Genomic DNA, 54,443 nt, shown 5'->3' with positions numbered 1-54,443 from the left:
CCGAGAATGTGCCCGCCGAGGCCTCCGTTCCGACCCTCGCCACGCCCGTCACTGAGGTGATGAAGGACAAGGTCGCGACCGTTCGCCTCTATCGCAACTGGGTCGTGCCCGGCCTGCTCGATCCGGAAATGGTGCCGCTCGACGTCGGCGCCTCCATCCTGGGCGGCCTTGCCAGCTCGCGGCTCGACAACGAGCTGGTGCGCCAGGACCAGACGGCGGTGCGGGTCTCCGCCAATCTCCAGCCCTTCCACCGCCTCAGCATCTTCGAAGTGCAGGTGGACGTGAAGCCGGGCCAGGATCCCGAACCGGTCGCCCAGCGCCTCGATGCGATCATCGCCGATCTCATCGCCAAGGGCCCAAGCGAGGATGAAGTGAGCCGCGCCGTCACCAGCGTGGTCGCGAACCGCATCAAAGGCCTGGAGGAGGTCGGCGGCTTCGGCGGCAAGGCCGTCGCGCTGGCCGAGGGCGCGCTCTACGCGAACGATCCCAGCTTCTACAAAAAGCAGCTCGCCGCCTATGCCGAAGTGACGCCGGCCACCGTGCAGGCGGCGCTCCAGAAATGGCTGACCCGGCCGGCCTATGTGCTTCGCGTCGTGCCCGGCGAGCGCGATCCCTATCAAGAGGCCGAGGTCTCCAAGGCGGGCGGAGTGACGCAGCGCCCGCGCTACTATCGCGCGCCCGGCCCGGGCGAGCAGCCGCTCGCGCCCGAGCCGCAGGGCTTCGTTCAGGTTGACCGCTCCAAGCTTCCCGAAGTGGGGCCGATCGCCGACCTCGATTTCCCCGACGTCGAGCGGTCCAGGCTCTCCAACGGCATCGAGGTCGTGTTCGCCCGCCGCGCCGCCGTTCCGGTGGTGCTCGTCGCCGTGGAGTTCGACGCCGGCTATGCGGCCGACCCGGACGGAAAGGCGGGGCTCCAGAACCTGATGGCGTCGCTGCTCGACGAAGGCACGACGAGCATGAACTCCCGCGAACTTGCCGAGGCGCGGGAGCGGCTGGGCGCCGGCATCGATATCGACCCGTCGCTCGACCGCACCACCGTCACCCTGTCGGCGCTGGAGCCGAACCTGGCGGCGTCGCTCGCTCTCATGGCCGACATCGTCAAGAACCCGGCCTTCGATCCCGGCGAGATCGAGCGGCTGCGGGCGCAGCAGCTGGCGGGCATCGCCAGCGAGCTGACCCAGCCGGTCGGCATCGCGCTCCGCACCCTGCCGCCGCTCCTTTACGGCGAGCAGCACCCTTACGGCACGCCGTTCACCGGCTCCGGCCACGCCGACGATGTGAAGGCGCTGACGCGCGAGGACATCGTCGCCGCTCACCAGCGCTGGATCCGGCCGGACAATGCGCAGATCTTCGTGGTCGGCAATTCGACGCTGGCCGAGATCGCGCCGCTGCTGGAGGCGAATTTCGGTGACTGGGCGCTGCCGGCGACGCCCAAAGGAACGAAGACGTTGGACGGAGCGATCCCGGCGCCCAAGCCGCGCATCGTGCTGATCGATCGGCCGCAGTCGCCGCAGTCGCTGATCCTTGCCGGCTCTATCCTTCCCGTCCAGGGGACCGACGACCTGACGACGCTCCTGGCCGCCAACGAGGTGCTGGGCGGGAGCTTCCTCTCGCGCCTCAACACCGAGCTTCGGGAGACCAAGGGCTGGGCCTATGGCGTGCAGGGCTTCGTCAACCGCGTCGAGCACCGTGTGCCCTACATCGTCTACGCACCGGTGCAGACCGACAAGACCGGCCCGTCGATCGCCGCGCTGCAGGAGCAGATGAACATGTTCCTGTCGAACAAGGGCGTGACGCCGGACGAACTGTCGCGGACGATCAACGGCAGCATCCGCGAGCTGCCGGGCAGCTACGAGACGTCCTCCGAGGTGCTGGGCGCGATCGAGGGCAATGCCCTCTACGACCGCCCCGACAATTATCAGGAGACGCTGGCCAGCCGCTACAAGGCGATGACCGCGGCCGAGCTCGACCAGGCGGCGCGCACGGTGATCGATCCGAAGCAACTTGTCTGGGTGGTGGTGGGCGACGCCGCCAAGGTGAGGCCGCAGCTCGACGCGCTGGGCCTGCCCGTCGAGACGATGACTCTGGAGTAAGCAACCCACCGCTCACCGTCATTGCGAGCGCAGCGAAGCAATCCAGCACCTGCCCGGCTGGATTGCTTCGTCGCTGCTCTCCTCGCAATGACGGTTTCTGCTAGAGCCGCTCGCCGCGACCGATCAGGCGCGTGACATGACCCATCTTGCGGCCGGGGCGCGCTTCGCCTTTGCCATAGAGGTGGAGATGGGCGGCCGGATCGGAGAGGATGTCGCGCCATCTCTCGACATCGTCGCCGATCAGGTTCTGCATCGTTACTTCCGGCACGATCAGATCGGTGGCGCCGAGCGGCAGGCCGCAAATGGCGCGGATGTGGTTTTCGAACTGTGACGTGAGCGCGCCCTCGATCGACCAGTGGCCGCTATTGTGGACGCGCGGCGCCATCTCGTTGAACACCGCGCCGTCCGCCGTCGCGAAGAACTCCAGGGTCAGCATGCCGACATAGTCGAGCGCGTCGGCGACCTTGCGGGCGAGCGCCTGGGCTTCGGCGATGGCGGGCCGGAGCGCCGGGTCGGCGGGAACGCTCGAATGGTCGAGAATGCCGTGGCTGTGCACATTCTCCGGCGCGTCCCAGAGCAGCACCTCGCCGGAGGGCGCGCGGCAGAGCAGGATCGAGAATTCCGCGTCGAACCGGATAAAGCCTTCGAGAACAGAAGGGGCGCCCCTGACGTCCGCCCAGGCCTCGTCCGTTTCGGCCGCATTCATGATCCTGGCCTGGCCCTTGCCGTCATAGCCGAAGCGCCGCGTCTTCAGGATCGCGGGAGCGCCGATCCGGCCGAGGGCCGCCTCCAGCTCGTCTCGAGAGGAAACGGCGGCATAGGGTGCCGGACGTCCGCCGAGGCGGGTGACGAAATCCTTCTCGCTGAGGCGATCCTGCGCGATCTCCAGCGCGGCGCGGGGCGGATAGAGCGGTGCGTGGTCGGCGAGCGCGGAGAGCGGCCCGGCGGCGATATTCTCGAACTCGTAGGTGGCGACGTCGACCTCGGCGCCGAAGCGGGCGAGGGCCTGTTCGTCATTATAGACGCCGCGTGTGAACAGCGCTGCCACCTCGGCGGCGGGCGGATCCTTGTCGGGTGCGTAGATGTGGCATTTATAGCCGAGCTGCGCCGCGGCCATGGCGAGCATGCGCCCCAACTGGCCGCCGCCGACGATGCCGATGGTGGAACCGGGCGGCAGAGTCATTCAGGCTTGTCGGCGATGCCGTCCGTCTGGCGCTGGCGCCATGCGTCGAGCCGCTCGGCCAGCGCCTCGTCATGGGTGGCGAGGATGGCGGCCGCCATCAGGCCCGCGTTCGTCGCCCCGGCCTTGCCGATGGCGAGGGTGCCGACGGGCACGCCGGCCGGCATCTGGACGATCGAAAGCAGGCTGTCCATGCCGGACAGCGCCTTCGATTCCACCGGCACGCCCAGCACCGGCAGCCGCGTCATTGAAGCCGTCATGCCGGGCAGATGCGCCGCGCCGCCGGCGCCGGCGATGATGACCTTGACGCCGCGCCCGGCCGCTCTCTTCGCATAGGCATAGAGCCGGTCGGGCGTGCGATGGGCCGAAACGATCCGCGTCTCATAGCCGATGCCGAGCCCGTCGAGGCATTCGGCGGCATGGCGCATCGTCTCCCAGTCGGACTGGCTGCCCATGATGATACCCACTGCAGGCGCTTCGTCCGCCATGCCAACCCCTTCAATCCGACGAAGCGCCACCTCTTAACCGCCGTCCCCCGCCTAGGCAATCGGCCAGGCGGCCCGGAAATAGAATCGAGGCCGTCATGATAATGACGCAGTTGCTCGGTAGAGATGGCCTTGCCCATCATGAGTCAGAAGCTTCAGCGGCAGTGGTCTGCCACTCGTCTCAAGAAGAGGTCGATTAGAAACACAGGTAAATGCGCGTTCTGCCGAAATATAGGCAGGGTAAGAAGCTACACCCCTCGATTCGGAAGTGGATGATGACGAAATCGGACCAGATTCAATTTCATTCCAACCGCGCCATGCAGGAGTTCGACTCGGCGCTTAGAGCCAACAGCGAAAAGGCGGCTCGGGCCCATTTCGGCCTGTCCGCCCTGCACCTCCAGAGCCTGCGCCGGTTGCACGCTCCCGAAGACTCCACCCCCCCCCAGCCAGTGCTCGAAATCGCGTCTTAACTCCCCACACGTCATGGATAGGGGGCGTGACGACCCCCTCTACATGACCCTTGATCCCGGCGCCGCGGCGAAGGAGAGTGTCGCCAAAAGGAACAGGGGAGTTTCAAGATCATGCGTTTCGTTCCGCTTGTGACGGCGCTGGCCGCCGCCGGTCTCGTCATGTCGTGCGGTCAGGCCGACACGGCCCCTCGAGATGGAGCCGACGCGGCCGGGATGTGGCGGCCCGCGCCGGTGACGGATGCGACCGAGCCGTCCGAAGTCGTGGCCGACGCGCCCGATGCCGCCTGGCGAGACGTGGCGGCGGACAATCTGCTGATCATGGAGCTCGCCGACGGCGGCCGCGTCGCGATCGAGCTGGCGCCCGATTTCGCGCCGGTCCATGTCGCCAACATCCGCGCTCTGGCCCGATCCGGCTGGTGGAACGGCGCCGCTATCTATCGCGTGCAGGACAATTATGTCGTGCAATGGGGCGCCAATGAAAGCGACCAGCCACTGCCCGAGGGCGTGGTCAAGGCGCCCCCGGCCGAATATCACCGCCCGCTTCAGGGCCTCGCCGCGCGTCCCTTGGGTTATCCGGACAGCTATGCCCCTCTGGCGGGATATGCCGGCGGCTGGCCCATCGGCTACGATCCAGAGGCGGGACAGGCCTGGCTCGCCCATTGCTACGGCATGGTCGGCGTGGGGCGCGGGCTTTCACCCGATACCGGGACGGGCGGCGAGCTTTACGCCGTGATCGGCCATGCGCCCCGTCACCTCGACCGCAACATCGCTACGGTCGGGCGCGTGCTCACCGGCATGGAGCATCTGGCCGCCCGCGCCCGCGGCACCGAGGCGCTCGGTTTCTACAAGGATGAGGCGCAGCATATCCCGATCGCCCGCGTCACTCTCGCCGCCGATCTGCCGGAGGGGCGCCGCCCGGCCTATCAAGTGATGCGCACCGACAGCGAGGCCTTCGCCGCCTACGTCACCGGACGGGCCAATCGCGGCGGCGACTTTTTCGACGTGCCGGCGGGCGGCGTCGACTTGTGCAACGCGCTGGTCCCGACGCGGGAAACCAAAGACTGAGTCCAAGCGCGTCATTGCGAGGAGCGCAGCGACGCGGCAATCTAGGGCGTGGCATGCCGCACTGGATTGCTTCACTCCGCTCGCAATGACGCCGGTTAACGTATCTCGTCCTCGTCGAGCAGCCGCTCAGTGTCGAGTTCGCGCTCCAGCCGCTCGTAATGGGCGCCGAGCTGGGAAGCGTTCTGGACGCGAGCGATGTGGAAGAGGGCGTCGCCCTGGTTCACCGCCGGAATGTTGGCGCGGCCGATGACGATGCCGGCCAGGCTGGCGACCACCCCCGTCTCGCTCTCGCCATAGGGGTCGGCGACGACGCCGAGCCGCTCGCCGGCGTCGACATGGTCGCCGATGCCCTTGAACGGGCGGAAGATGCCGCTTTGTTCGGCCCGCACCCAGCGGCTGCTGGTCGACAGCGCCGGCGTCCGGCGCTTGCCCCGGCGTTTGCGGATCATGCCGAGATGCGCCATCACGCTCAGGACGCCGCGGAGGCCGACGCTGACCGACAACTCGTCGACCCGGAGCCCTTCGCCGCCCTCATAGACGATGACCGGCACGCCGCGCTCTCGCGCGGTCCGCCGCAGCGAATTTTCATGCGGGGCGCTGTGGACGATGATCGGCGCGCCGAACGCCTGGGCGAGGCGCAGCGATTCCTCGTCATGGCTGTCGACCCGGATCTGCGGCAGGTTGCAGCGGTGGATGGCGGCGCTGTGGAGGTCGATGCCGAAATCGCTGCGCGCCACGACCTCGTTGAGAAAGATGTGGGCGAGCTGGGCGGCGAGCGAGCCGCTGGCGCTGCCGGGGAAGCTGCGATTGAGGTCGCGCCGATCGGGCAGGTAGCGGCTGTGGCCGATGAAGCCGAAGGCGTTGACGATCGGCACCATCAGCAGAGTGCCGCGCGTGATCGCCAGCGCTTTGGAGGCGAGCAGGCGGCGGCAGATGGCGACCCCGGTCAGCTCGTCGCCATGGAGGGCGGCGCTGACGAACAGGGTGGGCCCGTCGCGCTTGCCGTGGCTGACGGAAACGGGGAGCGCCATCGGCGTGCGGTTGGCCAGCGCGCTCATCGGCAGGCTGACGAGGCGCCGCTCGCCCGGCGCGACTTCGTCCTCTCCGATGCGGAACGCCCCCCTTGGCATTTCAGCCCTTCCCCTTGGTCCTCGTCTTGCCCGGCTCCCAATTCTTCTCGACAAACTGGATGATCTTGCCGGCGACGTCGACCCCCGTCGCCTGCTCGACGCCTTCGAGGCCCGGCGATGAGTTCACCTCCATCACCACCGGCCCATGATTGGACCGCAGCATGTCGACGCCGCACACGTTGAGGCCCATCGCCTTGGCAGCGCTGATCGCCGTCGCCCGCTCCTGCGGCGTGATCTTGATCGCCGTCGCCGATCCGCCGCGATGGAGGTTGGAGCGGAAATCGCCCTCGCGCCCGCGCCGCATCATCGACGCCACGACCTTGTCGCCGACGACGAGGCAGCGAATGTCCTCGCCATTGGCTTCCTCGATATACTCCTGGACAAGGATGTTGGTGTTCACGCCGCCGAACGCCTGGATGATGCTCTCTGCGGCTTTGGGAGTCTCGCCGAGGACGACGCCGATGCCCTGGGTGCCTTCCAATAGCTTGATCACCACCGGCGCGCCGCCCGCGAGCTTGACGATGTCCTCGGCGTTGGAGGTCTTGTGCGCGAACACCGTGATCGGCAGGCCGATGCCCTTGCGCGAGAGAAGCTGGAGGCTCCTCAGCTTGTCGCGCGAGCGGGCGATCGCCACGGATTCGTTGACGCAATAGACCCGCATCATCTCGAACTGGCGGACCACCGCCGTTCCGAAAAAGGTGACGGACGCGCCGATGCGGGGAATGACGGCGTCATAGCCGGAGAGGACGCGGCCCTGATAATGGATTTTCGGCCGGTGCGAGGCGATGTCGATCGTGCATCTGAGATGGTCGATGGCGTCGATCTCATGCCCGCGCGCCTTCGCCGCCTCCATGATGCGCTGGTGGGAATAGAGGTGGGGGCTGCGGCAGAGCAGGGCGATCTTCATGAGGACGCTTGTTCCAGGCTTTCGATGACGGCCGGGTGACGATCCGACTGGCGGAAGGAGCGGCCCGGGTCGATGAGGAAACGCCGCCGAATCGCCTCGCGGCCCAGCAGCATGCGAAAGCCCATCACGTCGCGCGAGGCGAGCGTCAATTCGATCGTCCACTCAATTTCGCCGAGCCGTGCGGCGGTCTCGATCACGATCCTCTTTTCGGCCTCGCCATTGGAGCTCTTGACCCAGCGCTCGTCCTTGATCGGCGCGACCGCGGCGATCTCGGGCGTGGCATGGCGCTGGATCGGATGGAGCAGGAACTCCACCCAGGGCGCCCCGCCATCGTAGAAGCGGCGGGTTCCGAAGCTGTGGATCGAGGAGGTGCGGGCGCCGCTATCGATCTTGGCCTTGATCGGCAGGTCGATGAGCTCGGGGAGCTCCACCCATTCGCGCCATCCGATCACCGGCCGTTCGCGCTTCACGGTCGCTTCCTCATGAGGTTCCTCCAGCCTTATCAGGCGTCGCGAGCCGTTGGAATGCGGCAGGCGTATGCGGCGGCTATAGTGGAGATATTATTCGGCCCGCTTGGAGGTCTCGCCCAGCGACGCGATGTCGATATTGCCTTCGGTGCGGTCGCGATAGAGCGCCGCTCGCGCCAGGAGCATGAGCGTGATGGGTGTAGTGACCGTCACGAAGGCGATGATGAGCAGCTCGTGCACGAGCGGCCGGGACTGGATCACCGAAAAGCAAATCATCGAACCCAGCACGATGAACCCGGTGCCCAGCGTCGTCCCCAAGGTGGGGGCATGGACCCGCTCGTAGAAGGTCTTGAGCTTGAGGAGGCCGAGCGAGCCGACCAGCGTGATTCCGGCTCCAAGCAGGACCATGAAAGCCACCATCAGGGCGGCCCAGGTCGGCAGGTCGGGCGCCTGGATCATTCGATCACCTCGCCGCGCATGAGGAACTTGGAGAGGGCGACGGTGCCGGCGAAACCCAGCAGGGCGATGGCCAGCGAGGCTTCGAAGTAGAGGGTGCGGCCGGTCTGGATGCCGAAGGTCAGCAGCATCAGCATGGCGTTCACGTAGAAGGTGTCGAGGCCGAGGACGCGGTCCTGGGCCCGCGGCCCGAAGAGCAGGCGGTACGCCGCGCAGGCCATGGCCATCCCCAGCATGACCTGGGCGCCGGTGATCGACCAGGCGAGGAACAGCGTCGTCATTCGAATATCTCCATCAGCAGGCGCTCGTAGCGCTGCTTGATGAGCCGGATCCACGTCTCCTCGTCGACCAGGTCGAGGACGTGGATCAGGAGCCGCCCGGCGTTGCGGTCAAACTGGACCCAGCAGGTGCCTGGGGTCGCCGTGATGATGCAGGCCAATATGGTGAGGCCGTAGCGGTTCTTCATGTCGAGCGGGATGCGCACGAAGCCGGCGACCCGCCTCCTCGGGCCCGGCAGGAGCACGATCTTCGCGACCGCGATGTTCGATCGGATGATGTCGGCGAAGACCAGCGCCGCGAGGCGCGGGATCGGCCGGACGGACCGGATTCGCGCCTTTTCCGGCTGGAGCGCGGCCATCGCCCGCGACGCGAACAGGGCCACCGCGCCGCCGAGCACCAGCTGCCCCGGCGCCAGCGACTGGTTGAGCAGCAGCCACATGGCGAGGAGGGCCAGCGCCAGGAGCGGATAGGGGAGCCACGGCTTCATGGCGCGGCCCGCGGTTGCGGCGCCGGGAGGGCCGGGCCGACAGGCAGGTCGCGGTTGTCGATCGAGCGGGCCGCATCCTCCATGTAGCGCATGGTCGGGCCGGCAAAGACCATCAGGCCGAGGCACAGCGCCAGGAGAATCCCGACCGGCGTCGCTTCGGAGAGGCGAAGGTCGCGAGGGGTCCGGTCTGGCGTCCAGATGAGGTCTATGCCGGCGCGGCTCGTCGCGATGATGGTCGCCATTCCCGAGACGATGATGAGGGCGATAAGCACCCAGGTCACCGGCTCGATCTCGCCCCCGGTGCCGAGCAGTCCGTCGATGATCGCGAACTTGGCGATGAAGCCCGACAGCGGCGGCAGTCCGGAGAGCAGCAGCGCGCAGAACATGAAGCCGCCGCCGAGGATCGCGAGCGTGGCCGGGATGACGACGCCGATCTCCTCTTCCTCGCCCTTCTCCAGTGCGCCGACATATTCATCGTCGAAAACGGGGTCGGCGCCGGCCGGCGCATCCGCTTCGGCCTCTCCGCGGCCGACCAGCTCGGTCAGCAGATAGAAGGCGCTGACGGCCAAGGTGGAGCTGACCAGATAGTAGAGCGCGCCGGACAGCACGGCACCGCCGGCGCCGATGGTGGCGAGCAGCGTGCCGGACGAGATGATGAGGCAGAAGCCGGCCAGGCGCGACATCGTCCGCGAGGAGAGCACTCCGATCGTCCCGAAGGCGATCGTCGCCATGCCGCCGAACTGGAGCCACTGGTTGCCGAGATGGGGGGGCGCTCCGGAGCCGTCGATCGGCATCAGCAGCAACACCCTCAGCACGGCATAGACGCCGACCTTGCTGAGGATCGCGAAAAGGGCGGCGACGGGGGGCGTGGCCGCCGAATAGGTCGTCGGCAGCCAGAATCCGAGCGGCCACATCCCGGCCTTGATGAAGAAGGCGACGCCGAGGATGCCGATGCCGCTTTGCAGGAGCATGAGGTCGGCGGTCGGGACGGCGGGAATCCGTGTCGCGAGATCGGCGATGTTGAGCGTTCCGGTGACGCTGTAGGTGAGGCTGGCGCCGATCAGGAAGAGCAGGGACGCGGCGATGTTGATCGATATGTAGTGAAGCCCGGCCGAGACCCGGTTGCGGCCGGCGCCGTGCAGCAGCAGGCCGTAGGACGCCGCCAGCAACACCTCGAAGAAGACGAACAGGTTGAACAGATCGCCGGTGAGGAAGGCGCCGTTGAGGCCCATCAGCTGAAGCAGGAACAGCGCGTGGAAACGCGGCCCCGCCCGGTCCCAGCGGGCGGACGCATAGAGCAGGGTGGTGAACCCGAGGATGCTGGCCAGCACCAGCATCGCCGCCGAAAGCCGATCGACCACCAGCGTAATGCCGAACGGCGCCGGCCAATCGCCCAGCAGGTAGACGCGCGCCGTGGACGCGTCGATCGCGCCGTGGAGCAGCATCAGTGAGATCGCCACCAGGGCCAGCGCGGTCGCCAGGCCGATCGCACGCTTGGTGGCGCGTCGGCTTTCGTCGAACAGGAGCATCAGCGCGCTTGCCACCAGGGGCAGCAGCACCGGCATGACGATGAGATGGTCCGTCCATTCCGTCATGCCGGCGGCTCGTTTCCGTCGACATGGTCGGTACCGGTGAGGCCGCGCGACGCCAGCAGGACCACGAGCAGGAGCGCGGTCATGGCGAAGGAAATCACGATGGCGGTGAGGACCAGCGCCTGGGGTAGCGGATCGGCATAGTGGGACGGATCCGCGGTCGCGCCGCGCTCGACGATCGCGGCGGCGTCCACCCGCAGCCGGCCCATCGCATAGATGAAGAGGTTGACCGCGTACGACAGCAGCGAAAGGCCGACGATCACCTGGAAGGTGCGCGGCCGCAGGATCAGCCAGACGCCCGATCCCGTGAGGATGCCGATGCCGAGGGCGAGGACCAGCTCCATCAGCCTTCACCCTCCAGCGGAGCCGGCCGGACGGGAGGAACGAACGGTCTTCGGATCGACTGGTGGGCCAGTGCGATCAGCACCAGCGCGGTGGCGCCGACCACGAGAAGGAAGACGGCAAGATCGAAAAGCAGCGCGCTCGCGACCGGCATCCGCCCGAGCAGGGGAATGTCGAGATAGCTGAAGTGCGAGGTGAGGAAGGGGCGGTCGAACAGCCATGCCCCCGCGCCCGTCAGCGCGGCGAGAAGCATGCCGTAGCCGATCCAGCGGGCCGGTTGCACCCGCAGCCGCGCTTCGACCCGCCGCGTTCCCGCCGCCATATATTGGACGATCAGCGCGATCGACAAAGCGATGCCTGCGGCGAAGCCGCCGCCCGGCATGTCGTGCCCGCGGATCCAGAGGTAGATGGCGAAGACGAGGATCACGGGGAAGAGCCACTCCATGATCACGGAGGGGACGAGAAGGTAGTTGGCGAGCGTATCGCCGACGTTCCGGCCTTCGCGGGCTTCGTCGAGGGCGTCCTGGTGCAGCTGCTGCTCGGGGACCCCGAGGCTTTCCGGCGCGGGCCGGAAGCGTCGCAGGAGCGAGAAGACGGTGAGGCCGACGATGGCCAGCACGGTGATCTCGCCCAGCGTGTCGAACGCCCTGAAATCGACCAGGATCACGTTGACGACGTTGGTCCCGCCCGCGTCCGGATAGGCTCGCTCAACGAAGAAGCGCGAGATGCTGTTGGGCAAGGTGCGTGTCATCACGGCATAGGCGATGAGGGTCATGCCAATGCCCGCGGCTATGGCGATCGCCAGATCGAACGCGCGGCGCCGCCGGACGGCGAAGGGCGTGCGTCCCTCTGGCCAGCTCTCCGGGAGCTGCTTGGGCAACCATCTAAGGCCGAGCAGCAGCAGCACGGTGGTGACGGTCTCGACCAGGAGCTGGGTCAGGGCGAGATCGGGGGCCGACAGCCAAAGAAAGCTGATGCAGCTGACGAGGCCCGCGCCCCCCGTCAGGATCAGCGCGGCGAGGCGGTGATATTTGGCCTGCCAGGCCGCCCCGATCGCGCAGGCGCCGCCGATCATCCAGATGACCGCGAAGCCGGGATCGACGATGGTCCCCTCCATGCCGCCCAGCGAATAGCCGAGCCGGAGGAATGGCAGCAGCCCGGCGATGAAAGCCACCAGCACCAGCAGGCGCAGCTGCGGCTGGAGCCTCCGTGTCCCCAGCAGCCGTTCGAGACCGCGCGCAGCCGAAACGACGACGGCCAGGCCGGCTTCGAAAATCTTCCGGCCCTTGAGGTGGCGGATCAGCGGTGCTCCCTCGCGCCGGTTAAGCGCGTCGCGGAAGGCAAGATAACCGATCGAGCCCAGCACCAATGCCGTGACGCTCATCAGCAGGGGCCGATTGAACCCGTGCCACACGGCGAGGCTGTAGGTCGGCATGTCCTCGCCCATCACCGACCGCACCGCCGTCGCGAGGAATGGACCGATCGTGGCCGAGGGAAGCATGCCGACGAGAAGACAGGCGAGAACGAGAATCTCGATGGGAACGCGCATCCAGGGCGGCGCTTCACCGGGCTCGCGCGGCAGGTCGGTCGGGGCCGGCCCGAAGAAGGTCTGATGGATGAAGCGGAAGGAATAGAGGACGGAGAAGGCACTCGCCAGCGTCGCGATCAGGGGCAGCAGCTGGTCGAGGACCGTGCCGCTATGCTCCTCGAGCGAGGCGGACAGGAACATCTCTTTCGAGAGGAAGCCGTTGAGCAGCGGGACGCCCGCCATGGCGGCGGCGGCGACCATCGCCAGCGTCGCCGTGATCGGCATGTAACGGTACAGGCCGCTCAGCCGCCTGAGGTCGCGCGTGCCGGCTTCATGGTCGATGATCCCCCCCGCCATGAACAGCGAAGCCTTGAAGGTGGCGTGGTTCACGGCGTGGAAAATCGCCGCCACGGCCCCCAGCGGGCTGCCGAGGCCCAGAAGCAGGGTGATGAGGCCAAGATGGCTGATCGTCGAGTAGGCGAGCAGCCCTTTCAGATCCTGCTGGAAGATCGCCGACCAGGCGCCGACCAGAAGGGTGGCGAGCCCCGCCGATGAGACGATGAAATACCAGGCATCCGTTCCCGCCAACGCCGGCCACAGGCGCATGAGCAGGAAGACGCCGGCCTTCACCAGCGTCGCGGAATGGAGATAGGCCGAGACGGGGGTCGGCGCCGCCATGGCGTGGGGCAGCCAGAAGTGGAACGGAAACTGGGCGCTCTTGGTGAAGGCGCCGATCAGGATCAGGATGAGCGCCGGAACATAGAGGTCGCTCGAGCGGATGAGATCGCCGGATGCCAGCACCTGGTCGAGATCGTAGCTTCCAACGATCATCCCGATCACAAGGATGCCGATCAGCAGGCAGAGGCCGCCGGCGGCGGTGGCGATCAATGCCATCCGGGCCGCGTCGCGCGCGGTTCGGTTGTGATGCCAATAGCCGATCAGCAGGAAGGAGAAGAGGCTGGTCAGTTCCCAGAAGAAGGCGAGCTGGACGAGATTGCCGGACAGCACCAGGCCGAGCATCGACCCCATGAAGGCGAGCAGGAAGGAGAAGAAGCGCGGAACCGGGTCCGCCGGCGACATGTAGTAGCGGGCGTAGAGCACGACCAAGGCGCCGATGCCGAGCACGAGCGTCGAGAAGATCCACGACAGTCCGTCGATCCGGATCAGGAGATTGAGGCCAAGCGAAGGCAGCCATTCTATTTCGCTTCGAACGACGGCACCGTCCGCCACCGACGAATAGAGCAGCGCCGTCAATAGGGTGCCGACGAGAGCGATCGTTCCGGCAAGCGCCGCCGCGGCGTTGCGTGCGGTACTCGGAAGGAAGGCGGCCAGCAGGCTTCCCAGGAATGGGAAGGTAATGATGACCAGAAGGAGCGCCTCGTTCGACATCATCAACTCGCCGCGTCTCCTGTATCCATCCAGCTTCCCTGATCTGCTCGGCCTGAGGCCAAGCCTCATTGGGTCTTGGCGGCATTGGCGCAACCGAAAAAAGGCTTGTTGCCTGCGAAGCTAGGCTGCCGGGATAACCAGTACGTCCCGGTCCGCATTGGCCAGAACGTCTTCGGCGGCGCTGCCGAGCATGAATCGCTCGACCCCCGTCCGCTGGCTCGTGCCGACGACGATCAGGGCGGCCTCTTCGTCGCGCGGTTGTTGCTAGAGGCGAAAGACGCTGATCGGGTCGCTTGCCGGGAATGTCTCGACCAAGGCTTCGTCGAGAAGATCGCTTTGCCGCTTCTTGCGCTCGGCGCCCGGGGACGCGTGGACCGTCTTCGGTGCGGGCTCCTGCCGGGCAGGCTTCGGTTTCGCCGTCATGATCGCAACCTCCGCTGAGTGCGATAAACGAGTGACATCGCCCGAATGTCCCCGGGCAGCAATTACGGGTCCGATATCGGATAGCCCTTGAATATCTTGGGCTTACGCATCAGCGCATGGGTGGTGATGCGGTCGACGCCCAGGTCCCCGCCGATGAATTTCTCCCTGAGGCGCGTCCATTCCATCATGTTGGCGACGACGATCTTGAGGAGATAATCGACGTCGCCGCTGACGTGAGAGGCCTCCACAACCTCGGGCATGGCCTCGATCGCGGCTTCGAAGCGTGCCTGCTCTTCCGGGCTATGCCCTTCGAGGATCACCTCCACGAACAGGACCAGCCCGATGTCGAGCCGGAAGGGATCGAGCCGCGCATGATAGCCCTGGATCACTCCGATCCGCTCCAGATGGCGGACGCGCGCGAGGCAGGCGCTGGGGGATAGCGCCACCCGCGAGGCCAGCGCCTGGTTGGTGAGTCGTCCTTCGGCCTGCAGAATCTTCAGTATCCGACGATCGATCCGGTCGAGACGATAATCTGCTGCCATGGGATGATCAGACCGCAGAATCTGCGGCCGACGTCAAGGCCTTCGGTGCCACCTGCGGCGCCGCTCCGACTATAAGGACGGGGAACGCCTCTCCCCAGATGGAAGAGCAGAACAACCCCAAAAGGAGGCATGTCATGGCTTTGAGTGAGAATCTCGGAACCTACCTGTTTGCGGCGGTCTTCGTCGTCGGATTGCCGACCGTGCTGCTGGTCAGCAGGCTGATCGCCGGCTGAGCCGCACCGGCGCTCGTCCGCCCCCGGCATCGAAGGAACGCGAGTGAGGAACTGGAACGCCCGCAAATCGCTCGCGCCCGACGAGAGCCGCGGAGAAGGACAAGCGCTGGCCCGCACGATGAGCTGGCCGCATCTGGTCGCGCTCGGTGTCGGCGCGATCGTCGGCACGGGCATCCTCACCCTGATCGGGGTGGGCGCGGACAAGGCCGGCCCGGCCGTGCTCATCTCCTTCCTCATCGCCGGCTTCGTCTGCGCCTGCGCTGCGCTCGCCTATGCCGAAATGGCGACGATGATCCCCGCCTCCGGCAGCGCCTATACCTATAGTTATGTCGTCATTGGCCAGGCGGTGGCCTGGGTGATCGGCTGGAGCCTGATCCTCGAATACAGCCTGGTCGTCAGCGCCGTCGCCGTCGGCTGGTCCGGTTATGCGGCACCCCTGCTCCATGCCTCAGCGGGCATTCCGATGGCCCTGATGCAGGGGCCCTACGCCGGTGGCGTGGTCAATCTCCCCGCCGTCTTCATCATCGCCGTGATCGCCGGGATGCTGATCGTCGGCATGCGCAAGAGCGCGGCCGCCAACGCCATCCTGGTGTTGCTGAAGCTGGCGGCGCTGGCGGTGTTCGTCTTCGTGGCACTGCCCCACTTCGACACCGCCAATCTCGAGCCCTTCAGCCCGTTCGGCTTTGCCAAGACGATGGGCCCCGACGGCGTCGAGCGCGGCATCATGGCGGCGGCGGCGATCATCTTCTCGGCCTTCTATGGCTTCGACGCCATTGCCACCGCCGCCGAGGAGACCAAGAATCCGAAGCGCGATCTCGCCATCGGCATCATGGGATCGATGCTGGCCTGCGCGGCGATCTATACGGTGATCGCGGCAGTGGCGCTCGGCGCGACGCCCTTCACCCGCTTCGCCAACAGCCCCGAGCCGCTGGCGCTGATCCTGCGCGAGCTGGAGCAGCCCGGCGCCGCCCATTTCCTGGCGCTGTCCGCGGTGATCGCCCTGCCGACGGTGATCCTCGCCTTCTTCTACGGCCAGAGCCGGATCTTCTTCGTGATGGCGCGCGACCGGCTGCTGCCCAAGGGGCTGGCCCATGTATCGCGAAACGGCGCTCCCGTGCGGACCACGATGTTCACCGTCCTGATCGTCGGCACCATCGCCGCCTTTTTCCCGCTCGACGAGATCGTGGCGCTCGCCAACGCCGGCACCCTCGTCGCCTTCAGCGCGGTGGCGCTGTGCATGCTGATCATGCGCCGTCGCGCGCCGGAGGCCCCGCGCGGCTTCCGTACCCCCGCCGCCTGGCTGGTGGGGCCGGTGGCGATCGCGGGGTGCGTGTACCTGTTCGCCAGCCTGCCGCAGCAGACGCAGATCTGGTTCCTCATCTGGAATGTGGTCGGCATCGCCCTTTATGCCCTGTTCGGGTCGCGTCACGGCCTCGCCGGTGCCGGCCCGCAGGTCCAGGAAGCCGCCGCCTAAGCGAGATCGGTGTCCCTCTCCCGCTCGGCATCCGCGATCGTGTCGCGGCTGTCGATCTCATGCTGGGTTGGGCTGTCCACCGCGGGGAGGGGGGTAATGTCCTCGGCCGTGGTATCGATGCGCGCGCCGCCGGCGAGCGTGCGATGCACCGGGCAGCGTTCGGCGATTTCCACGAGCCGCCGGCGCTGATCGTCGGTGAGCGCGCCCTCCAGCCGCACCTGGCGCACGAACAGGTCAGGCGGCGCCGCGTCCTTGCTCTTGCTGTGGCCGACCGTCACGCGCACCCTTTCAAGCGGCAATCCCTTGCCCCGCGCATAGAGCCGGAGGGTCATGGCGGTGCAGGCGCCGAGCCCCGCGCCCAGCAGGTCGTACGGCGTCGGCCCGCTGCCGAGACCGCCGACCTCGACCGGCTCGTCGGCCAGGAAATGCGCGCCGCCCGCGCGGACTTCGACCTGGAATCCGCCTTCGCCAGTCTCCTCGACCACGACGAAGCCGGACTGAGCCTCGCTCCGGAGCGGCATGTCGACCGCCAGGTAGCGGGATGCCCAGGCGGCGATCACCTCGGCGGCGTAGGCGGCGTCGGCCGGGCGGGTGAGAAGATGATCGGCGTCGTCGAGCGACACGAAGCTCTTGGGATGACGGGCGGCCATGAAGATCGACGTGGCGTTGTCGATGCCGGCGACATCGTCCCGGGGGGCGTGGAGGATGAGCAGCGGCCGCTTCAGCGCCTTGATGCGGGCGGCCTGATCATGCGCGGCGAGGTCCTCGACGAAATCCCGCCTGACGGTGAAAGGCCGACCCCCGAGCATGACTTCGGCCTCGCCCTGTTCCTCGAGGCGGGCGAGGCCGGGCCCGAACAGCTGCTTCACATGGTCGACGTCGAAGGGCGTCGCCAATGTCGCCACGGCCTTGACGCTCGGCAGATCGCCCGCCGCCGCCAAGGCCGCCGCTCCGCCCAGGCTGTGGCCGATGAGGAGCGAGGGTGCGATGCCGGCCCTTGTCATGGCCGAGGCCGCGGCGACCAGGTCGCCGATATTGGAGCTGAAGCTCGTGTCGGCGAAGGCGCCGCCGCTCTCGCCCAGTCCCGTAAAGTCGAAGCGGAGAACGCCGAAGCCCTTGGCCGTCAACGCACGCGCGATCCGCACCGCCGCGACCGAGCTCTTGCTGCAGGTGAAGCAATGGGCAAACAGCGCATGCGCCCTGACGGGGCCGTCGGGTACGTCGAGCCGGCCGGAGAGGGGCTGGCCGTCCGCACCCGTGAAGTCGAAGGGACGAGACGGCATGGCTCAGGCCGCCGGCCGCTTCGCCGCGGCGCGAGCCGCTGGGCTGTCTGTGTCGTTCATGGCGTCGGGCTGCCCATGTGGGTTCAACCCTTCACCCTGGCGGGAGTTTCAGCCGGGCGTTGGCCGGCCGCGCCGAGCGTCGCCCTGTCATGAGGCGCGGCGAAGTCCGGGGCCGGGCCGACAGGGACGATCCCGGTCGGATTGATGGTCCGGTGGCTCTCATAATAATGGCGCTTGATGTGCTCCATGTTCACGGTCGCCGCGATGCCGGGCATCTGGAATATGTCGCGCGTGAAGCCCCAGAGGTTGGGATAGTCGACGATCCGCCGGACGTTGCATTTGAAGTGGCCGTGATAGACCTCGTCGAAGCGCACCAAGGTCGTGAACAGGCGGATGTCGGCCTCGGTCAGCTGATCGCCGGCAAGAAAGCGCTGACGCGAGAGCCGCGCCTCCAGCCAGTCCAGCGTGTCGAACACGCCCCCCACCGCTTCGTCATAGGCGGTTTGGCTGGTGGCGAAGCCGGCCTTGTAGACGCCGTTGTTGACGCCGTCGTAGACACGCTCGTTCAGCCCATCGATCGTCGTCCGCAACCGCTCGGGATAATAGTCGCCGGGCTTGGCACCGATGCCGTCGAAGGCGCGGGTCAGCATCCGGATGATCTCGGAGGATTCGTTGTTGACGATGGTGCGCCGCTGCTTGTCCCACAGGACAGGCACGGTCACCCGGCCGCTATAGTCGGGCTCGGCGGCGGTATAGACCTGATGGAGGAAGGCGGCATCGTTGACGGTGTCGGGAATGACGCCCGGCCCTTCGGCGAAGGTCCAGCCGTCCCCGACCATCAGCCAGTGCACGACGGAGACCGAGATCATGTCCTCGAGGCCCTTCAAGGCCCGCATGATCAGCACCCGGTGCGCCCAGGGACAGGCGAGGCTCACATAAAGATGATAGCGGCCGGGCTCGGCCTTGAAGCCGCCCTCGCCGCTCGGGCCGGCCGATCCGTCGGCGGTGATCCAGTTGCGGAACTGGCTTTCGCTGCGGATGAAACGGCCGCCGCTGGCAGCCGTGTCGTACCATTGATCGTGCCACTTTCCGTCGACGAGTAGTCCCATCTGAATTTTCCTTTCGGCGTTGCCTGGATCAGGCGGATAGGAGCGCGAGCGCCTCGATCTGCGCGCGGTTGAAGCCCTGCTCCAGCAGTGCCGGCGCATATTCGTCGGCGCGGCGCCGTTGGCGCTGGGTCGCGCAGACGAAGTTGCGGACGGCTTCGAGGCGCGGGTCGGCGAGCGGCGTGGGCGGTTCGATGCCGGTCAGCAGGCGCGACAATCGACGGCCGATCGATCGGGACGTCGGCAGGCTGCCACAGCCGCATTTCGCCGCGTCGTTGAGGCCAACCGCTACCGCCTGCCATTCGATCCGGCTCAGCTGAGGCTTGTCTGTCGTCATGCTCGTCTCCCTTGTTGAGCATGGTTTAACAACTATCGACTTTATGGGTCAGAGGGATAAAATCGCCCTGACTGTTCCAGGAATTCGAAATGACCGAACCCGGCACGCCGACCTTCGACCAACTCAAGATCTTCCTGACGGTGGTCGAGACGGGCAGCTTCGCGGCCGCGGGACGACGGCTCAATCGCGCCACCTCTGTGATCAGCTACGGCATCGCCAATCTGGAAGCGCAGCTCGGGCTTTCGCTGTTCGAGCGGCAGGGGACGCGCAAGCCGCGCCTGACGATGGCGGGTCAGGCGGTTCTCGCCGAGGCGCGCTCGATCAGCCAGGGGATCGACGATCTACGGGCGAAGGTGAAGGGGCTGTCGGAGGGGCTGGAAGCGCAGGTCGACCTGGCGATCGACGTCATGCTTCCCTCGCAATGGCTGGGCGAGGCGCTCGGCGCCTTTTACGCCGAGTTCCCGACCGTCGCGCTCAACCTCCATGTGGAGGCGCTGGGGGCGGTGACCGCGCTGGTTCTGGACGGCACGGCGGTGATCGGCATCAGCGGGCCGCTCGCGGCCGACATGCCGGGCATCGAAAATGTGATCGTCGGGTCGGTGCCGCTGATCCCGGTCGCGTCGCCCGGCCATCCGCTGGCACGCGCGGAAGCCCTCCTTCCCGGAATGGGGCGCGACCATGTTCAGCTGGTGCTGACCGACAGGTCGCCGCTTTCGGAGGGGCGCGAGTTTGGCGTGGTCAGCCCGCATACATGGCGCCTTGCCGATCTCGGAGCCAAGATGGCGCTGCTGCGGGAAGGCATCGGCTGGGGCAACATGCCGGTGCCGATGATCGAGGGGGATCTCCAGGCGGGCAGGCTGGTCAAGCTGGACATGCCAGACGAGACCGGGGTGAACTATCGCATGTCGGGTATCTACCGCAGCGACACTCCGCCCGGCCCCGCCGCCAGTTGGCTCCTTGAGCGATTCGTGACGGTGGGCCGTCGGTCCAGCGCAGAATGAGCGGCTGAGGCGCCCTCGCGGCGCCTCAGCCCTCTCGTCGCCGATCAGAAGCGATAGGCGATTCCGAACAAGGCCTGGTGACGGTCGAACTTGCCGTTGCCTTCGTCGAGGTCGGAATAGCGATATTCCGCGCGTGCCGAGACATTGTCGCTGATCGCGTGCTCGAGGCCGCCGCCGACCAGCCATCCGTCACGGTTGGCCGAAGCCGACCGGATGCCGGCCGCGTCCTCGACCGAGGTCCGCACCCGCGCATTGGTGTAGCCGCCACGCGCATAGAGCAGCGTGTTGTCCGTCACCAGATAGCCGGCACGAGCGGTGAGGTCGAACGAGCGCTTGGGATCGACGGTGACGAGGGCCGCACCGGTGTCGCGGGCGACGCTGTCATCATTGCCGAACTGGACGCCGGCCTCGGCGCCGATCACAAAGCGCGGGCTCACCTTATAGTCATAGCCGGCGAACACTCCACCCGAGAAGGAATCCTGCGAGCGGTCGATCGCAACATTGCCCAATGGCGTCGACGGCGTTCCCAGCTTGTCCTGGTTCCAGCCGGCCTGCACGCCGACATAGGGTCCGTTGAACGGCTCCGCGGATGCCGCCGAGGCAAGGCCCACGGCCAGGGCCAAGGCGGCCACGGAAGAAACAATACGCTTCATATCAAAACTCCTCTGTCGATCGAGCCGACGTTTCGGCTTCGTCACCTGACCAGATGGGTCCGAGCTTTGTTGTTCAAAGTGGAATAATGTCGAACTCACATATCGGAAAATTCGAACAGCGCCGATCAGCCAGCATTATCCGGCAGTTGATCCGCATCGGGGGCCGCTGACCGAAAAACTCGAACAGTGTGTTCGGTTTAATTCGAGTTGTCGGAACAGCTCTTCGACCACAGATCGGGATGGAGATTCACCGCGTGGCGGTCCCGCAACAGCAGCTCAGAAAGGTATTTCCATCATGTCAGACACGTGCGCCGAAGAGAAAAAGGGCGGCTCCACCACCGGCGTCGGCACGCCGGCGCCGAGCGACCGCAACTCCCTTACCATCGGCCCGGATGGCCCGATCGTTCTTCACGACGTGCACTTCCTTGAGCAGATGGCGCACTTCAACCGCGAGAAGACGATCGAGCGCCTGCCTCACGCCAAGGGTTCTGGCGCGTTCGGCGTCTTCGAGACGACGGAGGACGTCTCCCGCTACACCAAGGCCGCGCTCTTCCAGAAGGGCGCCGTCACCGACATGCTCGCCCGCTTCTCGACCGTCGCCGGCGAGCAGGGCAGCCCCGATACCTGGCGCGACGTGCGCGGCTTCTCGCTCAAATTCTACACTGACGAAGGCAATTACGACCTGGTCGGCAACAACACGCCGATCTTCTTCGTGCGCGATCCGATGAAGTTCCCCCACTTCATCCGGAGCCAGCGTCGCCTGCCCGGCTCGGGCCTGCGCGACAACAACATGCAGTGGGATTTCTGGACCCACAATCCGGAGAGCGCCCACCAGGTCAGCTATCTGATGGGCCGGCGGGGACTGCCCCGGAGCTGGCGGCACATGAACGGCTACGGCTCGCACACCTATATGTGGGTGAACGAAGCCGGCGAGCGCTTCTGGGTGAAGTACCACTTCAAGACCCGCCAGGGTATGGCGTTCTTCACCAACGAGGAAGCCGCCCGCATGGCTGGAAGCGATTCCGATTTCCACCGCCGCGACCTTTACGAGGCGATCGAGGCGGGCGACCATCCGTCCTGGGACCTGTTCGTCCAGGTCATGCCCTATGAGGAAGCGAAGACGTACCGGATCAATCCGTTCGACCTCACCAAGACGTGGCCGCACGCCGATTATCCGCTGATCCCGGTCGGGCGGATGACGCTCAACCGCAATCCGGCCAACTTCCACGCCGAGATCGAGCAGGCGGCCTTCTCGCCCGGCAACACGGTTCCAGGCATCGGCCTCTCGCCCGACAAGATGCTGCTCGGCCGCGCGTTCGCCTACAATGATGCGCAGCGCAATCGGATCGGCGCCAACTTCCACCAGCTACCGGTCAACCGGCCCAAGGTCCCGGTGAACAGCTACATGTTCGACGGACCGATGGCCTATGAGCATAGCGGCACCGCGCCGACCTATGCGCCCAACAGCTATGATCGGCCCTGGGCCGACGAGACCGGTCCCGCGGCCGAGGGTTGGGAAGCCGACGGCGCGATGGTGCGCAGCGCCTATACGCTGCGCGCCGAGGACGATGATTTCAGCCAGCCCGGCCGCCTCGTCCGCGAGGTCTTCGACGAGGCCGACCGCGAGGCGCTGGTCGAGACCGTCGCCGGTTCCCTCCTCGGCGGCGTGCGCGAGCCGGTGCTGAGCCGCGCGTTCGATTATTGGAAGAGCGTCGATGCCGATGTCGGCGCCCGGATCGAGGAGAAGGTGCGCGCCGGCGCCGCTCCGCAGCCCGCCGAGGGCATGGGCGAGGCCTGACCCAGGCGCCCGGCCGTCTCTCGTGCACGTGAGGCGACCGGGCCGCAACCCAATGGGCGACCGATGGTTGTCGGATCGCCTGCCATTTCCAAGGAGACATGCGCCATGACGACGTACAAGGTCGGTTATCTGATCGGCAGCCTCGCCACCCAGTCGATCAACCGGAAGCTCGCCAAGGCGCTGATCCGTCTCGCGCCGGAAAGCCTCGAATTCTCGGAAATATCCTTCCGCGACCTGCCGCTCTACAGCTATGATTATGACGACGATTATCCGGAAGTGGCCCAGAATTTCAAAGCCGCGATCAAGGCGTCCGACGCGATCCTCTTCGTCACGCCGGAATATAACCGCTCCATTCCCGGTGGTCTCAAGAACGCGATCGACTGGGCGAGCCGCCCCTACGGCACCAACGCTTTCACGCGTAAGCCGTCGGCCGTGATCGGCACCTCGCCCGGCGCCATCGGTACGGCGGTCGCCCAGCAGAGTCTCAGGAGCGTGTTGAGCTTCTGCAACTCGCCGCAGATGAACGCGCCCGAGGCCTATATCCAGTTCACGCCCGGGATGATCACCGACGACGGCGAGGTGACGGTGGAATCGACCGAGGGTTTCCTCCGCAACTACATGGCCGAGTTCCACGCCTTCATCGCCCGCGTCCTGACGGTCCTCCCGCGTGAGGAGTGACTGCCCGGCGACGACATGAGGTGACGAAGCCATGAGCAGAATGCCCGTCCTGTTCATCGGCCACGGCAGCCCGATGAACACGCTGGAGCGCAATGGCTTTACCGAAGCCTGGCGCGCCCTCGGGGAGCGGCTGCCCCGACCGCGGGCGCTGCTTGTCATATCGGCGCACTGGTATTTCGGCGCCACGGCCGTGACGGCTATGCCGAGGCCGCGGACCATCCACGATTTCTATGGCTTCCCGCCGGAACTCGAGGCTTTCGACTATCCGGCGCTGGGCCTGCCGGAGCTGGCTGAAGAGGTCGCGGAGCTCGTGAAGCCGCGCTGGGTCGGCCTCGATTTCGACCAATGGGGCTTGGACCATGGCACCTGGAGCGTGCTCGCCCATCTCTATCCGAACGCCGACATCCCCGTCGTGCAGCTCTCAATCAACGCCCTGAAGCCGCTCGACTACCATCTCGATCTCGGGTCCCGGCTCGCAGCGCTGCGCGAGCGCGGCGTCCTGATTCTCGCCAGCGGCAACGTCGTCCACAATCTTCGGCGCGTGCAATGGAACCAGCCCGACGCCGCCTTCGACTGGGCCGAGCGATTCGACGACGCCGTCGTCGATCAGTTGGCCACCGCGCCCGGCGACATATTGAAGGTCGAAGACCACCCCGACTACGACCTGGCGGTCCCGACGCCCGATCACTTCATCCCGCTGCTCTACCTCGCCAGCCTCGCGGCCGCCGGCGAGGGCAGCGCAGAGCCCTTCGTGAAGGGCTACGCGATGGGCTCCATTTCAATGACCTGCTACGGCGTCGGCATGGACGCGCCGGCAGCGGGCGAGGCCGAAGGTGCGGCCGGATTGCCGGCTAACGTACCTGCCGACCAGACGAACATGTAGCGCCAAGGGTCGACGTCTGGCGTCGCAATCGCTTGAAATGGATGCGCTGGCGCTAAAATGGTCGGGGAGAGAGGATTCGAACCTCCGGCCCCTGCCTCCCGAAGACAGTGCTCTACCAGGCTGAGCTACTCCCCGACCGGTGCGTCTGGCCAGAAGGCCGACCGGAAGACAGGTGAGGGGCCTATAGGGAGCGGTGCGGCCGAGCGCAAGCGGGCTTCTTAGCGGCCGCGCGCCTCCAGCAAATCGGCGATGGCGGTGAACTTCTCGCGCGGGCTGCCCTCGCGGGCGCGGGCGACTTCGGCGGCCTCGATCTTCTGCCAGTCGCGGAAGGTGACGACGTCGACGCCGCGGCTTTCGAGGAGCCTGTCGAGGCCCGCCCGGCCTTCCTTGCCGCCGCCGCCATTGCCGAGATCCGCCTTGATGCGCTCGGCCACTTCATAGCCGTCGGGCCGATTGGTGCCGATCGTGCCGGACGGCCCGCGCCGCGCCCAGCCGACGCAATAAAGGCCGGGGGCGATGACGCCGTCCGAATTGGCGAAGCGGCCGCGGCCATGCTCATAGGGCACGCCCTCGATCGGCGGCGTCGTATAGCCGATGCAGCTCACCACCAGGCCGCAGTCGATCCTATAGGTCTCGCCGGTGCCGACCGAACGAAGATCGTCGGTGAGCCGCGTCTTCTCGACGATCAAGCGCTCCACCCGGCCCTCGCCCTCGACGGCGACGGGCATGGCGAAGAAGTCGAAGTCGATCGTCTTGCGCTTGGCGGCCTTCGCCGCGGCATACTCGCGCAGGTGGGTCACGGACTTGCGCAGGCCCGGCTCGAGCAGCGCATCGTCGCCTTCGGGCGGGAAGTCGCCGATGTCGACCTTGGGCGCGGCGGCTTCGAGATGGCCGAGCTCGCCCAGTTCCTTCGGAGTCATCGCGATCTGGTGAGGGCCCCTGCGGCCGAGCACATGGATGGTGCGGATGCTGGAATGGGCTAGCGCTTCGAAAGCATGCGCGACGATGTCGGAGCCGCTGAACTCCGCCGGCGTCTTCGACAGGATTCGCGCCACGTCGAGCGCGACATTGCCGTTGCCGATCACCACCGCCGCTTCGACGTCGAGCGGCGGGTCGACGTCGGCGAAATCGGGATGGCCGTTGTACCAGCCGACGAAGGCGGCCGAGCCGATCACGCCGGGAAGGTCGCTGCCGGGAATGCCGAGCGGCCGGTCGTTGGGCGCGCCGGTGGCGAGGATGACGGCGTCGTAAAGCGCGAGCAGCTCGTCGATCGCCACGTCCTGCCCCACCGTCACATTGCCGACGAAGCGCGCCGTCTCGGAGAGGGCGACCTTCTCGTAGCGCCGCGACACGGCCTTCAGCGACTGGTGGTCGGGCGCAACGCCGGACCGGACCAGCCCGAACGGGGTCGGCAGCCGGTCGATCACGTCGATGCGGACGTCGTCGCCGAATTCCTTCTGGAGCGCCTCGGCGCTGTAGTAGCCGGCGGGTCCGGACCCGATCACCGCGACATGCCGCATCCCCGCCCTCCAATCACTCGTCGACGCGGATGCTAGCGCGCCTGCTTGCGGTGGCAAGAGGGGTCAACCTTTCTTAGGCCTCTTGTCCTCGAGCAGTTCGGTGCCCTTGTCCGTCAGCAGCCCTTCGATCGTGCCGGCGAAGAGGGCGAGGACGGCGGGCAGGGTGAATTCCAGCCGCACCTTCGTGTCCATCACGTCGATATGGCCGGTGACTTCCTGGCCGAGCGCGCGCACGTCGAGGTGCATGCGGTCGCCCTCCCAACTCGAGCGGACGTCGGCGGCTCCGCCCGGTATATGGTCCTTGAGCCGGCCGATGCCGCCCTGCATCCGCCGCTTGGCCTCCTCGGCACCGAGATTGTGCGGCAGGTTGATGACGATCGGCTGGCTCATGGTCGCAATCTAGCGACAGCCGGTTCGCCCGCACAAGCGCGAACACCCGCGGTTTTTCAGCACCGCGAGGGAAACGCCCCATTAACCAGTCTCGATTACATCCGATAAATCGCTCCGGCCTAATCTCCTCAGGCTGCGACGGGACGTCCGCGTTTAGTCGAGAGGATTCTTCCATGCGCCTTCTGAAGTGGCTGTATCGGCTCCGCAGGAGCGAACGCGGCAACGTCCTGATCGTCGGGGCGGCTTCGATGCCGCTGCTGATCGGCTCGGCCGCCCTGGCCGTGGACACGATCCAGCTCAGCCTGTGGAAGCGGCAGCTGCAGCGCGCGGCGGACTCGGGTGCCATCGCCGGCGCCTATGCGGTGGGGCAGGGGATCGACGAGCTCGACGAGCCGGTCGATCGCGATCTTGAAAAGAACGACCATCCCGGCTTGTCCGGCGTCGCCGTCGCGACCGGCAGCTATGGCGCCAAGACCCTGTCCAACGATGACTGCGATACCCGGGGCATAACGCCCTGCTTCGATCGCGCGGTGCAGGTGTCGCTGACGGCGCAGCGCACGCTTCCGTTCATCAGTATCTTCACCAACTCCGCGAGCCATTTCAATGCCAAGGCGACCGCCGCGCTCGTCGATGAAGGCGAATATTGCGTGGTGTCGCTCTACCAGGGCACGTCGGCCGGGATCGTCGCCAACGGCAATGCCAATGTGAAGCTTGGCTGCGGAATGATCACCAACGCAAGGTCCGATTCGTCCGTGACCGCGGGAGGCTCGTCGCAAATCGAGGCGTCACCCATCGCCGCCGTCGGCGACATTGACGGTGAAAGCCAGAACTTCGTCGGCGATACGGTCCTGAAGCCCCACACCGTTCCTCAGGCGGATCCGCTCGCGCATATTCCCGACCCACCGCCGCAGACCGGCTGTAACAAACAAGTAGGCGCGATCATGGGCCCTGGCTGTTACGCCTCGATGGACATCAAGGGTCCGGTGACGCTTGAGCCCGGCGTCTACTACATCAACGGCGGCGACCTTACGATCAACGCGCAGGCGCGGATCACGGGAGAAAATGTCACGATCGTGATGACCGGTCCCAATGGCGACGCGGGCGATATCCAGATCAACGGCGGCGCCGAGATCGACCTCACCGCTCCCACCAGCGGGGATTACAAGGGCGTGGTCTTGTATCGGGACCGTCGCGCCGACGTGATCGACGTCAAGTTCAACGGAGGCGCCGGCTTCGATTTTACCGGCGCGATCTACATGCCGACCACCAATCTCGAGATGCTCGGCAATTTCGCGCTCAATGCGCAATGCCTGCAGCTGGTCGGCCGTATCCTGACCTTCAAGGGAACGGCGGAGATCGAGAATAATTGCCCGCCCGCCAGCGGCGCCAGCGCGTTCCGGACGAGTGTCGTGAGGCTCGTGGGATAAGTCGGATGGCGCACCGCACCCTTCCGCACAGCCTCCGAGGAGATCAGCGCGGCGCCAGCATCGTCGAGCTGGCGCTGTTCATGCCCTTCATGGTCATGCTGATCGTGGGCATCATCGATCTCAGCAACGGCATCGCCATGCAGTTCGGCCTCAACAAGGCCGTCAACCGAACGCTCGAACTCGCCACCGCCAACAGCGTCGTCACGACCAAGAATGCCAGCGAGGTCGATTACAGCTATCTCGCCCGGGAAACCGCCCGGGCAGCCGAGGTGCCGGAGGAAAATGTCACTTTGACCAAGTGGGTCGAATGCGACGGGACCCGCCAGGCGACTTTCGAAACCATGTGCGATCCGGGCGAATCCATTGCCCGCTATGTGCAGATCGAGGCGATGAAGTCCTTCTCGCCCACCTTCAGCCTCGGACCGGTCGGCGAGACCGTGGACTTGAGGGCCGACGCAGCGGTGCGCGTGCAATGACGCGGCGGGCTTCTCTTCGCCGCGATCAGCGCGGCGCAGGCATTGTCGAGTTCGCGCTGGCGGCGCCGCTGCTCTTCCTGACCATCATTGGAATCGCGCAGCTCGGCATCCTGTTCTTTGCCAATGCAGGCTTGAGCCACGCCGTCGCCGAAGGCGCGCGCCTCGCCGCCATCTTTCCGCGCCCCGCGGACGATGAAATCGCTGAAGCGATCCTCCAATCCGAATTCGGCCTGAACAACGCCGATCTGATCGGCGATCCGGAGATCGTGCATGGCACCGATGCCAATGGCTTCACCTATGCCGATATCAGCCTCAGCTACACTGTGCCGATCGATTTCATCTTTTTCGAGACGCCGCCGGTGACGCTGACGGAGAATCGCCGGGTGTTCACGCAGCCGGCCGTCTGACGCTCGCGGAAGCGGGTTGAATCTCGACTAGCGGCGATATTGGATGAAACCCGTGCGGACGGCGATCTTGTCGTAGAGCGCCCTCGCGCCTTCATTGGACTCGTGGGTCAGCCAGTAGAGCCGCGCGGCTCCGGCCGCTTCGGCCCTGGCGGCCACCTCCTCGATCAGCATCCGCGCTATGCTGCGTCCCCGCGCCTCCTGCGCGACGAACAGGTCCTGCAGATAGCAGTAATCGCTCTTGGTCCAGCTGCTGGGATGGAAGAGATAGTGGGTAAATCCGAGGAGCCGACCGCTCTCCTCGGCGGCAAGGCCCGAAATGGGTCCGTCCGGATCGATGATGCGCGACCATGTGAGCGCCGTTACGTCACCGTCGAGGCGGGTTTCGTAGAAACGCTGATAGCCTTGCCACAGAGCCAGCCATTCCTGGCGGTCTTCGGCTGCCAGCGCCCGGATCGCGATTGCCATGTCCCGCTCATAAGCGTTCCGGCGGGAAGCTCAATCTTGCACGCATTCGACGTAGCGATAGCGGCCGCGAATGTGGCGGTTGAAATGCGGGCCCTTGATCCGGGCGGCGCGAAACGCGTCGGCGACCGCGGGCGGAACGTCGTGGTAGATGTAGCGGCGCCCGGTCGTGAACAGCACTTCCAGCTCGGCTGCGGCCTCCCTGTAGGCGATCGCGCGAATCACGGTCGAGGGCATGGCTGAGGCCTACGCCGCGAGGTTCAGCAATGGCGCGTTTCCCGATACTCGCCGCTGCTGGTCTTTTCCTTGACGGTGACGCAGTCGCCCTGACGGATCTCCTCGCGCCAGGAACCGTCCGCATTCACCTGCCGCTTGCCCTTGGGCACGCGCTTGCCGTCCTGGATGTCGTAGGACCAGCCGGACGGGGTCTTCGCCTCGGGTTTCCGCGCCTGGTCGGCCATCGCCGGAGCGGCGCCGCCGAACACCATCGCCGCCGCGATCGTCAGGAAGAAAGCCTTCATTCGGAATTCCTTACGCATGACCTCAATATAGGTCTTAACGCCCCGGCGGCCAACGGGGCTGCGTCGCGGCGGCGACACACCTCGAAAATGCGACGGTCTCGCGTAAAGCCTTGGCGCCGCCCCGTTCATTCGCGGATAAGAGGACGGGTGACAGAGGGCGCCCGAGGAGAAGAGTATGCGTATCCTGATCATCGGCCTGCTGCCGCTGGCGCTCGGCGGGTGCATCGCCAGCACGGCGCTCGACGTCGTCACCTTGCCGGTCAAGGCGGCCGGCGTGGCGGTGGACGCCACCTCCTCGGCGGTGGATGCGGCGACGACCAGCCAGTCCGAGGCCGATCAGAAGCGAGGCCGCGAGCTCCGCAAGGCCGAGGAGCGGGCAGGCCGCGATGCCGAAGCGCGGCGGAAATGGTGCGAGCAGGCGAGCGCGCGCGAGCGGGAGCTCTGGTGCTGAGGCGCGGCGTCCTTGCATAGCCGGGACGCAGCCGTCATGTCCCGGCCATGACGACGCCTCCGATGAAAGCCGCGATCATCCCGGTGACTCCGCTGCAGCAGAACTGCACCCTGCTCTGGTGCACGAAAACGATGCGCGGTGCTTTCGTCGATCCCGGCGGCGACCTGGACCGGCTGAAGGCGGCCGCCCAGGGCCAGGGCGTCACGATCGAGAAGATCCTCCTCACGCACGGTCATATCGACCATTGCGGCTCGGCCAAGCCGCTTGCCGACGAGCTGGGGGTGAAGATCGAAGGGCCGCACATCGCCGATAAATTCTGGATCGACCGGCTGGATGAGGACGGCGCCCGGTTCGGCATATTGGGCGTTCCCTTCGAATCGGACCGCTGGCTGGAGGAAGGCGACACGGTGACGGTGGGGGAGCTGAGCTTCGACGTCTATCATTGTCCCGGCCACACGCCCGGCCATGTCGTGTTTCACCACCCGGATTCGAAGCTGGCGATCGTCGGCGACGTCCTGTTTCAGGGATCGATCGGCCGCACCGACTTTCCCCGAAGCAACCATGCCGATCTCATCAACGCCATCGTCACCAAGCTTTGGCCGCTCGGCGACGACACGGCCTTCATTCCCGGCCATGGCCCGATGAGCCAGTTCGCGCATGAGCGGCGGACCAATCCCTTCGTCGGCGACCGGGTGCTGGCCGGCGCATAAGGAACTCGCCGCCTGAAGCCCGCGTTCTGCGCCCGTAACGAACGGACGATGACTCATGGAGCGCATTTTCACCCGCATCGCCAACAGCATCGCCTGGGTGGCCGGCCAACCCTGGTCCTTCACGCTTGCACTGGCTTCGATTTTCATTTGGGCGGCGTCGGGGCCGCTCTTCAATTTCTCCGACACGTGGCAGCTGGTCGTGAACACCTCGACCACGATCGTCACCTTCCTGATGGTGTTCCTGATCCAGAATTCGCAAAACCGGGACGCGGCGGCGATGCAGGCGAAGCTCGACGAGCTGATCCGGGCGCTGCCGCCGGCGCGAGCGCAGTTCATCGGCATCGAGCATCTCACCGAATCGGAAGTGGAGCTGATCCGCGCCGAGCTGGAGGATGAGACGGTGGGCGAAAACGGAAAGCCGCTCGCCAGGCATTCGCTTGAACGCCTGCGCTACCGCCTCTGAGACCCGCAATTTTAGAGGTCTTGTCCCTCGGCGTAAGTGATCGGCGCCGACGCCGCACGCTCCAGATAGGGAATGGCGAGCGCATAGGCGGCTAGGCCGAACAGCAGGAGCCACGTTGCCAGCGCCCCGCCCATGCGCAGCGGGCTCGATCCGGGCCGATCCATGCCGAACGGATGGGCAAGCCGCGCCAGCACGAAGAGGATGGCGACGATCCAAAGCCAGGTCTCCGATCCGTGGGCCAGCTCGATGAGGCCGAGCAGGATGAGGAAGGTCGGGGCATATTCGGAGAAATTGGCGTGGGCGCGCATACGGCGGGTGAGGCGCTCGTCGCCGCCGTCGCCGATCAGCACCTTGTGCCGGATGCGGAGCTGGCTGACCCTGAGGCCCAGCCAGACGCTGATGAGCGCGCAGGCGCCCGCAATGGTAAGAGTGATGGGCAAGATCATGGCTGTCGGCTCCCGCTGGGCAGGGCGCAGCTTGCACGGGCGCACGGGCGCTTGCAACATCCCCGAAATCCGCTATAGGCGGCACCGCTCATGAGCGAGCACCCCGGCCGCCAGGCCTGCGGCCGCAACGGCCGTCGTCCCTGGCTTCCTGCTCGCCCGAACCCTATAGTCGAAGAACTGGAACAGGTGCCAGCATGGCCGTCCCCAAGAGAAAAACCACGCCGTCCAAGCGCAACATGCGCCGCAGCCATGACGCGCTGAAGGCGGTGAATTACCAAGAATGCCCGAATTGCGGCGAACTCAAGCTGCCGCACAATCTTTGCGGCGGCTGCGGCCATTATAACGGCCGCGAGATCCAGTCGATCGAGGCGTAACAGTAAGTTTTGGAGGCGACACCGGTGGGCAGCGCGCCACGGATCGCACTGGACGCGATGGGTGGCGATGTCGGCCCGGCGGTGATGGTGGCCGGCGCCGCTCGCGCTCATCAGCGCCGCGGCGACCTCCAATTTCTGCTGTTCGGTGACGAGGGCGCGATTCGCGCCGAACTCGACAGACATCCGACTCTCGCCGGCGCCTCCCGGATCGTCCATTGCGACGATGTGATCGCGCCCGAGGAAAAGCCGACCCAGGCCATCCGCCGCGCCAAGACCAGCTCCATGGGGCGTGCCGTCCATGCCGTGAAGGCGGGCGAGGCGGACGCCGCCATCTCGGGCGGCAATACCGGCGCGTTGATGGCGATGTCCAAGCTGGCGCTGCGCACCATGAAGGGCATCGACCGACCGGCGCTCGCGGCGCTGCTGCCGACGCTTGGCGACAATGACCTCGTCATGCTCGATCTCGGCGCCAACACCGAGTGCGACACCCAGAATCTCGTTCAGTTCGCCGTCATGGGCGCGGCCTATTCTCGCGTCGTGCTCGATCTTGAAAAACCGCGCGTTCGCCTGCTCAACATCGGCACCGAGGAGCTGAAGGGCACGGACGAGCTGAAGACCGCCGCCGCCATCCTGCGCGACGCCGACTATCTCGGCATGCGCTTCGACGGCTTCACCGAGGGCGACAAGATTTCGCGCGGCGATGTCGACGTGATCGTGACCGACGGCTTTTCCGGCAATATCGCCCTCAAGACCGCGGAAGGCACCGCCCGCTTCGTCACCGACCTTTTGAAGCGCGCCTTCACCAGCTCGGCCCGGTCGAAGATCGGCTTCCTGATCTCGCGCCCGGCGACCGAGCTCCTCAAGCACCATCTCGATCCGAACAACCATAATGGCGCCGTCTTCCTCGGCCTCAATGCGCCGGTGGTGAAGAGCCACGGCAACGCCAACGAGAAGGGCGTCGCCAATGCCATCCGCGTCGCGGCCCGCATGGTACGCGAGGACCTGACCCGCAAGATCACCGAGGATCTCGCCAATATCGCCGCGCATGGCGACGCGCAGGCCGCAGCGAAATGACGCGGCGCTCCGTCATCGTCGGCACCGGCTCCGCGCTGCCGCCGCGTCGCGTCACCAATGTCGAGCTCGCCGAACGGGTGGACACCACCCATGAATGGATCGTCGAGCGTACCGGCATCGAGGCGCGCCACATCGCGAGCGACGGCGAAACCACCGCGACCCTCGCCACCGAGGCTGCGCGCAAGGCGCTGCAAGCTGCCGGCGTGAGCGCCGACAGCATCGGCCTCATCGTGCTGGCGACCGCGACGCCCGACCAGACCTTTCCGGCCAGCGCGACCCGGGTCCAGACGGCGCTCGGCATCGACGACTGCATCGCCTTTGACGTGGCGGCGGTCTGCACCGGCTTTCTCTACGCCCTGTCCGTCGCCGACAATATGGTGAAGGGCGGCATGGCCGATTACGCCCTGGTGATCGGCTCGGAAACGTTCAGCCGCATTCTCGATTGGGAGGATCGCACCACCTGCGTCCTCTTTGGCGACGGCGCCGGTGCGCTGGTGCTGAAGGCAGAGGAAACCGAGGACCGCGGCATCCTCGCCACCCGCCTCCACGCCGACGGTCGTCACAACGATCTTCTCTATGTCGACGGCGGCGTCTCGACCACCGGCACCGTCGGCAAGCTCCGCATGAAGGGCCGCGAGGTCTTCCGCCATGCCGTGGTGAACCTCGCCGACGTTCTGAATGAAGTGCTGGAGGCGGCCGGCCACCAGGCTGAGGAGGTCGACTGGGTCGTGCCGCACCAGGCCAACAAGCGGATCCTCGATGCGACGGCGAAGAAGCTCGGCCTGGCGCCCGAGAAGGTCATCGTCACCGTCGACCAGCATGCCAACACGTCCGCCGCGTCGGTTCCGCTCGCCCTGGACGTCGCGGTTCGCGACGGGCGCATCGGCAGGGGCGATCTTGTCGTCCTGGAGGCGATGGGCGGCGGCTTCACCTGGGGGGCTGCGGTTGTCCGCTATTGACGCCGCCTCGCCGCAATGCTCGATTGCACTTGGATTCCAGCTATACTAGTGGTTTCCATTCATGCGCGGGGAGGAATACCCATGGCCGATGCAGGGACGTTGAGGATGCCCATGGCAGGAACGCTGACCAGGGCCGATCTGGCCGATGTCGTCCACCAGGAAATCGGCCTGTCCCGCGCCGAATCCGCCAACATCGTCGAGCGCGTGCTGCACCATATGTGCCATGCGCTGGCCGAAGGCGAGAATGTGAAGATTTCCGGTTTCGGCAGCTTCATCCTGCGCGACAAGGGCGAGCGGATCGGCCGCAATCCCAAGACCGGAGTCGAGGTGCCGATCGCGCCGCGGCGGGTGCTCACCTTCCGCGCCAGCCAGATCATGCGCGAGCGGATCGCAAACGGCCGCTGATCCCTTGGCGGACGGGCCTGTAAAGAGCGAAAACGCCTTCCGCACCATCGGCGAGCTCGCGAGCGACCTCGGCGTCCCGCAGCATATCCTCCGCTATTGGGAGACTCGCTTTCCCCAGCTTCGACCCCTGCAGCGCGCCGGTAATCGCCGCTATTATCGTCCGGAGGATGTGGCGCTTGCGAAGCGGATCCATCGCCTCCTCAACCAGGATGGCTACACCATCCGCGGCGTGCAGCAGCTTTTGAAGAACGGCTCCCGGGGCGAAGAAGAACGGTCGGCACCCGCCGCCGCAGCCAGCCAATCCTCTGCCTTCCCCGTCGAAGAGCTGCGCGCCCTCCGTTCCATGCTGGCCGACGCGCTGGAGCAGGCCCGCTAGCCAGCGGCTTCAGTGCGTATCCTCGTCCGGACCCAAGGTGGGATCGAGGTCGCGCGGGCGGATGAAGCGGACGATGTTGCCCATGCCTTTTCGAACCTGGCGCCAGTGCTGAACCGGAATCCTGATCTCGGCGACGGTAGCGGTCGGGTATTTGACCGCCACCTCGTCTCTTAGCTCGCCCCCGTCGGCCAGCAGCAGGGCCAATTGCTCGAGCCCGGGATTATGGCCAACCAGCAGGAGCCGCTCCGTCTCATCGTCGATCTCATGGATGAGGTCGAGCAGGGCGGCGGGGGAAGCGAGATAGATGCGGCGGTCATATTGTGGGTGAAGCGGCGAGCCATAGCCTTCGGTCACATCGTCGAGGGTCTCGATTACCCGAACGGCGGGAGAAGCAATGACGCGGTCAAAGCGCAGTTCCCGGTTCTTCATCTCGCGCCCGATGGTACGAGCGGCGCGGCGACCCCGCTTGTTCAATGGACGATCGAAGTCGGCAGCGACCGGATCATTCCAACTGGACTTGGCGTGGCGCAGCAGCGTCAGCGTCTTCATGCAAATCCTTCGGGAACCGTAACGTCCTGCGCCTGATGCCCTAAAGCAGATGCGGTTGAAAGGCCGCTCCGTACACGCTCGATGGCTTCAGCGAGATGAACGCGGCTGACCGGCACGCCCGCGGGGAAGGCATTCAGCAGACGCGAGGGCGTCGCCGCGGAGAGCAGGACGAATATCCCCTTGTCGTCACGCCGCCGGATTAGCCGACCGAACGCCTGCGCGAGCCGGGCCCGCACGACACGGTCGTCATAGGCCGAGCCGCCGCCGGCCGCTTTCCGGGCTGCGTGCAGCACCGTCGGCCGCGGCCAGGGCACGCCTTCCATCACCACCAGGCGGAGCGAATGGCCGGGAACGTCGACTCCGTCGCGAAGCGCATCGGTGCCGAGCAGCGAGGCGCGGGGCTCATCGCGGAAGATGTCGACGAGCGTGCCGGTATCGATCGGATCGACATGCTGAGCATAGAGCGGCAGGCCGGCGCGGGCGAGCCGGTCGGCGATGCGGGCATGCACCGCCTTCAGCCGCTGGATGGCGGTGAAGAGGCCCAAGGTGCCGCCGCCCGCCGCCTCGATGAGCCGGGCATAGGCGCCGGCAAGGCTGGCGAGGTCGCCGCGCCTCAAATCGGTGACGATCAGCACTTCGCTGTTCGCCGCATAATCGAACGGGCTGTCGGCGCTGAAATGGCGCGCCGGCGAATCGAGGTGGCAGGCGCCCGTGCGCGCATCCGCGGCCTCCCAGCCTTCGGCGCCCCGCAGGGTGGCGGAGGTGACAATGACGCCGTGCGCGGGCTTCAGCACCGTCTCCGCCAGCGGCCGGGTGGGATCGAGCCAGCGGCGGTGAATCCCGATATCATATTCGCGGCCATCGACCCGCTCGACGGTCAGCCAGTCGACGAAATCAGGATCGGCCGGCCCCCCGATGCGGGCGGCGAGCGCTATCCAGGCGGACAGCGACTGGATGCGCCAGCCAAGGCCGCCGATCGCCCCTTCGATCCGCGCTCGCGCCTGGGCGTCGAGCCAATCCGGCGCGTCCTCCAGCACCGCTTCCAATCGCTTGCCGAGCGCGACCAGCGGGCGCAGCAGCAGCTCCAGCGCTTCGACGGCGGGCGCCGCCGCTCCGACGATGGCGCCGTCGAGCTCGGCCATCTCGGTCTCGATGCCGTAGCCGGCATCCTGGGCCGAGGCGCGCGCGTAGACGGTGCCGCGCACGGCGGCGAGCAGCTTCTCGATCGGCCCGAACGGCATTCCCTCGCCGATCCGCTGGAGCCAGCCGTCGCCCGTCAGCAGCCCGGCCGCCTGCACCGCCGCCTCGAGGGCCATCGCACCCGCTTCATCGTAGGAGGCGACGTCCATCAATCGGGCGGAAAGGCCGCGCCGCCGCCCACGCGACTTGCCTTCGGGGCCGATGATCCAGCGGCGGAGCTCGATCGTTTCCTGCCCCGTCAGAGCGGCGGCGAAGGTCGAATCGGCGGCGTCGAACAGGTGGTGGCCCTCGTCGAACACGATCCGGGTCGCGGCATTGCCTGCCTCCCGGCCGCGCACCGCGTTCACCATGACGAGCGCGTGATTGGCGATGACGAGGTCGGCATTCTGGCTGGCCCGCGCCGAGCGTTCGATGAAGCACTTCCGGTAATGCGGGCAGCCGGCATAGACGCATTCGCCGCGCCGGTCGGTGAGTGCGGTCGAGCCGGCGCGCCGGAACAGGCTGGTGAGCCAGCCCGGCAGGTCGCCGCCGACCATGTCGCCGTCCTTCGTATAGGCCGCCCAGCGCGCGATGAGCTGCGCCAGGATCGCGGCGCGCCCGGAAAAGCCGCCCTGAAGCGCGTCCTCCAGGTTGAGCAGGCAGAGATAATTCTCGCGCCCCTTGCGGACGACGACCTTCGCCTTGCGCTCCCGGGGGTCGGGAAAGAGGCGGACGCTTTCGCGATCGAGCTGACGCTGCAACGCCTTGGTGTAGGTGGACACCCATACCGCGCCGCCCGCCTTTTCCGCCCAGAGCGAGGCGGGAGCGAGATAGCCGAGCGTCTTGCCGATTCCGGTCCCCGCTTCGGCGAGCAGCAGATGGGGCTCGCCCTCGCGTGTCCGCGGCGCGAAGGCAGACGTGGCGGTCGCCGCGTAATCGCGCTGGCCTTGGCGCGGTTCGGCGTCCCGACCAGTAAGAGACGCCAGTCGCTCGACCGATTCGTCTTCCGAAACGCTGGCGGGACGCGGCTGGGGCCGCGGCGCGCCTTCCTCCCATTCGGGAAGCTTGGAGAAGAGCCAGCGCTCGTCCCTTTCGGGCCGCTTCAGCTGCGCCGTCACCGCCGGCGCCCAGGACCAGCGCAGGCGATGGAGCGACTGCGCCGATGCCCAGGCGCCCTCACGCTCCGGCCAGTCCGCCGCCTCCATCCGCTCCAGCAGCGCTTCGGCCGCCCGCCTCAGGAAAAGCGCCGCCTCCGCATCGTCCCTGGGCGGCGCCAGCCCCAGCGCGTGGGCCAGCCCCTTGGGCGTGGGGACGGCGAACCGCGCCGGGAAGACGAAGGCGAACAGCTCCAGAAGATCGAGCCCCGACAGCTCCGGATAGCCGAGTCGCTGGCCGATGAGGGGCGCGTTCAGCATGATTATCGGCGTCTCGGCGGCGCGAGCGATCGCCTCGCCCCGGCCCAGGGCGCGCACCTCGCCTCCCGCCGAAGCCACCCAGATGCCGCCATGGGTTGCGTGGAGCGCGGGATAAGGCAAAGAGACCGCCATCCGCCTCATCTGGTCCAGGCGGAACGAAAGGGCAACCTGTGACTGTACTTCAAGAGCTTCGCCCAGAAGAACTTAGGAGGGCCGCTTTGGTCTCCAAGGCCTGGCCCTATGAGGAAGCCCGCAAGCTCCTGAAACGCTATCCGAACGGACCGGAGAAGGGCGCGATCGTGTTCGAGACGGGCTACGGTCCCTCGGGCCTGCCCCATCTCGGTACCTTCCAGGAGGTGGCGCGGACCTTGATGGTGCGTCATGCCCTGTCCGAGATGGTCGATTGGCCGTCGCGTCTCATCGCTTTCTCCGACGACATGGACGGGATGCGCAAGGTGCCGCCGGGCGTGCCGCACCAGGACATGATGCACGACCATCTCGACCAGCCCTTGAGCCGCGTGCCGGATCCGTTCGGCTGCGGCCACCAGAGCTACGCCGACCACAACAATCAGCTCCTCCAGAAATTCCTGGACGAGTTCGGCTTCGACTATGAGTTCATGGCCTCGTCCGACTGCTACGGCTCCGGCCGGTTCGACGAGGCGCTGAGGTCGGTCCTGCGCCACTATGACGACATCATGGGGGTGATGCTGCCGACTCTTCGCGAGGAGCGGCGGCAGACTTACTCGCCGGTCCTGCCGATCAGCCCGGCCAGCGGCAAGGTGCTTCAGGTCCCGGTCGAGGTGGTGGATGCCGAGAGCGGCACCATCCGCTACACCGACCCCGCGAGCGGCGAGCAAGTGGAACAGTCGATCCTCTCCGGCGGCGCCAAGCTGCAATGGAAGGTCGACTGGGCGATGCGCTGGGTCGCCCTCGGCGTCGATTACGAGATGGCGGGCAAGGACCTGATCGATTCGGTCACCCAAAGCTCCAAGATCGCCCGCGTCCTCGGCGCCCGCCCGCCCGAGGGCTTCAACTACGAGCTGTTCTTGGACGAGAATGGCGAGAAGATCTCCAAGACCAAGGGCAATGGCGTCACCATCGACGAATGGCTGACCTATGCGCCGCAGGAGAGCCTCGCTTTCTACATCTATCGCGAGCCCAGGAAGGCGAAACAGCTGAGCTTCGGGATCATCCCCAAGGCGGTCGACGAATATCAGCAGTTCCTCGCCGCCTATCCGGAACAGCCGTGGGACAAGAGGCTCGGCAACCCGGTTCACCATGTCCATGCCGGCGATGTGCCGCCGGCCCGGATGCCGCTCACCTTCGCGCTTCTGCTCAACCTCGTCGGCGTGGCGCTGACGGAGGACAAGGCCCTGCTCTGGGCCTTCGTGAAGCGCTACGCGCCCGACACCTCGCCCGAGACGCATCCGGAGCTGGACGCCCTCATCGGCTACGCCGCCGTTTACTTCCGCGATTTCGTCAAGGATTCGCTCCACCGCCGCGCGCCCGACGAGCGGGAGACGGCCGCGCTTCGCGCCCTCGATGCCAGGCTCGCCGCGCTGCCGGCCGACGCCGATGCCGAGACGATCCAGACCGAAGTCTATGAGGTCGGCAAGACCGGCGGGTTCGAAAATCTGCGCGATTGGTTCAAGGGGCTCTATGAGACACTGCTCGGCACCAGTCAGGGCCCGCGCATGGGCAGCTTCATCGCGCTCTACGGTATCGGCAACAGCCGGCGCCTCATCGCTGAGGCTTTGGAGCAACAGTAACCGGCATTTCGTTGCGGCCTGGCAACCAGTCGGTGAACCGCGCGTTGGGAGGCGCGGTCCACCCCTTTCGGACTGGTGTCTGATGCATACGCATCACATCGGCCGCGTCGCCCACTCCCCCCGGTGCGACGCGGCCTCGGGGCCTATTTCCCGTTCGCGGCGCGGGCCCGGTCGATGCTCTCGATGAGGATTCGGCGCGCGTCCTCGCGGCCGCCCCAGGTGCCGACGCGCACCCACTTTTCCGGCTCCAGATCCTTATAGTGGGTGAAGAAATGCTCGATCTGCTGCTTGACGATCGCCGGCAGGTCGTCGGCTTCCGAGACATCCTGATAATAAGGAAAGGTCGTGTCGACGGGCACGGTCAGCAGCTTTTCGTCGCCGCCGGCCTCGTCCTCCAGCCACAGCACCGCGATCGGACGGACGCGCACCACCGAGCCCGGGATGAAGGGCGAGCGCGCCACGACCATCGCATCGAGGGGGTCGCCGTCCTCGGACAAGGTGTGCGGAATGAAGCCGTAGTTGGTTGGATAGCGCATCGGCGTGTGGAGGATGCGGTCCACCCACATGGCGCCCGACTTCTTGTCGAACTCATATTTGACCGGCTCGCCGCCGACCGGGACTTCGATGATGACGTTGATGCTGTCGGGCGGATTGTCGCCCACGGGAATCAGATCGATGTTCATGATGGGGCGGGCCTATAGACCTGACATCCGCCGCGGCGAAGGCTTAATCTTCGCAGGTGCAACAAATTCCCAACTCCCCCTCGTCACCGGAATGACGGTGGGGCCGCTTCCCACGCGGGTCAAAAATGCTAAGGGCGCAAAATGAGCAAGGGCCCGCAAAGGATCAGAGGCACCCAGGACATCTGGGGCGAGGACGCCGACCGTTTCGGACAAGTGATCGACACGTTCGACCGCGTGCGCCGCCTCTACGGCTTCCAGCGGATAGAAGTCCCGGTGTTCGAGGCGACCGAGGTGTTCGCCCGATCGATCGGAGAGACCACCGACATCGTCTCGAAGGAGATGTACACCTTTCCGGATCGCGGCGGGGATTCGCTGACGCTGCGTCCCGAATTCACCGCCGGCATCTGCCGTGCCTATCTCTCGGAAGGATGGCAGCAGCACATCCCGATGAAGGTCGCGACCCACGGCCCGGTCTTCCGCTACGAGCGCCCCCAGAAGGGCCGCTTCCGCCAGTTCCACCAACTGGACGCCGAGATCATCGGCTCGGACTCGCCGCTCGCCGACGTCGAGCTTCTCGCCTTCGCCGATCAGATCCTCAACGAGCTCGGCATCGCCGAGGGCGTAACCCTGCAGCTCAACACGCTGGGCGACGCCGAGACTCGCGATGCCTGGCGCCAGGCGCTGGTCGAGCATTTCGAAGGGCACCGCGGCGATTTGTCGGAGGACAGCCTCGCCCGCCTCGACAAGAACCCGCTGCGCATCCTCGACAGCAAGGACCCGAAGGACCGCCCGATCGCCGATGCCGCGCCCGCCATCGACGAGTTCCTCACGGCGGAAGCAGCGGACTTCTTCGGGCGCGTGACCGTAGGGCTGGACGCGGCCGGCATTGCCTGGACGCGCAACCCGCGCCTGGTGCGCGGCCTCGACTATTACCGCCACACCGCCTTCGAGTTCGTCACCGACCGCCTCGGCGCGCAAGGCACGGTGCTGGCGGGCGGCCGTTATGACGGCCTCATCGAAGCGCTCGGCGGACCGCATACGCCCGCGGTCGGCTGGGCGGCGGGAATCGAGCGACTGGCGATGCTGCTCGACAAGCCCCCGGCCTCCGCCCTCGATGTCGCGCTGGTGCCCTTGGGTGAGAAGGCCGAAGGCGCAGCGACTGGAATACTCGCCGATCTGCGCCGTGCCGGAATCGCCGCCGATATGGCGTATCGAGGCAATATGAAGAAGCGCATGGCCAAAGCCGACGCGAGCGGCGCGGGCTATGCCGTCATCATCGGCGACGACGAGCTGGAGCGTGGTGAGGCCGGCGTGAAGGACCTCAAGACCGGCGAGCAGAAAAGCGTCGCGCTGTCCGATATTGCCGGAGCGGTACGCCCTCGATGACCCGCATTTCCGCCGAGCGGATCGCCGCCATCGAGGCGCGCAGGGACGAGCTTCAGAACGCCATGTCGGCGCCCGACCTTGCGCCGGAGCAGTTCGTCCGCCTGTCCAAGGATTATGCCGAGATCGAGCCGGCGGCGGCGGCGGCCGGCGAGGTGCGGCGGCTGCGCGACGAGCTGGAGGCGCTTACCGGGCTGGCGGACGATCCCGAGATGCGGGAGCTGGCGGCCGAGGAAGCCGAGACGATCCGCAAGCGTCTTCCCGAGGCCGAGCGGGAATTGGCGCTCAAGCTGCTGCCGCGCGATGCCGCGGACGAGCGACCGGCCATGCTCGAAATCCGCGCCGGCACCGGCGGCGACGAGGCGGCGCTCTTCGCGGGCGATCTCTTCCGCATGTATCAGCGTTTCGCCGAGGAGCAGGGCTGGCGGGTCGAGCTGATCTCGGCGAACCCGGCCGATGTCGGCGGCTACAAGGAAGTCGTCGCTTCCGTCACCGGTCAGGGCGTGTTCGCCAAGCTGAAGTTCGAAAGCGGCGTCCACCGCGTCCAGCGCGTGCCGGTGACGGAGAGCGGCGGGCGAATCCATACGTCGGCGGCGACGGTGGCGGTGCTGCCGGAGGCCGAGGAGGTCGACGTCCAGATCGACGACAAGGATCTGCGCATCGACGTCTATCGCTCCTCGGGGCCCGGCGGGCAGTCGGTCAACACGACCGACAGCGCGGTCCGCATCACCCATCTTCCCACCGGCATGATCGTCATCCAGCAGGACGAGAAGTCGCAGCACAAGAACAAGGCCAAGGCGCTCAAGGTGCTGCGCACGCGGCTCTACGAAATGGAGCGCGAGCGGCTGGCGAACGAGCGGGCGGGAGCGAGGAAATCGATGGTCGGTTCCGGCGACCGGTCCGAGCGCATCCGCACCTATAATTTCCCGCAGGGCCGGGTGACCGACCACCGCATCAACCTCACCCTCCACCGCCTGCCCGAGATCCTCCAGGGCCAGATGGACGAACTGGTCGGCGCCCTTATCGCCGAAGACGAAGCGGCGCGGCTGGCGAGCCTCGATGAGCCGGGCGCCTGAGGAACGCGATCACAAGTCTCGTTCGTCCCGAGCGAAGTCGAGGGGCGCTGGCACGGACTCATCACATACGCCCCTCGACTACGCTCGGGACGAACGGATGTCGGTGAGTTGCAGAGAGGCCCTCAGCGCCGCGACGCGCCGCCTGATGGATATTTCAGACACGCCCCGCCTCGACGCCGAGCTGCTGATGGCGAAAGCTCTGGGGGTGGAGCGGGAAGCCCTGCTCCTTTCCAGGCTCGATGACCCGGCGCCGGAAAGCTTCGAAACGCTCGTCCGCCGGCGCGAGGCGGGGGAGCCGGTTGCCTATATCACCGGTCGCCGCGCCTTCTGGACGATCGAGCTGGAGGTGGCGCCGGGCGTGCTCGTCCCTCGCCCCGACAGCGAAACGCTGATCGAGGCCGCGGTCGAGCGGTTCGGCAAGACGGGGCCGCGGAACGTGCTCGATCTCGGCACCGGGCCGGGCACGTTGCTGCTCGCCGCGCTGGCCGAGTGGCCGCAGGCGCGAGGCCTCGGGATAGACCGGTCGGAGGCAGCGCTGGCGATCGCGCGGCGCAATGCCGGCCGGCTCGGACTCGCCGATCGGACCCGGTTCGAAATCGGCGACTGGGGCGAAGGCGTGGAGGAGCGGTTCGACCTCATCCTCTGCAATCCGCCTTATGTCGAAAGTACCGCCGACCTCCCGCGCGACGTGTCGGAATGGGAGCCGCCCGAGGCTCTGTTCGCGGGGCCCGACGGGCTCGACGATTATCGGCGGCTGGCGCCCCAGCTGGGGCGGCTGCTCGCTCCTCATGGATTCGCCTGCATCGAGATCGGCGCCACTCAGGCTGAAACGGTGTCCGCGCTGTTCGAGGCGGAAGGGCTCGGTGCGTCCCTCCGCCGCGATCTCGCCGGCCGCCCTCGCTGCCTTGTCATCGAAGCTTGATATATTTGATACGCTTTCCCCCTTGGATTTTGTCCCGTGGCTAGTTACATAGGCGGCAGGGACGGGGCCTAGTACAGCATTGGATGCTTGAGGCTTTCCGTCGCCGACCCCCGATTGCTCTGGCGTCTTCGGACGGTCTTGGCGTGAGGAGGCGGGAGCCGCGTGCGGCCGCCTGCCGTGGGAGTCGCGCAAAGGGACGGCCGGGAGTGGCCCGGCCAATGGAGTGGCTGATACGACCACTATTTGACGAGGAATAGCATTGATCAACAATCGTCAGGGCGGCCGCAGGCGCGGTCGCGGCGGCGGGTCCCGCTCGCCGAACACGCCCAATGCGGGCAATCGCCAGGACAATCGCTCGCGCGGCAATGCCGCCCAGCTTCATGAGAAATACAAGGCGATGGCGCGCGACGCGCAGCTCGCCGGCGATCGTGTGCAGACCGAATATTATCTGCAGTTCGCGGACCATTATTTCCGGGTCTTGAACGAAAGCCGCGCGCGCTTCGAAGAGCAGCGCCGGCAGCGCGAGGACGACGGCGCCGACGAGGACGAGGATCAGGACGAAGTCCAGACCGCGTCCGGCGGTGACGATAGCGAGGAGCGCGAGGAGCGCGGCGATCGCCCGGCCCGCGGGAATCAGCAGCGCAATGATGGCGGCGAGGAACGTCCCCGCCGGCAGCGCGCGCGCCGCAGCCGCGAAGATCGCGAGCAGGAGCAGGGCGAGGGAGACAGCGACGAGCGCATCTCCGCCGACATCCTGCCGCCCTCCATCGCCTCGATCGAAGGCGGCGAGGCCAAGGCCCCGCGCCGGCGCACGCGCCGTCAGCGCGACGAGGGCGACGAGGAAATGGCACCTGCGGCCTGAGGCCTGCCCAACAGCATCACCAGAGGGGGCGGCGGTCTTTGACGACCGTCGCCCTTTTTCTTGCCGGCCGCTCTCGCCGTAACAATAATGTCACGCGACAGTCGTGTGCCTGTCACCAACATCGCTTAGCGCCGTCATCAACCGGAACGCCGCCCTTCGCGGCATCGAACAAGAGACGGGGTATTTGAGATGAAGACCAAGAGTTTGACGGCCGTGCTGCTGGCGGCGAGCGCGCTTTCCACGGCTGCGCCAGCCTTCGCCCAGACCAAGGAAGAGGCGCTGGCGGCCGAGATCGCCGCGATGCGCGCCAAGATCGACAGCCTCGAGGCCGAGATGACGGCCTTGAAGGAGGAAAAGCCCGAAGAGAAATCGGGCACAACGATCAGTTGGAAGGGCGCGCCCCTCATCGAGGACAAGGCGAGCGGCTGGTCGTTCAAGCCCCGCGGCCGCCTGCAATATGATGTCGGCCATGTCGGCAGCCCGGAAGGGATCGACGACCGCGGCCTTGGCTTCTCCAACGAGCTCCGCCGCGCCCGCCTCGGCGTCGAGGGCACCATCCCCGGCGGCTTCGACTATAAGTTCGAGATGGACTTCGCCGAGGGCGACGTCGAGATCACCGACGCCACGCTGGGCTATGATGCGGGGGCCGGCGTCGGCTTCACCATCGGCCAGCACAACAGTTTCCAGTCGCTCGAGGAACTGACCAGCTCGCGCTTCACTTCCTTCATGGAGCGCGCCGCCTTCACCGACGCCTTCAACTTCGAGCGTCGCGTCGGGCTGTCGGCGGCCTATGAGAATGGCCCCTTCATCGCCCAGGCCGGCGTCTTCACCGATAACATCCACGATCTCGACGACGAAAATAATTCGCTCGGCGCCGACGCCCGCCTCGTCTTCGCCCCGAAAATGGGCGAGACGCAGCTCCATTTCGGCGGCTCCGCCCACTATCGCGACAATAACGACCTGGCCGAGCGGGGCGACACGACCCGCTATCGCCAGCGTCCGATGATCCACAGCAGCGACACCCGCTTCCTGGCGACGCCGGAACTGATCGTGGACAAGGAAACGAGCTACGGCCTCGAGGCGGCGCTGATCCACGGGCCGCTGCACGCCGCGGGCGAGGTGCACTGGCTGGAGGCCGACACGCTGGGCTCGGTCGCCAAGCCGACCTTTTTCGGCGGCTATGCCGAGGTCGGCTATTATCTCACCGGCGAGACCCGCGGCTACAAGGGCGGCAAGTTCGACCGGACCAAGGTGCTGAACCCGCTCAGCGACGGCGGCATAGGCGCCTTTCAGGTGAACCTGCGCTACGACCATCTCGATCTCATCGACGACGGCATCGTCGGCGGAAAGCAGCAGGGCTATCAGGCCTCGCTGATCTGGATCCCGGAGGATCATGTCCGCTTCCTGCTGAACTATGGCCGGATGAACTACGACAATGCCGCCATCCCGGCCCTCAACGGCGACCGCGATTACAGCGTCGACGTATTCGGTGCCCGCGCCCAGATCGATTTCTAGGCCGCGGTTCTCCGACGGAAGCCGGGCAACGGACTACCGAAACTGTATCTGAAGAAGCCCGGTTGACAGCAATGTAACAACGTAACAAGCTCCTCCCGACCTTTCGGGGGGAGCTTGTGATGCGTTCTTTGCTGTTTGTTTCCAGCCTGTTGGCGGCGCCTGCCCTGGCCCAGAATGCGCAGGGCGACGTCTCCGTCACCATCTACAACGACAACCTCGCTTTGGTGCAGGACACGCGCCAGATGGCGATTCCCTCCGGCCGGTCGCGGCAGGAATTTCCGAACGTCTCGGGCCAGATCAGCCCTGAGACGGTGACCCTGAATGCGCCCGACGTCGCCATCGTCGAGCAGAATTTCGATTTCGACCTTCTGTCCCCGGCGAAGCTGATGGAAAAAGCCGTGGGCGAGATGATCACCCTCGTCCGCACCAATCCCGCCACCGGCGCCGAGGAACGGGAGCGGGCGCGGGTGCTCGCGGTGAATGGCGGCGTCGTCCTCCAGATCGGCGAGCGAATCGAGGTGCTGCGGGACGACGGTCTTCCGATCCGCGTGATCTTCGACGAAGTGCCGGAGAGTCTCCGCGCCCGTCCGACCTTGTCGGTCACGCTGGAAAGTTCGCGCGCTGGAGCGCGGCCAGTGACCCTGAGCTACTTGACGCCAGGCATGAGCTGGAAGGCCGATTACGTCACCCTTTTCGACGAGGCGGCCGGGACGATCGACGTCCAGGGCTGGGTGACGCTGACCAACACCACCGGCACGACGTTCGAAAATGCCGACACCTTGCTGATTGCCGGCCAGGTGCAGCAGGAGCAGGGGCCTCGCTACGGGCGGGGCTATCGTCCGCCGCCTCCACCTCCGCCGCCGCCGGGCAATCGGCCCGGCGTGGAGACGGCCGGGCGCGAAAGTCTCGGCGACTTCTATCTCTATCCGCTGCCGGAACGGACGACGATCGCCAACCAGCAGACCAAGCAGGTGAGCTTCCTCGACGTGACCGGCGCCGCCGCGCGCCGGGCCTATGTCTATCGCAACGGCTGGCTGCAGACCCGCGATCAGGCGGAAAGCGCCGACACGGTTCTCCAATTCTCCAGTTCCCGCAACGCCGGTCTCGGCGACGCGCTGCCGGCCGGAACGGTGCGCGTCTATATGAAGGATGCGCGCGGACAGGCGCAGTTCGTCGGTGAGAACAGCATCGGCCACACGCCGATGGGGTCGGACATCGCCATCCGCACCGGCGCCGCGTTCGACGTGAAGGTGCAGCCTGTGCTCGTCGAGCGGCGGGAAATGCCCGGGCGTCGCTGGCAAACAACTATGCGCTACACGCTCACCAATGCGAGCCCAACGCCGGTCACAGTCGACCTGATCCAGGCGGGTCTCTGGGGCGACACTCGAATCGTCGAGGAAAGCCAGGAGAGCAACCGCCGCTCGGCCGACGAGACGCTTTGGCGCGTGGCCGTCCCCGCCAATGGCGAGGCCAGCGTCACCGCCACGTTCGACACGCGATTCTAGGATATGGCCTCACTCCGGGATTCCGTTCGTCCCGAGCGTAGTCGAGGGGCGTCCGCACCAAAGGGCGCGCCTCGACTTCGCTCGGCACGAACCGGGTTGGGGGCGATGTTGCTGATGCTGACGCCAGCAGCGGCTGCCCAGTCCATCGCGACGTCGCCCGGTCCGAGCGATGTCTCCCTCACCGTCTATCGTGCGCCGCACCGAAGCCCCGGCGACGAGATGAATCTGCGCTGGCTGAACGGCTATGCGCTGATCAGCGAAACCCGCACCGTCTCCATCCCCGCCGGCGAGAGCGAGATCCGTTTCGAAGGCGTCGCCGGCGGCATCATACCGGAAAGCGCGATCGTCACCGGCTTTCCGGACGGCGTGATCGAGAAGAACCAGGATGCCCATCTGCTCTCGCCGGCGAGCCTGCTCGATGCATCGCTCGGCCGCCGCGTCCATCTTCGTCGCACGTCCGGCGTCACGGGCGAGGTCACCGAAACCGAGGCGGTGATCCGATCGGGCGCGGACGGGGCGGTGGTGCTGGAAACGCCCGCCGGCTTCGAGGCCTTGCGCTGCACGGGCCTCAACGAGACGCTGATCTACGATCGCGTCCCCGCGGGTTTGTCGGCCAAGCCGACGCTCTCGGTCCGCGTCCGCTCCGCCGCGCCGGTGACGCAAACCGTCACCCTCTCCTATCTCGCCACCGGCTTCGACTGGCAGGCCAATTATGTCGCCGAGCTGTCGGCCGATGGTGAGATGGACCTGTTCGCCTGGCTTACCTTGGCGAATGGCGATGAGACGGGATTTGCCGAAGCGGACACCTACGCCGTCGCCGGGACCCCCAACCGGGAGGGGGTGGCCACCATTGCCCCGCCGCGCGAGCCGATCAGCCTCCGCTGCTGGCCGGCCGGCACGACGACGTCGGACCTCAGCCTTCCTCCTCCTCCGCCGTCTGCCCCGCCTCCGCCTCCTCCCGCCCCGATCGGGATGGCCGTGGCCGAGAGCATAATCGTGACCGGAGCGCGTGCCCCCGTCGCCATGATGGCCGAGCAGGAGGCGCTTGGAGAGCTCAAGCTCTACCGCATCCCCGAGCCCGTCACCGTCGCAGCCAACAGCCAGAAGCAGGTGGCGCTGCTCCAGCGCAGCGACGTTCCCATCGAAATAATCTACCGAAGGCGGGTCGGGAGCGAAGGGCAGGGCGGCGCTACGCCCGTCGTCACGGCTCGAAACAGCGAAAGGGGAGGGCTCGGCTTGCCGCTCCCTTCTGGAGAGGTCGCCTTCTTCCAGGCGCATGAAGGGCGCCGGGTCCTGATCGGACAGGGGCGCTCGCGCGATCTGGCCGTTGGCGAGGCGGTGGAAGTCGAGCTCGGCGAATCGATCGACGTCCAGACTCGTGTCGAAAGGCTTGAGGAATTCGCGGACGGCGGCGGCGATTATCGCCTGACCGTCACCAACGCGAAGAACCGGCCGGTCCCGTTCGAGGCCGAGCTTTTCACGCAAGGGCAGCGTCTCGGCTGGTCGGATGCCCGTCTGGCGGACCGGAACGGGCGCCCGCTCTGGCGTGTGACGGTCCCGGCGAACGGCAGTGCGATCCTCCGCTACCGCCTCGAGCCGCAAGATCGATAGCGGTGCGTTAACCCAGCCTTATGCCGGGCTTGCTAGTCCGCTCCTTAGGGGCAGCGGACAGGCATTTGAATGAGATTTCCGCTCAAGGAGCTGCTGATCATCCTCTATTTGGCGGCCGGCTACGCCGCCATCGGGGAGCGGATCGCCTCGCTCGGCGTCTCTGCCGGCCTCGTTCTTTATGCGGGGCTGTTCGGCCTGATGACGCTGAGCCTCCTGCTCGCCGCCTATGTTCAAGGCACTCCGCTCCGCCTCGCTTATGCGCTGATCCTTGCCGCCTCGTCGCTGTTCCTCGATTCGACCGAGCGGATCATGGGCGAGCACCTCACCTATGACGCCTTCATCAATCTCCTGAACTCGATCGGATTCGCTGGCGATGCGCTCGACCAGCATGGCGGCTCGATCCTCTGGTCGGTGCCACCGGCCCTGCTGCTGTTCGCCGGCGTGGCGCTGAAGCCGCGCTGGCGGCCGCCGCTGCCCCGCCTTGCCTTCGCGGCGGCGCCGGTGGCCGCCGTGACGCTGCTGTCCGTCATCCTCTTCGTGCGCGGCGGCGAAGGCGCGCGCGGCCTTCCAACCGCCTTCGCGCCGCTCAGCTATTCCAGCCTCAACATCTACGAGAATCTTACGGGCGAGATGGGGTCGCGGCAGGCCGTAAGTCTCGAGCCTTCTCAGTTGGAGGCGCCGCGCGACATCATCCTCATCATCGATGAAAGCGTCGGTGCCAATTATCTCGACATCGGCAATCCGCGCGGCGTCCGCTCGGGCCTGGCCGAACGCCGCCCGGGCATCGACATCCACAATTACGGCTATGCCGCAGCGATCACCAATTGCAGCGTCGGCACCAACGTTACGCTCCGTTACGGCGGAACGCGGGCGGATTATCAGCGCATTAACGCGACCCTGCCGTCGATCTGGGAGTATGCGCGCGAGGCCGGCTTTCGCACCGTCTATATCGACGCGCAGCGCACCGGCGGCGAACTCCAGAATCTGATGGACGAGGAGGAGCGGCGCTCCATCGATTCCTTCGTCCAGTTCGGCGACGTCGCGGTGGTGGACCGCGACATGGCGGCGGCCGACGCGCTGGCGGCGCTAACCCGCAACCGCCATGCCGATTTCGTCATCGTCAACAAGGTCGGCGCGCACTTCCCGATCCATGACAAATATCCTGACGGCTTCCTGCGACACCGCCCGACCCTACCGCGCGGGCGGCACGAAAATGTCGCCGACACCGGCAGCCGCGCTGGTTTTGGCGGCACGGCCGAGGACTGGCGGCGCTACCGCAACGCCTATCGCAACACTCTGCTGTGGAACGTCGGCGCCTTCTTCGACCGGCTGTTCGGCGCAGCCGACCTGTCGAACGCGACGCTCGTCTATACGTCGGACCACGGCCAGGACCTGCACGAGCGCGGCAATGCCGGCCTCGACACCCATTGCGGCGCGAGGCCTGTGCCGGAGGAAGGGTTGGTGCCGCTCGTCGTCATCGAGGGCGCGGCCCTGGAGACGCTCGACTGGCAGGCGAACTTTGCCGCCAACCGGAACCATGTCAGCCACTACCAGATCTTCCCGACCCTGCTGGCGCTGATGGGTTACAAGCCGGCCGACGTCGCGGCGATCTATGGCGAATCGCTGATCCCGCGCTCGGACGATCCGTTCACGTTCAACATTCTCTTCAATGCGCGGCTGGGGCGGGAGCCGGTCTGGCAGCCGATCGACCTCGGCCGAATCGCGCTGCCGCCGGCCGGCGATTCACGCAGCTTCGCCAGGAACGCCAGTCTCAATCCTTCGGCAGCGGCTTTGGCCGGTGATTCTCATCGAGCGCGACGAAGGTGAAGAGCGCCTCCGTCACCTTCACCTCCCGCTCGCCGCGGTCGCGCGTGGCGAGCACCTCGATGCGGATGCCCATCGACGTGCGGCCCTCCCGCTCGATCTCCGCATAGACGGAAATGACGTCGTGGAGGAGGATCGGCGCGATGAACTCCATCGCCTCGATCGCCACCGTCGCGACCGGCCCATCCGCCCGGTTGGAGGCGACGATGCCGGCGGCGATGTCCATCTGGGAGAGGACCCAGCCGCCGAAGATATGGCCGTTGGCGTTGATGTCGCCGGGCCGGGGCACGACGCGCAGGATCGGTTCACGCTTATCGTTGGTCATCAAACTCTTCTTTTCCGGAGGCCGCATCATCGCGGGTCCCCATCGAAGTGTTACTTCGATGGGCGCCCTCATCGTGGCTGGAGGCATTGCCGAGGAAGACGAGGCCCATCAAGGCCGTGCCGAGCAGGACGGTCAGGCCGACGCCGGCGACGGTGGCGATCATCATGTGGAAGGGCACCGGCCGCCCTTCGCTCTTCAAATAGATGAGCGCAAGCAGCACGGCGACCACGGCGGCGATCGCCATCCACGACGTCAACCGCTTGTAGCGTGCCCAGGCGAGAGCGGCCCGGTCGAGCTTCGGCGATATGGTGTCGTGCCGGGGCATGGCTTCCCTTTGGCCGCCGCCCATGTGATCATCAAGGCCTGATTCGGCGAGTCAAAGGAGGCCGGGCCATGACAGTCGCAGCGATTCTCGGAAGCAAGGGCGCCACCGTCTACAGCATCGAGTGCGACCGCACCGTCCGCGAGGCCGTCGACATGCTGGCCGAATATCGGATCGGCGCGCTCCCCGTGCTGCGCGGCGGCAAGGTCGCCGGGGTCTTTTCCGAGCGCGACGTCATCTACTGCCTCAAAAGCGATGGCGCCGCCGTGCTCGACTGGCCGGTGGAGCGGGTCATGACCGCCCCCGCGATCACGGTCACCACCGATGTCACGGTCCTGACGGCGCTGTCGCAGATCACGCGGCGCCGGATTCGCCATCTGCCGGTGGTGGAGGGCGATCGGCTGATCGGCATCGTCTCGATCGGCGACCTCGTCAAATATCGGATGGATCGATTCGAGAACGAGGCCGAGGCGATGCGCAACTATATCCAGAGCGTTTAGGCAGTAGCCGCTGCCGGGCTCCGGCTCCGAATCATTCCGATGAGTTCCAGCACCAGCGGCCGGGCGAAGGCGAGGAGCAGCCCGGCATAGACGGCGACCCCGGTGAAGACGAGCAGGGCGAGACGCGGCTGCGGCGGCATTGGCGGCAGCAGCGAATCGAGCGACAGGATCAAGGCGGCCATTGCCGTCGAGGCGAGGAGGCCCGGCTTCACCGCCCGCGCGACAGCGCCGAGGTCCAGCGAGATCGCCGCCCTCGAAAGCATCGCCGTCACCGCCGTCAGCAGGATCATGCCGACCAGCCAGCCATAGGCGAGGCCGAGGATTCCGAATCGGACCCCGATCAGGAAGGCCAGCGGCAGGAGCACAGCGCCGGCCGCGCCGGTCCGAATCGCGATTCGTGCCTGCCCGGTCGCGTTGGTCGCGGGCGCGAACAGGATCTGCAGCGTCAGGAAGGGCATGGCGAGGGCGAGAATCGGGACGATGGCGATCGTCTCGACCCATTTCGGGCCGAGCATGGTGAGGACGAGCGGCTCCGCCGTGACCGCGAGGCCAAGGTAGAAGGGCAGCGCGATCAGCATGATCAGCCGCGTCGCGCGCACGAAGGCGAGCGCCATCCGCCCGCGATCCGCCTGGATCCGCGAATAGGCGGCGAAGGCGACCTCGTTGAGCGGCGGCACGAACTTCGCGGCCAGAATCTGGGTCAGGAAAAGGGCGGTCGTGTAGAGGCCGAGCTCGTGGGTGCCGAGCCGACGCCCGGCGATGAAGACGTCCGCCTGGCTTTGCAGGAACCAGAAGAACTGGACCAGGACCAGGGCGCCGCCATAGCCGAGCATTCCGCCGGCATCGGCGAATCGGAAACTCGGCCAGACCAGCCAGCGCGTCATCAAGGTGAGGCCGATGGCGCGGCTCCAGAAGAGGACGATCGGCGCCGCCACCAGCGACCAGACTCCGAATCCCCAAAGGGCGCAGCCGAGCGCGGTCGCCGCGGCGAGAAAGGCGGAGACCAGGTTGACCTTGGCCTGCCGCCTGAAGTCGATCTCGCGGCTGAGGAGCGCGCTCGGCAGCGCGATGAAGGGCGTCGCCGCGTAGAGCAAAGCCTGAACGCGCAGCATGTCGACCAGCGCCGGCTGCCGGAAATAGGCGGCCACCAACGGCGCGGTCAGCAGCTGCACGAGCGCGAGCGCCCCGTTCAGCAGCAGCAGCATTCCGAACGCCTGGGCGATTCGGCGCCCGTCGATCGATTCGCTCTGCACCAGCGCGCTGGCGAATCCATGGCCATTCATGAGATTGAGGAAGACCAGCACGACCTGGCTCATCGCGAACAGGCCGTAATCGGACGGCTCGAGCAGGCGGATGACGAGGAAGGTCGAGGCCCAGGCGACGATCTGCGCGACGACCTGGCTGCCGGACCTCCAAAGGACCGCCCCCCGCACCCGCTCTTCCAGGCCAGGCCCCTGATCTTCCTCGGATTTCCGATCTGTCGTCACTGCGTTCCTGGCTCGATAGTGCGCGCTCGCCGCCCTGCTACATCAGCCGGGTTAATTCGCGCTTTCGCGGCCGGGGCTGCGGTGAAATTCACATATCCGTCAAAAAAGCCGGTTGACGGATCGGAACGACCCGACCATATGGCCGCTCACCGACGGGGCGCCGCGGTTCACACCAACGCCCCTGACGGTAGAAACCTTCTAAAAAAGCTTTCGGATGAAGCACTTGAAGGACGGCTTGCCGCTCCCTACATAGCTTCTTCGGCCCGTTAAAACGGCCTCCTCGAAAGCTTCGAAAGAAAGTTTCGAAAACAGCTGTTGACTGGCGGAAATCTCCTCCATATATGGCTGTTCACCGGCGGGACACGGCCTTCTGGCCCGGCCCGTTCGCGTCTCACCAATCGGTAATCCGGTGCCCCGGTAAAATGGGGAAGGTAAGGCGTCGGCTCTTTGACATTGTCGGTTTAGATGAAGGGACATGTGGGCGGCGGCCCCGGTCGGCGACAACCTCTGGGTGTCGCAGGATCGGATAAAGCTAAGCCGTTCCAATGTCCTCTTACATATCCACAGTAATATGTATTTGTGCAGGAACGGCTCCCAGAGATGCCGGCTTCTGCTTCGTGTTTTCCCACGGAGTGGTTGTCGTACATTAACTTGAGAGTTTGATTCTGGCTCAGAACGAACGCTGGCGGCATGCCTAACACATGCAAGTCGAACGAACCCTTTGGGGTTAGTGGCGCACGGGTGCGTAACACGTGGGAATCTGCCCTTAGGTTC

Annotated in this window: 57 protein-coding genes, 1 tRNA gene and 1 rRNA gene (2 of these 59 running past the window's edge); 30 read left to right on the top strand and 29 right to left on the bottom strand. The window is 66.4% G+C overall.

Going from position 1 to position 54,443, the window contains the following annotated elements; all coding sequences use genetic code 11:
• Window positions 1-2,093 carry the 3' portion of a M16 family metallopeptidase gene (locus tag DF286_RS05120; RefSeq protein WP_109270449.1) on the top strand. The gene continues 811 nt to the left of window position 1, outside the view, so 2,093 of the gene's 2,904 nt are visible here — the last part of the coding sequence; the start codon falls outside the window, past its left edge; the stop codon is at window positions 2,091-2,093.
• A 100-nt stretch (window positions 2,094-2,193) separates the two neighbouring features.
• Here DF286_RS05120 and DF286_RS05115 read toward each other — a convergent pair whose 3' ends face one another.
• Both DF286_RS05115 and purE read right to left on the bottom strand, forming a co-directional pair.
• Window positions 2,194-3,276: a 5-(carboxyamino)imidazole ribonucleotide synthase gene (locus tag DF286_RS05115; RefSeq protein ID WP_109270448.1), complete on the bottom strand. Its 1,083-nt coding sequence runs from the start codon at window positions 3,274-3,276 to the stop codon at window positions 2,194-2,196.
• Window positions 3,273-3,761 (bottom strand): 5-(carboxyamino)imidazole ribonucleotide mutase, encoded by a 489-nt coding sequence (gene purE / locus DF286_RS05110; protein ID WP_109270447.1) that lies wholly within the window; start codon window positions 3,759-3,761, stop codon window positions 3,273-3,275. The genes DF286_RS05115 and purE overlap by 4 nt, the downstream gene beginning before the upstream one ends.
• 578 nt (window positions 3,762-4,339) lie before the next feature.
• On the opposite strand from purE, the gene DF286_RS05100 reads away from it, so the two are divergent.
• Window positions 4,340-5,293 carry a peptidylprolyl isomerase gene (locus DF286_RS05100; RefSeq protein WP_243444723.1) on the top strand — a complete coding sequence of 318 codons (954 nt, stop codon included), beginning with the start codon at window positions 4,340-4,342 and terminating at the stop codon, window positions 5,291-5,293.
• A gap of 95 nt (window positions 5,294-5,388) precedes the next feature.
• On the opposite strand, the gene DF286_RS05095 is transcribed toward DF286_RS05100, so the two are convergent.
• From DF286_RS05095 to DF286_RS05055, 9 genes are all read right to left on the bottom strand, one after another.
• Window positions 5,389-6,423 (bottom strand): succinylglutamate desuccinylase/aspartoacylase family protein, encoded by a 1,035-nt coding sequence (locus DF286_RS05095; protein ID WP_109270445.1) that lies wholly within the window; start codon window positions 6,421-6,423, stop codon window positions 5,389-5,391.
• A gap of 1 nt (window position 6,424) precedes the next feature.
• Window positions 6,425-7,330, bottom strand: coding sequence for a 30S ribosomal protein S6--L-glutamate ligase (rimK, locus tag DF286_RS05090; RefSeq protein ID WP_109270444.1), 906 nt, complete (start codon window positions 7,328-7,330; stop codon window positions 6,425-6,427).
• Entirely contained in the window at window positions 7,327-7,800 is a 474-nt protein-coding gene (locus tag DF286_RS05085) for an ATP-dependent zinc protease family protein (protein WP_109270443.1), read from the bottom strand. The genes rimK and DF286_RS05085 overlap by 4 nt, the downstream gene beginning before the upstream one ends.
• 90 nt (window positions 7,801-7,890) lie before the next feature.
• Window positions 7,891-8,256, bottom strand: a complete 366-nt coding sequence (gene mnhG, locus DF286_RS05080; protein WP_170303936.1) for a monovalent cation/H(+) antiporter subunit G — start codon at window positions 8,254-8,256, stop codon at window positions 7,891-7,893.
• A complete protein-coding gene (locus DF286_RS05075; protein ID WP_109270442.1) occupies window positions 8,253-8,534 on the bottom strand; it encodes a K+/H+ antiporter subunit F in 282 nt (93 codons plus the stop codon). Before DF286_RS05075 ends, mnhG begins: the two co-directional genes overlap by 4 nt.
• Complete coding sequence (locus DF286_RS05070; protein WP_109270441.1) at window positions 8,531-9,019, bottom strand: Na+/H+ antiporter subunit E; 489 nt, start codon at window positions 9,017-9,019, stop codon at window positions 8,531-8,533. The genes DF286_RS05075 and DF286_RS05070 overlap by 4 nt, the downstream gene beginning before the upstream one ends.
• Entirely contained in the window at window positions 9,016-10,614 is a 1,599-nt protein-coding gene (locus tag DF286_RS05065; RefSeq protein WP_109270440.1) for a monovalent cation/H+ antiporter subunit D, read from the bottom strand. The genes DF286_RS05070 and DF286_RS05065 overlap by 4 nt, the downstream gene beginning before the upstream one ends.
• Window positions 10,611-10,955 (bottom strand): Na+/H+ antiporter subunit C, encoded by a 345-nt coding sequence (locus DF286_RS05060; RefSeq protein ID WP_109270439.1) that lies wholly within the window; start codon window positions 10,953-10,955, stop codon window positions 10,611-10,613. Before DF286_RS05060 ends, DF286_RS05065 begins: the two co-directional genes overlap by 4 nt.
• Window positions 10,955-13,873 carry a monovalent cation/H+ antiporter subunit A gene (locus tag DF286_RS05055; RefSeq protein ID WP_243444850.1) on the bottom strand — a complete coding sequence of 973 codons (2,919 nt, stop codon included), beginning with the start codon at window positions 13,871-13,873 and terminating at the stop codon, window positions 10,955-10,957. The genes DF286_RS05060 and DF286_RS05055 overlap by 1 nt, the downstream gene beginning before the upstream one ends.
• Window positions 13,874-13,945: 72 nt before the next feature.
• On the opposite strand from DF286_RS05055, the gene DF286_RS15560 reads away from it, so the two are divergent.
• Window positions 13,946-14,311, top strand: a complete 366-nt coding sequence (locus DF286_RS15560; protein ID WP_424141237.1) for a hypothetical protein — start codon at window positions 13,946-13,948, stop codon at window positions 14,309-14,311.
• A gap of 44 nt (window positions 14,312-14,355) precedes the next feature.
• Here the strand turns inward: DF286_RS15560 and DF286_RS05045 are convergent, their stop codons facing one another.
• A complete protein-coding gene (locus tag DF286_RS05045; RefSeq protein ID WP_109270438.1) occupies window positions 14,356-14,835 on the bottom strand; it encodes an Lrp/AsnC family transcriptional regulator in 480 nt (159 codons plus the stop codon).
• A gap of 351 nt (window positions 14,836-15,186) precedes the next feature.
• Between DF286_RS05045 and DF286_RS05040 the strand changes: the two genes are divergently transcribed.
• Complete coding sequence (locus DF286_RS05040; protein WP_109272024.1) at window positions 15,187-16,542, top strand: amino acid permease; 1,356 nt, start codon at window positions 15,187-15,189, stop codon at window positions 16,540-16,542.
• Here the strand turns inward: DF286_RS05040 and DF286_RS05035 are convergent.
• The 3 genes from DF286_RS05035 to DF286_RS05025 all read right to left on the bottom strand — a co-directional run bounded on the left by DF286_RS05035 (window position 16,539) and on the right by DF286_RS05025 (window position 19,268).
• The gene (locus tag DF286_RS05035; protein ID WP_109270437.1) at window positions 16,539-17,825 is read right to left on the bottom strand and encodes a bifunctional alpha/beta hydrolase/OsmC family protein; all 1,287 of its coding nucleotides are present in this window, start codon (window positions 17,823-17,825) and stop codon (window positions 16,539-16,541) included. The genes DF286_RS05040 and DF286_RS05035 overlap by 4 nt on opposite strands.
• Before the next feature lie 83 nt (window positions 17,826-17,908).
• Window positions 17,909-18,934 (bottom strand): glutathione S-transferase family protein, encoded by a 1,026-nt coding sequence (locus DF286_RS05030; protein WP_109270436.1) that lies wholly within the window; start codon window positions 18,932-18,934, stop codon window positions 17,909-17,911.
• Window positions 18,935-18,962: 28 nt separating this feature from the next.
• Window positions 18,963-19,268 carry a hypothetical protein gene (locus DF286_RS05025; protein WP_109270435.1) on the bottom strand — a complete coding sequence of 102 codons (306 nt, stop codon included), beginning with the start codon at window positions 19,266-19,268 and terminating at the stop codon, window positions 18,963-18,965.
• Between the two features lie 89 nt (window positions 19,269-19,357).
• On the opposite strand from DF286_RS05025, the gene DF286_RS05020 reads away from it, so the two are divergent.
• The gene (locus DF286_RS05020) at window positions 19,358-20,269 is read left to right on the top strand and encodes a LysR family transcriptional regulator (RefSeq protein WP_109270434.1); all 912 of its coding nucleotides are present in this window, start codon (window positions 19,358-19,360) and stop codon (window positions 20,267-20,269) included.
• A gap of 44 nt (window positions 20,270-20,313) precedes the next feature.
• Here DF286_RS05020 and DF286_RS05015 read toward each other — a convergent pair whose 3' ends face one another.
• The gene (locus DF286_RS05015) at window positions 20,314-20,922 is read right to left on the bottom strand and encodes an outer membrane beta-barrel protein (protein WP_109270433.1); all 609 of its coding nucleotides are present in this window, start codon (window positions 20,920-20,922) and stop codon (window positions 20,314-20,316) included.
• Window positions 20,923-21,217: 295 nt separating this feature from the next.
• Here DF286_RS05015 and DF286_RS05010 point away from each other — a divergent pair, with 295 nt between their 5' ends.
• The 3 genes from DF286_RS05010 to ygiD all read left to right on the top strand — a co-directional run bounded on the left by DF286_RS05010 (window position 21,218) and on the right by ygiD (window position 24,281).
• On the top strand, window positions 21,218-22,720 hold the full coding sequence (locus DF286_RS05010) for a catalase (protein ID WP_109270432.1): 1,503 nt from the start codon (window positions 21,218-21,220) through the stop codon (window positions 22,718-22,720).
• A gap of 105 nt (window positions 22,721-22,825) precedes the next feature.
• Window positions 22,826-23,398 (top strand): NADPH-dependent FMN reductase, encoded by a 573-nt coding sequence (locus DF286_RS05005; protein WP_109270431.1) that lies wholly within the window; start codon window positions 22,826-22,828, stop codon window positions 23,396-23,398.
• Between the two features lie 31 nt (window positions 23,399-23,429).
• Window positions 23,430-24,281, top strand: coding sequence for a 4,5-DOPA-extradiol-dioxygenase (gene ygiD / locus DF286_RS05000; RefSeq protein WP_109270430.1), 852 nt, complete (start codon window positions 23,430-23,432; stop codon window positions 24,279-24,281).
• A 58-nt stretch (window positions 24,282-24,339) separates the two neighbouring features.
• Here ygiD and DF286_RS04995 read toward each other — a convergent pair.
• The 3 genes from DF286_RS04995 to DF286_RS04985 all read right to left on the bottom strand — a co-directional run bounded on the left by DF286_RS04995 (window position 24,340) and on the right by DF286_RS04985 (window position 26,191).
• A tRNA-Pro gene (locus DF286_RS04995) sits at window positions 24,340-24,416 on the bottom strand.
• A gap of 83 nt (window positions 24,417-24,499) precedes the next feature.
• Window positions 24,500-25,801 carry an FAD-dependent oxidoreductase gene (locus DF286_RS04990; protein ID WP_109270429.1) on the bottom strand — a complete coding sequence of 434 codons (1,302 nt, stop codon included), beginning with the start codon at window positions 25,799-25,801 and terminating at the stop codon, window positions 24,500-24,502.
• A gap of 63 nt (window positions 25,802-25,864) precedes the next feature.
• Window positions 25,865-26,191, bottom strand: a complete 327-nt coding sequence (locus DF286_RS04985) for a polyhydroxyalkanoic acid system family protein (RefSeq protein ID WP_109270428.1) — start codon at window positions 26,189-26,191, stop codon at window positions 25,865-25,867.
• A 173-nt stretch (window positions 26,192-26,364) separates the two neighbouring features.
• Between DF286_RS04985 and DF286_RS04980 the strand changes: the two genes are divergently transcribed.
• Genes DF286_RS04980 through DF286_RS04970 form a run of 3 tightly spaced genes read left to right on the top strand, consistent with a single transcriptional unit; the run spans window position 26,365 to window position 28,501 of the window.
• Entirely contained in the window at window positions 26,365-27,618 is a 1,254-nt protein-coding gene (locus DF286_RS04980; protein WP_109270427.1) for a pilus assembly protein TadG-related protein, read from the top strand.
• A gap of 5 nt (window positions 27,619-27,623) precedes the next feature.
• A complete protein-coding gene (locus tag DF286_RS04975) occupies window positions 27,624-28,094 on the top strand; it encodes a TadE/TadG family type IV pilus assembly protein (RefSeq protein WP_109270426.1) in 471 nt (156 codons plus the stop codon).
• On the top strand, window positions 28,091-28,501 hold the full coding sequence (locus DF286_RS04970; protein ID WP_158274634.1) for a TadE/TadG family type IV pilus assembly protein: 411 nt from the start codon (window positions 28,091-28,093) through the stop codon (window positions 28,499-28,501). The genes DF286_RS04975 and DF286_RS04970 overlap by 4 nt, the downstream gene beginning before the upstream one ends.
• A 27-nt stretch (window positions 28,502-28,528) precedes the next feature.
• Here the strand turns inward: DF286_RS04970 and DF286_RS04965 are convergent, their stop codons facing one another.
• The 3 genes from DF286_RS04965 to DF286_RS04955 are packed head-to-tail and all read right to left on the bottom strand — an operon-like array spanning window position 28,529 to window position 29,484.
• On the bottom strand, window positions 28,529-28,966 hold the full coding sequence (locus tag DF286_RS04965) for a GNAT family N-acetyltransferase (protein WP_109270424.1): 438 nt from the start codon (window positions 28,964-28,966) through the stop codon (window positions 28,529-28,531).
• A gap of 30 nt (window positions 28,967-28,996) precedes the next feature.
• The gene (locus DF286_RS04960) at window positions 28,997-29,200 is read right to left on the bottom strand and encodes a KTSC domain-containing protein (RefSeq protein WP_109270423.1); all 204 of its coding nucleotides are present in this window, start codon (window positions 29,198-29,200) and stop codon (window positions 28,997-28,999) included.
• 23 nt (window positions 29,201-29,223) lie between these two features.
• Window positions 29,224-29,484: a hypothetical protein gene (locus tag DF286_RS04955; protein ID WP_109270422.1), complete on the bottom strand. Its 261-nt coding sequence runs from the start codon at window positions 29,482-29,484 to the stop codon at window positions 29,224-29,226.
• Window positions 29,485-29,659: 175 nt separating this feature from the next.
• On the opposite strand from DF286_RS04955, the gene DF286_RS04950 reads away from it, so the two are divergent.
• The 3 genes from DF286_RS04950 to DF286_RS04940 are packed head-to-tail and all read left to right on the top strand — an operon-like array spanning window position 29,660 to window position 31,108.
• The gene (locus DF286_RS04950) at window positions 29,660-29,935 is read left to right on the top strand and encodes a hypothetical protein (protein ID WP_109270421.1); all 276 of its coding nucleotides are present in this window, start codon (window positions 29,660-29,662) and stop codon (window positions 29,933-29,935) included.
• Between the two features lie 47 nt (window positions 29,936-29,982).
• Entirely contained in the window at window positions 29,983-30,645 is a 663-nt protein-coding gene (locus tag DF286_RS04945; RefSeq protein ID WP_109270420.1) for an MBL fold metallo-hydrolase, read from the top strand.
• 55 nt (window positions 30,646-30,700) lie between these two features.
• Window positions 30,701-31,108, top strand: coding sequence for a low affinity iron permease family protein (locus DF286_RS04940; RefSeq protein WP_109270419.1), 408 nt, complete (start codon window positions 30,701-30,703; stop codon window positions 31,106-31,108).
• 11 nt (window positions 31,109-31,119) lie between these two features.
• Here the strand turns inward: DF286_RS04940 and DF286_RS04935 are convergent, their stop codons facing one another.
• Window positions 31,120-31,554: an MAPEG family protein gene (locus DF286_RS04935; RefSeq protein ID WP_109270418.1), complete on the bottom strand. Its 435-nt coding sequence runs from the start codon at window positions 31,552-31,554 to the stop codon at window positions 31,120-31,122.
• A gap of 194 nt (window positions 31,555-31,748) precedes the next feature.
• On the opposite strand from DF286_RS04935, the gene rpmF reads away from it, so the two are divergent.
• The 5 genes from rpmF (at window position 31,749) to DF286_RS04910 (ending at window position 34,742) form a co-directional block, all read left to right on the top strand.
• A complete protein-coding gene (gene rpmF / locus DF286_RS04930) occupies window positions 31,749-31,928 on the top strand; it encodes a 50S ribosomal protein L32 (RefSeq protein ID WP_109270417.1) in 180 nt (59 codons plus the stop codon).
• Window positions 31,929-31,952: 24 nt separating this feature from the next.
• A complete protein-coding gene (gene plsX, locus DF286_RS04925) occupies window positions 31,953-33,002 on the top strand; it encodes a phosphate acyltransferase PlsX (RefSeq protein WP_109270416.1) in 1,050 nt (349 codons plus the stop codon).
• A complete protein-coding gene (locus tag DF286_RS04920; RefSeq protein ID WP_109270415.1) occupies window positions 32,999-33,961 on the top strand; it encodes a beta-ketoacyl-ACP synthase III in 963 nt (320 codons plus the stop codon). The genes plsX and DF286_RS04920 overlap by 4 nt, the downstream gene beginning before the upstream one ends.
• 105 nt (window positions 33,962-34,066) lie before the next feature.
• The gene (locus tag DF286_RS04915) at window positions 34,067-34,366 is read left to right on the top strand and encodes an integration host factor subunit alpha (RefSeq protein ID WP_109270414.1); all 300 of its coding nucleotides are present in this window, start codon (window positions 34,067-34,069) and stop codon (window positions 34,364-34,366) included.
• A 4-nt stretch (window positions 34,367-34,370) separates the two neighbouring features.
• Window positions 34,371-34,742, top strand: coding sequence for a MerR family transcriptional regulator (locus DF286_RS04910; RefSeq protein ID WP_109270413.1), 372 nt, complete (start codon window positions 34,371-34,373; stop codon window positions 34,740-34,742).
• Between the two features lie 9 nt (window positions 34,743-34,751).
• On the opposite strand, the gene DF286_RS04905 is transcribed toward DF286_RS04910, so the two are convergent.
• Both DF286_RS04905 and DF286_RS04900 read right to left on the bottom strand, forming a co-directional pair.
• On the bottom strand, window positions 34,752-35,291 hold the full coding sequence (locus DF286_RS04905; protein ID WP_109270412.1) for a SixA phosphatase family protein: 540 nt from the start codon (window positions 35,289-35,291) through the stop codon (window positions 34,752-34,754).
• The gene (locus DF286_RS04900) at window positions 35,288-38,017 is read right to left on the bottom strand and encodes an ATP-dependent DNA helicase (protein WP_109270411.1); all 2,730 of its coding nucleotides are present in this window, start codon (window positions 38,015-38,017) and stop codon (window positions 35,288-35,290) included. Before DF286_RS04900 ends, DF286_RS04905 begins: the two co-directional genes overlap by 4 nt.
• A 38-nt stretch (window positions 38,018-38,055) precedes the next feature.
• On the opposite strand from DF286_RS04900, the gene DF286_RS04895 reads away from it, so the two are divergent.
• Window positions 38,056-39,654, top strand: a complete 1,599-nt coding sequence (locus DF286_RS04895; protein WP_109270410.1) for a lysine--tRNA ligase — start codon at window positions 38,056-38,058, stop codon at window positions 39,652-39,654.
• A 143-nt stretch (window positions 39,655-39,797) separates the two neighbouring features.
• On the opposite strand, the gene ppa is transcribed toward DF286_RS04895, so the two are convergent.
• The gene (gene ppa, locus DF286_RS04890; protein WP_109270409.1) at window positions 39,798-40,337 is read right to left on the bottom strand and encodes an inorganic diphosphatase; all 540 of its coding nucleotides are present in this window, start codon (window positions 40,335-40,337) and stop codon (window positions 39,798-39,800) included.
• A gap of 141 nt (window positions 40,338-40,478) precedes the next feature.
• On the opposite strand from ppa, the gene hisS reads away from it, so the two are divergent.
• From hisS to DF286_RS04850, 8 genes are all read left to right on the top strand, one after another.
• A complete protein-coding gene (gene hisS / locus DF286_RS04885; RefSeq protein ID WP_109270408.1) occupies window positions 40,479-41,723 on the top strand; it encodes a histidine--tRNA ligase in 1,245 nt (414 codons plus the stop codon).
• Complete coding sequence (prfA, locus tag DF286_RS04880; protein ID WP_109270407.1) at window positions 41,720-42,796, top strand: peptide chain release factor 1; 1,077 nt, start codon at window positions 41,720-41,722, stop codon at window positions 42,794-42,796. Before hisS ends, prfA begins: the two co-directional genes overlap by 4 nt.
• 97 nt (window positions 42,797-42,893) lie before the next feature.
• Window positions 42,894-43,718 carry a peptide chain release factor N(5)-glutamine methyltransferase gene (prmC, locus tag DF286_RS04875; RefSeq protein WP_109270406.1) on the top strand — a complete coding sequence of 275 codons (825 nt, stop codon included), beginning with the start codon at window positions 42,894-42,896 and terminating at the stop codon, window positions 43,716-43,718.
• 259 nt (window positions 43,719-43,977) lie between these two features.
• Complete coding sequence (locus DF286_RS04870; RefSeq protein ID WP_109270405.1) at window positions 43,978-44,580, top strand: DUF4167 domain-containing protein; 603 nt, start codon at window positions 43,978-43,980, stop codon at window positions 44,578-44,580.
• A gap of 189 nt (window positions 44,581-44,769) precedes the next feature.
• The gene (locus DF286_RS04865; protein ID WP_109270404.1) at window positions 44,770-46,095 is read left to right on the top strand and encodes an OprO/OprP family phosphate-selective porin; all 1,326 of its coding nucleotides are present in this window, start codon (window positions 44,770-44,772) and stop codon (window positions 46,093-46,095) included.
• A 119-nt stretch (window positions 46,096-46,214) separates the two neighbouring features.
• Window positions 46,215-47,600, top strand: coding sequence for a DUF4139 domain-containing protein (locus DF286_RS04860; protein WP_109270403.1), 1,386 nt, complete (start codon window positions 46,215-46,217; stop codon window positions 47,598-47,600).
• A gap of 114 nt (window positions 47,601-47,714) precedes the next feature.
• Window positions 47,715-49,211, top strand: a complete 1,497-nt coding sequence (locus tag DF286_RS04855) for a DUF4139 domain-containing protein (RefSeq protein WP_146193565.1) — start codon at window positions 47,715-47,717, stop codon at window positions 49,209-49,211.
• A 69-nt stretch (window positions 49,212-49,280) separates the two neighbouring features.
• Window positions 49,281-51,038: a sulfatase-like hydrolase/transferase gene (locus DF286_RS04850; protein ID WP_109270401.1), complete on the top strand. Its 1,758-nt coding sequence runs from the start codon at window positions 49,281-49,283 to the stop codon at window positions 51,036-51,038.
• Here DF286_RS04850 and DF286_RS04845 read toward each other — a convergent pair.
• Both DF286_RS04845 and DF286_RS04840 read right to left on the bottom strand, forming a co-directional pair.
• Window positions 50,983-51,360 (bottom strand): acyl-CoA thioesterase, encoded by a 378-nt coding sequence (locus DF286_RS04845; RefSeq protein WP_109270400.1) that lies wholly within the window; start codon window positions 51,358-51,360, stop codon window positions 50,983-50,985. The genes DF286_RS04850 and DF286_RS04845 overlap by 56 nt on opposite strands.
• On the bottom strand, window positions 51,347-51,685 hold the full coding sequence (locus DF286_RS04840; protein WP_207790005.1) for a hypothetical protein: 339 nt from the start codon (window positions 51,683-51,685) through the stop codon (window positions 51,347-51,349). The genes DF286_RS04845 and DF286_RS04840 overlap by 14 nt, the downstream gene beginning before the upstream one ends.
• Before the next feature lie 68 nt (window positions 51,686-51,753).
• Between DF286_RS04840 and DF286_RS04835 the strand changes: the two genes are divergently transcribed.
• Window positions 51,754-52,182, top strand: coding sequence for a CBS domain-containing protein (locus DF286_RS04835; protein ID WP_109270399.1), 429 nt, complete (start codon window positions 51,754-51,756; stop codon window positions 52,180-52,182).
• Here the strand turns inward: DF286_RS04835 and DF286_RS04830 are convergent.
• A complete protein-coding gene (locus DF286_RS04830; RefSeq protein WP_243444720.1) occupies window positions 52,179-53,669 on the bottom strand; it encodes a lipopolysaccharide biosynthesis protein in 1,491 nt (496 codons plus the stop codon). The two genes, DF286_RS04835 and DF286_RS04830, sit on opposite strands and share 4 nt — an antisense overlap.
• Before the next feature lie 647 nt (window positions 53,670-54,316).
• On the opposite strand from DF286_RS04830, the gene DF286_RS04825 reads away from it, so the two are divergent.
• Window positions 54,317-54,443, top strand: a 16S ribosomal RNA gene (locus DF286_RS04825); it runs 1,362 nt beyond the window's last position.

This window comes from Sphingosinicella humi (assembly GCF_003129465.1).
Classification (GTDB): domain Bacteria; phylum Pseudomonadota; class Alphaproteobacteria; order Sphingomonadales; family Sphingomonadaceae; genus Allosphingosinicella; species Allosphingosinicella humi.
Note: the sequence above shows the minus strand (reverse complement) of the source record. Positions and strands in the feature narration are given on the sequence as shown.

Bases quoted from the DNA above. Each gene is read 5' to 3' on its own strand.
- DF286_RS04840 (WP_207790005.1), bottom strand. From the start codon at position 51,685: ATGCCCCGGCACGACACCATATCGCCGAAGCTCGACCGGGCCGCTCTC.
- DF286_RS04980 (WP_109270427.1), top strand. From the start codon at position 26,365: ATGCGCCTTCTGAAGTGGCTGTATCGGCTCCGCAGGAGCGAACGCGGC.
- DF286_RS04860 (WP_109270403.1), top strand. From the start codon at position 46,215: ATGCGTTCTTTGCTGTTTGTTTCCAGCCTGTTGGCGGCGCCTGCCCTG.
- DF286_RS04990 (WP_109270429.1), bottom strand. From the start codon at position 25,801: ATGCGGCATGTCGCGGTGATCGGGTCCGGACCCGCCGGCTACTACAGC.
- DF286_RS05015 (WP_109270433.1), bottom strand. From the start codon at position 20,922: ATGAAGCGTATTGTTTCTTCCGTGGCCGCCTTGGCCCTGGCCGTGGGC.
- rimK (WP_109270444.1), bottom strand. From the start codon at position 7,330: ATGAAGATCGCCCTGCTCTGCCGCAGCCCCCACCTCTATTCCCACCAG.
- DF286_RS05045 (WP_109270438.1), bottom strand. From the start codon at position 14,835: ATGGCAGCAGATTATCGTCTCGACCGGATCGATCGTCGGATACTGAAG.
- DF286_RS04845 (WP_109270400.1), bottom strand. From the start codon at position 51,360: ATGACCAACGATAAGCGTGAACCGATCCTGCGCGTCGTGCCCCGGCCC.
- prfA (WP_109270407.1), top strand. From the start codon at position 41,720: ATGACCCGCATTTCCGCCGAGCGGATCGCCGCCATCGAGGCGCGCAGG.
- DF286_RS05040 (WP_109272024.1), top strand. From the start codon at position 15,187: ATGAGCTGGCCGCATCTGGTCGCGCTCGGTGTCGGCGCGATCGTCGGC.
- DF286_RS05035 (WP_109270437.1), bottom strand. From the start codon at position 17,825: ATGCCGTCTCGTCCCTTCGACTTCACGGGTGCGGACGGCCAGCCCCTC.
- DF286_RS04940 (WP_109270419.1), top strand. From the start codon at position 30,701: ATGGAGCGCATTTTCACCCGCATCGCCAACAGCATCGCCTGGGTGGCC.
- DF286_RS05065 (WP_109270440.1), bottom strand. From the start codon at position 10,614: ATGACGGAATGGACGGACCATCTCATCGTCATGCCGGTGCTGCTGCCC.
- DF286_RS04850 (WP_109270401.1), top strand. From the start codon at position 49,281: ATGAGATTTCCGCTCAAGGAGCTGCTGATCATCCTCTATTTGGCGGCC.
- DF286_RS05005 (WP_109270431.1), top strand. From the start codon at position 22,826: ATGACGACGTACAAGGTCGGTTATCTGATCGGCAGCCTCGCCACCCAG.
- DF286_RS05095 (WP_109270445.1), bottom strand. From the start codon at position 6,423: ATGCCAAGGGGGGCGTTCCGCATCGGAGAGGACGAAGTCGCGCCGGGC.
- mnhG (WP_170303936.1), bottom strand. From the start codon at position 8,256: ATGATCCAGGCGCCCGACCTGCCGACCTGGGCCGCCCTGATGGTGGCT.
- ygiD (WP_109270430.1), top strand. From the start codon at position 23,430: ATGAGCAGAATGCCCGTCCTGTTCATCGGCCACGGCAGCCCGATGAAC.
- DF286_RS04945 (WP_109270420.1), top strand. From the start codon at position 29,983: ATGACGACGCCTCCGATGAAAGCCGCGATCATCCCGGTGACTCCGCTG.
- DF286_RS05030 (WP_109270436.1), bottom strand. From the start codon at position 18,934: ATGGGACTACTCGTCGACGGAAAGTGGCACGATCAATGGTACGACACG.
- DF286_RS04960 (WP_109270423.1), bottom strand. From the start codon at position 29,200: ATGCCCTCGACCGTGATTCGCGCGATCGCCTACAGGGAGGCCGCAGCC.
- DF286_RS04905 (WP_109270412.1), bottom strand. From the start codon at position 35,291: ATGAAGACGCTGACGCTGCTGCGCCACGCCAAGTCCAGTTGGAATGAT.
- DF286_RS04935 (WP_109270418.1), bottom strand. From the start codon at position 31,554: ATGATCTTGCCCATCACTCTTACCATTGCGGGCGCCTGCGCGCTCATC.
- DF286_RS05025 (WP_109270435.1), bottom strand. From the start codon at position 19,268: ATGACGACAGACAAGCCTCAGCTGAGCCGGATCGAATGGCAGGCGGTA.
- DF286_RS05055 (WP_243444850.1), bottom strand. From the start codon at position 13,873: ATGATGTCGAACGAGGCGCTCCTTCTGGTCATCATTACCTTCCCATTC.
- DF286_RS04920 (WP_109270415.1), top strand. From the start codon at position 32,999: ATGACGCGGCGCTCCGTCATCGTCGGCACCGGCTCCGCGCTGCCGCCG.
- DF286_RS04985 (WP_109270428.1), bottom strand. From the start codon at position 26,191: ATGAGCCAGCCGATCGTCATCAACCTGCCGCACAATCTCGGTGCCGAG.
- DF286_RS05115 (WP_109270448.1), bottom strand. From the start codon at position 3,276: ATGACTCTGCCGCCCGGTTCCACCATCGGCATCGTCGGCGGCGGCCAG.
- DF286_RS04965 (WP_109270424.1), bottom strand. From the start codon at position 28,966: ATGGCAATCGCGATCCGGGCGCTGGCAGCCGAAGACCGCCAGGAATGG.
- DF286_RS04970 (WP_158274634.1), top strand. From the start codon at position 28,091: ATGACGCGGCGGGCTTCTCTTCGCCGCGATCAGCGCGGCGCAGGCATT.
- DF286_RS04955 (WP_109270422.1), bottom strand. From the start codon at position 29,484: ATGAAGGCTTTCTTCCTGACGATCGCGGCGGCGATGGTGTTCGGCGGC.
- DF286_RS04835 (WP_109270399.1), top strand. From the start codon at position 51,754: ATGACAGTCGCAGCGATTCTCGGAAGCAAGGGCGCCACCGTCTACAGC.
- DF286_RS04950 (WP_109270421.1), top strand. From the start codon at position 29,660: ATGCGTATCCTGATCATCGGCCTGCTGCCGCTGGCGCTCGGCGGGTGC.
- DF286_RS04900 (WP_109270411.1), bottom strand. From the start codon at position 38,017: ATGGCGGTCTCTTTGCCTTATCCCGCGCTCCACGCAACCCATGGCGGC.
- DF286_RS05020 (WP_109270434.1), top strand. From the start codon at position 19,358: ATGACCGAACCCGGCACGCCGACCTTCGACCAACTCAAGATCTTCCTG.
- rpmF (WP_109270417.1), top strand. From the start codon at position 31,749: ATGGCCGTCCCCAAGAGAAAAACCACGCCGTCCAAGCGCAACATGCGC.
- DF286_RS04915 (WP_109270414.1), top strand. From the start codon at position 34,067: ATGCCCATGGCAGGAACGCTGACCAGGGCCGATCTGGCCGATGTCGTC.
- DF286_RS05010 (WP_109270432.1), top strand. From the start codon at position 21,218: ATGTCAGACACGTGCGCCGAAGAGAAAAAGGGCGGCTCCACCACCGGC.
- DF286_RS05060 (WP_109270439.1), bottom strand. From the start codon at position 10,955: ATGGAGCTGGTCCTCGCCCTCGGCATCGGCATCCTCACGGGATCGGGC.
- DF286_RS04865 (WP_109270404.1), top strand. From the start codon at position 44,770: ATGAAGACCAAGAGTTTGACGGCCGTGCTGCTGGCGGCGAGCGCGCTT.
- purE (WP_109270447.1), bottom strand. From the start codon at position 3,761: ATGGCGGACGAAGCGCCTGCAGTGGGTATCATCATGGGCAGCCAGTCC.
- DF286_RS05070 (WP_109270441.1), bottom strand. From the start codon at position 9,019: ATGAAGCCGTGGCTCCCCTATCCGCTCCTGGCGCTGGCCCTCCTCGCC.
- ppa (WP_109270409.1), bottom strand. From the start codon at position 40,337: ATGAACATCGATCTGATTCCCGTGGGCGACAATCCGCCCGACAGCATC.
- prmC (WP_109270406.1), top strand. From the start codon at position 42,894: ATGTCGGTGAGTTGCAGAGAGGCCCTCAGCGCCGCGACGCGCCGCCTG.
- DF286_RS05075 (WP_109270442.1), bottom strand. From the start codon at position 8,534: ATGACGACGCTGTTCCTCGCCTGGTCGATCACCGGCGCCCAGGTCATG.
- DF286_RS04855 (WP_146193565.1), top strand. From the start codon at position 47,715: ATGCTGACGCCAGCAGCGGCTGCCCAGTCCATCGCGACGTCGCCCGGT.
- DF286_RS04975 (WP_109270426.1), top strand. From the start codon at position 27,624: ATGGCGCACCGCACCCTTCCGCACAGCCTCCGAGGAGATCAGCGCGGC.
- hisS (WP_109270408.1), top strand. From the start codon at position 40,479: ATGAGCAAGGGCCCGCAAAGGATCAGAGGCACCCAGGACATCTGGGGC.
- DF286_RS05100 (WP_243444723.1), top strand. From the start codon at position 4,340: ATGCGTTTCGTTCCGCTTGTGACGGCGCTGGCCGCCGCCGGTCTCGTC.